At 67.8% G+C, this 52,552-nt stretch carries 51 protein-coding genes and 1 riboswitch; of the genes, 23 read left to right on the top strand and 28 right to left on the bottom strand.

Annotation, left to right across the window (positions count from 1 at the left end):
- A partial coding sequence (locus tag DQP58_RS11805; RefSeq protein ID WP_430915919.1) for an Rv1157c family protein occupies positions 1-386 on the top strand: 386 nt, incomplete at its 5' end.
- A 63-nt stretch (positions 387-449) separates the two neighbouring features.
- On the opposite strand, the gene DQP58_RS11810 is transcribed toward DQP58_RS11805, so the two are convergent.
- A complete protein-coding gene (locus DQP58_RS11810; RefSeq protein WP_007169078.1) occupies positions 450-596 on the bottom strand; it encodes a hypothetical protein in 147 nt (48 codons plus the stop codon).
- Positions 597-624: 28 nt separating this feature from the next.
- Positions 625-1,212: an HhH-GPD-type base excision DNA repair protein gene (locus tag DQP58_RS11815; RefSeq protein WP_112708569.1), complete on the bottom strand. Its 588-nt coding sequence runs from the start codon at positions 1,210-1,212 to the stop codon at positions 625-627.
- 86 nt (positions 1,213-1,298) lie between these two features.
- Here DQP58_RS11815 and DQP58_RS11820 point away from each other — a divergent pair, with 86 nt between their 5' ends.
- Positions 1,299-1,832 (top strand): nuclear transport factor 2 family protein, encoded by a 534-nt coding sequence (locus DQP58_RS11820; RefSeq protein WP_112708570.1) that lies wholly within the window; start codon positions 1,299-1,301, stop codon positions 1,830-1,832.
- A 38-nt stretch (positions 1,833-1,870) separates the two neighbouring features.
- Here DQP58_RS11820 and DQP58_RS11825 read toward each other — a convergent pair whose 3' ends face one another.
- Positions 1,871-2,092, bottom strand: coding sequence for a DUF5302 domain-containing protein (locus tag DQP58_RS11825; RefSeq protein WP_066868699.1), 222 nt, complete (start codon positions 2,090-2,092; stop codon positions 1,871-1,873).
- A 49-nt stretch (positions 2,093-2,141) separates the two neighbouring features.
- On the bottom strand, positions 2,142-2,585 hold the full coding sequence (locus DQP58_RS11830) for a PPOX class F420-dependent oxidoreductase (RefSeq protein ID WP_112708571.1): 444 nt from the start codon (positions 2,583-2,585) through the stop codon (positions 2,142-2,144).
- A 74-nt stretch (positions 2,586-2,659) separates the two neighbouring features.
- Between DQP58_RS11830 and DQP58_RS11835 the strand changes: the two genes are divergently transcribed.
- Positions 2,660-3,181, top strand: coding sequence for a DUF1697 domain-containing protein (locus DQP58_RS11835; RefSeq protein ID WP_112708572.1), 522 nt, complete (start codon positions 2,660-2,662; stop codon positions 3,179-3,181).
- A gap of 46 nt (positions 3,182-3,227) precedes the next feature.
- Here the strand turns inward: DQP58_RS11835 and DQP58_RS11840 are convergent, their stop codons facing one another.
- The gene (locus DQP58_RS11840) at positions 3,228-3,593 is read right to left on the bottom strand and encodes a GntR family transcriptional regulator (protein WP_066868705.1); all 366 of its coding nucleotides are present in this window, start codon (positions 3,591-3,593) and stop codon (positions 3,228-3,230) included.
- 37 nt (positions 3,594-3,630) lie between these two features.
- Between DQP58_RS11840 and DQP58_RS11845 the strand changes: the two genes are divergently transcribed.
- Positions 3,631-4,344 carry an SIR2 family NAD-dependent protein deacylase gene (locus tag DQP58_RS11845; protein WP_112708573.1) on the top strand — a complete coding sequence of 238 codons (714 nt, stop codon included), beginning with the start codon at positions 3,631-3,633 and terminating at the stop codon, positions 4,342-4,344.
- A gap of 13 nt (positions 4,345-4,357) precedes the next feature.
- On the opposite strand, the gene DQP58_RS11850 is transcribed toward DQP58_RS11845, so the two are convergent.
- Together DQP58_RS11850 and DQP58_RS11855 are read right to left on the bottom strand one after the other, a co-directional pair.
- Complete coding sequence (locus tag DQP58_RS11850; RefSeq protein ID WP_112708574.1) at positions 4,358-4,987, bottom strand: class I SAM-dependent methyltransferase; 630 nt, start codon at positions 4,985-4,987, stop codon at positions 4,358-4,360.
- Positions 4,988-5,052: 65 nt separating this feature from the next.
- On the bottom strand, positions 5,053-7,398 hold the full coding sequence (locus DQP58_RS11855) for an MMPL family transporter (protein ID WP_112708575.1): 2,346 nt from the start codon (positions 7,396-7,398) through the stop codon (positions 5,053-5,055).
- Between the two features lie 311 nt (positions 7,399-7,709).
- Here DQP58_RS11855 and DQP58_RS27395 point away from each other — a divergent pair, with 311 nt between their 5' ends.
- Positions 7,710-7,832: a hypothetical protein gene (locus DQP58_RS27395; protein ID WP_112708577.1), complete on the top strand. Its 123-nt coding sequence runs from the start codon at positions 7,710-7,712 to the stop codon at positions 7,830-7,832.
- A 140-nt stretch (positions 7,833-7,972) separates the two neighbouring features.
- Here the strand turns inward: DQP58_RS27395 and DQP58_RS11870 are convergent, their stop codons facing one another.
- Positions 7,973-8,737, bottom strand: a complete 765-nt coding sequence (locus tag DQP58_RS11870) for a 3-hydroxyacyl-CoA dehydrogenase (protein WP_112708578.1) — start codon at positions 8,735-8,737, stop codon at positions 7,973-7,975.
- Positions 8,738-8,786: 49 nt separating this feature from the next.
- Positions 8,787-9,869 carry a CaiB/BaiF CoA transferase family protein gene (locus DQP58_RS11875; RefSeq protein WP_112708579.1) on the bottom strand — a complete coding sequence of 361 codons (1,083 nt, stop codon included), beginning with the start codon at positions 9,867-9,869 and terminating at the stop codon, positions 8,787-8,789.
- 113 nt (positions 9,870-9,982) lie between these two features.
- Here DQP58_RS11875 and DQP58_RS11880 point away from each other — a divergent pair, with 113 nt between their 5' ends.
- Complete coding sequence (locus DQP58_RS11880) at positions 9,983-10,795, top strand: enoyl-CoA hydratase (protein ID WP_112708580.1); 813 nt, start codon at positions 9,983-9,985, stop codon at positions 10,793-10,795.
- Between the two features lie 90 nt (positions 10,796-10,885).
- The gene (locus DQP58_RS11885; protein ID WP_112708581.1) at positions 10,886-12,268 is read left to right on the top strand and encodes a DUF2867 domain-containing protein; all 1,383 of its coding nucleotides are present in this window, start codon (positions 10,886-10,888) and stop codon (positions 12,266-12,268) included.
- Here DQP58_RS11885 and DQP58_RS11890 read toward each other — a convergent pair.
- Together DQP58_RS11890 and DQP58_RS11895 are read right to left on the bottom strand one after the other, a co-directional pair.
- Positions 12,231-12,953 carry a CPBP family intramembrane glutamic endopeptidase gene (locus DQP58_RS11890; protein WP_112708582.1) on the bottom strand — a complete coding sequence of 241 codons (723 nt, stop codon included), beginning with the start codon at positions 12,951-12,953 and terminating at the stop codon, positions 12,231-12,233. The two genes, DQP58_RS11885 and DQP58_RS11890, sit on opposite strands and share 38 nt — an antisense overlap.
- The gene (locus tag DQP58_RS11895) at positions 12,950-14,098 is read right to left on the bottom strand and encodes an NAD(P)H-binding protein (protein ID WP_112708583.1); all 1,149 of its coding nucleotides are present in this window, start codon (positions 14,096-14,098) and stop codon (positions 12,950-12,952) included. Before DQP58_RS11895 ends, DQP58_RS11890 begins: the two co-directional genes overlap by 4 nt.
- A 128-nt stretch (positions 14,099-14,226) precedes the next feature.
- Between DQP58_RS11895 and DQP58_RS11900 the strand changes: the two genes are divergently transcribed.
- From DQP58_RS11900 to DQP58_RS11910, 3 genes are read left to right on the top strand one after another with little or no spacing between them, the layout of a single operon-like run.
- Entirely contained in the window at positions 14,227-15,321 is a 1,095-nt protein-coding gene (locus tag DQP58_RS11900; protein WP_112708584.1) for a type III polyketide synthase, read from the top strand.
- Between the two features lie 20 nt (positions 15,322-15,341).
- On the top strand, positions 15,342-15,842 hold the full coding sequence (locus DQP58_RS11905; protein ID WP_112708585.1) for an isoprenylcysteine carboxyl methyltransferase family protein: 501 nt from the start codon (positions 15,342-15,344) through the stop codon (positions 15,840-15,842).
- Positions 15,839-16,855 carry an NAD(P)/FAD-dependent oxidoreductase gene (locus DQP58_RS11910; RefSeq protein WP_112708586.1) on the top strand — a complete coding sequence of 339 codons (1,017 nt, stop codon included), beginning with the start codon at positions 15,839-15,841 and terminating at the stop codon, positions 16,853-16,855. Before DQP58_RS11905 ends, DQP58_RS11910 begins: the two co-directional genes overlap by 4 nt.
- A gap of 19 nt (positions 16,856-16,874) precedes the next feature.
- Here the strand turns inward: DQP58_RS11910 and DQP58_RS11915 are convergent, their stop codons facing one another.
- Together DQP58_RS11915 and DQP58_RS11920 are read right to left on the bottom strand one after the other, a co-directional pair.
- Positions 16,875-17,666, bottom strand: coding sequence for a crotonase/enoyl-CoA hydratase family protein (locus tag DQP58_RS11915; RefSeq protein ID WP_112708587.1), 792 nt, complete (start codon positions 17,664-17,666; stop codon positions 16,875-16,877).
- Positions 17,663-18,811 (bottom strand): thiolase family protein, encoded by a 1,149-nt coding sequence (locus tag DQP58_RS11920; RefSeq protein ID WP_112708588.1) that lies wholly within the window; start codon positions 18,809-18,811, stop codon positions 17,663-17,665. The genes DQP58_RS11915 and DQP58_RS11920 overlap by 4 nt, the downstream gene beginning before the upstream one ends.
- A gap of 176 nt (positions 18,812-18,987) precedes the next feature.
- Between DQP58_RS11920 and DQP58_RS11925 the strand changes: the two genes are divergently transcribed.
- The gene (locus tag DQP58_RS11925) at positions 18,988-20,424 is read left to right on the top strand and encodes a WS/DGAT/MGAT family O-acyltransferase (RefSeq protein WP_112708589.1); all 1,437 of its coding nucleotides are present in this window, start codon (positions 18,988-18,990) and stop codon (positions 20,422-20,424) included.
- On the opposite strand, the gene DQP58_RS11930 is transcribed toward DQP58_RS11925, so the two are convergent.
- The 9 genes from DQP58_RS11930 to DQP58_RS11970 form a co-directional block, all read right to left on the bottom strand.
- Positions 20,421-21,227: a lysophospholipid acyltransferase family protein gene (locus DQP58_RS11930; RefSeq protein ID WP_430915931.1), complete on the bottom strand. Its 807-nt coding sequence runs from the start codon at positions 21,225-21,227 to the stop codon at positions 20,421-20,423. The two genes, DQP58_RS11925 and DQP58_RS11930, sit on opposite strands and share 4 nt — an antisense overlap.
- Complete coding sequence (locus tag DQP58_RS11935; protein ID WP_112708591.1) at positions 21,209-22,477, bottom strand: cytochrome P450; 1,269 nt, start codon at positions 22,475-22,477, stop codon at positions 21,209-21,211. Before DQP58_RS11935 ends, DQP58_RS11930 begins: the two co-directional genes overlap by 19 nt.
- 199 nt (positions 22,478-22,676) lie before the next feature.
- Positions 22,677-24,161 (bottom strand): aldehyde dehydrogenase family protein, encoded by a 1,485-nt coding sequence (locus tag DQP58_RS11940; RefSeq protein WP_112708592.1) that lies wholly within the window; start codon positions 24,159-24,161, stop codon positions 22,677-22,679.
- Positions 24,162-24,251: 90 nt separating this feature from the next.
- Positions 24,252-25,469: a cytochrome P450 gene (locus DQP58_RS11945; protein ID WP_112708593.1), complete on the bottom strand. Its 1,218-nt coding sequence runs from the start codon at positions 25,467-25,469 to the stop codon at positions 24,252-24,254.
- 10 nt (positions 25,470-25,479) lie between these two features.
- Positions 25,480-26,496 (bottom strand): SDR family NAD(P)-dependent oxidoreductase, encoded by a 1,017-nt coding sequence (locus DQP58_RS11950; RefSeq protein WP_112708594.1) that lies wholly within the window; start codon positions 26,494-26,496, stop codon positions 25,480-25,482.
- Positions 26,489-27,640, bottom strand: coding sequence for a spirocyclase AveC family protein (locus tag DQP58_RS11955; RefSeq protein ID WP_112708595.1), 1,152 nt, complete (start codon positions 27,638-27,640; stop codon positions 26,489-26,491). The genes DQP58_RS11950 and DQP58_RS11955 overlap by 8 nt, the downstream gene beginning before the upstream one ends.
- On the bottom strand, positions 27,640-28,758 hold the full coding sequence (locus DQP58_RS11960) for an ABC transporter substrate-binding protein (protein WP_112708596.1): 1,119 nt from the start codon (positions 28,756-28,758) through the stop codon (positions 27,640-27,642). The genes DQP58_RS11955 and DQP58_RS11960 overlap by 1 nt, the downstream gene beginning before the upstream one ends.
- 81 nt (positions 28,759-28,839) lie before the next feature.
- Complete coding sequence (locus tag DQP58_RS11965; RefSeq protein WP_112708597.1) at positions 28,840-29,697, bottom strand: CbbQ/NirQ/NorQ/GpvN family protein; 858 nt, start codon at positions 29,695-29,697, stop codon at positions 28,840-28,842.
- A gap of 55 nt (positions 29,698-29,752) precedes the next feature.
- A complete protein-coding gene (locus tag DQP58_RS11970; protein ID WP_112708612.1) occupies positions 29,753-31,516 on the bottom strand; it encodes a nitric oxide reductase activation protein NorD in 1,764 nt (587 codons plus the stop codon).
- A gap of 81 nt (positions 31,517-31,597) precedes the next feature.
- On the opposite strand from DQP58_RS11970, the gene DQP58_RS11975 reads away from it, so the two are divergent.
- The 7 genes from DQP58_RS11975 to DQP58_RS12005 all read left to right on the top strand — a co-directional run bounded on the left by DQP58_RS11975 (position 31,598) and on the right by DQP58_RS12005 (position 38,684).
- Positions 31,598-32,572: an SDR family NAD(P)-dependent oxidoreductase gene (locus DQP58_RS11975; protein ID WP_112708613.1), complete on the top strand. Its 975-nt coding sequence runs from the start codon at positions 31,598-31,600 to the stop codon at positions 32,570-32,572.
- An 82-nt stretch (positions 32,573-32,654) separates the two neighbouring features.
- Positions 32,655-33,803, top strand: a complete 1,149-nt coding sequence (locus DQP58_RS11980) for an acyl-CoA dehydrogenase family protein (RefSeq protein ID WP_112708598.1) — start codon at positions 32,655-32,657, stop codon at positions 33,801-33,803.
- A complete protein-coding gene (locus DQP58_RS11985) occupies positions 33,800-34,915 on the top strand; it encodes an acyl-CoA dehydrogenase family protein (RefSeq protein WP_112708599.1) in 1,116 nt (371 codons plus the stop codon). Before DQP58_RS11980 ends, DQP58_RS11985 begins: the two co-directional genes overlap by 4 nt.
- A complete protein-coding gene (locus tag DQP58_RS11990) occupies positions 34,915-35,562 on the top strand; it encodes a nitroreductase family protein (RefSeq protein ID WP_112708600.1) in 648 nt (215 codons plus the stop codon). The genes DQP58_RS11985 and DQP58_RS11990 overlap by 1 nt, the downstream gene beginning before the upstream one ends.
- Before the next feature lie 138 nt (positions 35,563-35,700).
- On the top strand, positions 35,701-36,981 hold the full coding sequence (locus DQP58_RS11995) for a TetR/AcrR family transcriptional regulator (protein WP_112708614.1): 1,281 nt from the start codon (positions 35,701-35,703) through the stop codon (positions 36,979-36,981).
- 97 nt (positions 36,982-37,078) lie between these two features.
- Positions 37,079-37,921, top strand: a complete 843-nt coding sequence (locus DQP58_RS12000; RefSeq protein WP_112708601.1) for an SDR family oxidoreductase — start codon at positions 37,079-37,081, stop codon at positions 37,919-37,921.
- Positions 37,922-38,030: 109 nt separating this feature from the next.
- Positions 38,031-38,684: an SDR family oxidoreductase gene (locus DQP58_RS12005; protein WP_112708602.1), complete on the top strand. Its 654-nt coding sequence runs from the start codon at positions 38,031-38,033 to the stop codon at positions 38,682-38,684.
- A gap of 2 nt (positions 38,685-38,686) precedes the next feature.
- On the opposite strand, the gene DQP58_RS12010 is transcribed toward DQP58_RS12005, so the two are convergent.
- The gene (locus tag DQP58_RS12010) at positions 38,687-39,871 is read right to left on the bottom strand and encodes an FAD-dependent monooxygenase (RefSeq protein ID WP_165827850.1); all 1,185 of its coding nucleotides are present in this window, start codon (positions 39,869-39,871) and stop codon (positions 38,687-38,689) included.
- The gene (locus DQP58_RS12015; RefSeq protein WP_205869407.1) at positions 39,864-40,262 is read right to left on the bottom strand and encodes a GbsR/MarR family transcriptional regulator; all 399 of its coding nucleotides are present in this window, start codon (positions 40,260-40,262) and stop codon (positions 39,864-39,866) included. The genes DQP58_RS12010 and DQP58_RS12015 overlap by 8 nt, the downstream gene beginning before the upstream one ends.
- 233 nt (positions 40,263-40,495) lie before the next feature.
- Positions 40,496-40,696: riboswitch (cobalamin riboswitch) on the top strand.
- A gap of 137 nt (positions 40,697-40,833) precedes the next feature.
- On the opposite strand from DQP58_RS12015, the gene metE reads away from it, so the two are divergent.
- Positions 40,834-43,113, top strand: coding sequence for a 5-methyltetrahydropteroyltriglutamate--homocysteine S-methyltransferase (metE, locus tag DQP58_RS12020; RefSeq protein ID WP_112708605.1), 2,280 nt, complete (start codon positions 40,834-40,836; stop codon positions 43,111-43,113).
- A gap of 75 nt (positions 43,114-43,188) precedes the next feature.
- On the opposite strand, the gene DQP58_RS12025 is transcribed toward metE, so the two are convergent.
- Positions 43,189-44,913: a DUF3556 domain-containing protein gene (locus tag DQP58_RS12025; protein WP_112708606.1), complete on the bottom strand. Its 1,725-nt coding sequence runs from the start codon at positions 44,911-44,913 to the stop codon at positions 43,189-43,191.
- A gap of 169 nt (positions 44,914-45,082) precedes the next feature.
- Here DQP58_RS12025 and DQP58_RS12030 point away from each other — a divergent pair, with 169 nt between their 5' ends.
- On the top strand, positions 45,083-46,447 hold the full coding sequence (locus tag DQP58_RS12030) for a flavin monoamine oxidase family protein (RefSeq protein ID WP_112708615.1): 1,365 nt from the start codon (positions 45,083-45,085) through the stop codon (positions 46,445-46,447).
- A 122-nt stretch (positions 46,448-46,569) separates the two neighbouring features.
- A complete protein-coding gene (locus tag DQP58_RS12035; RefSeq protein ID WP_112708607.1) occupies positions 46,570-47,934 on the top strand; it encodes an HNH endonuclease signature motif containing protein in 1,365 nt (454 codons plus the stop codon).
- 422 nt (positions 47,935-48,356) lie between these two features.
- Here DQP58_RS12035 and DQP58_RS12040 read toward each other — a convergent pair whose 3' ends face one another.
- Both DQP58_RS12040 and DQP58_RS12045 read right to left on the bottom strand, forming a co-directional pair.
- Positions 48,357-48,920 (bottom strand): hypothetical protein, encoded by a 564-nt coding sequence (locus DQP58_RS12040; RefSeq protein WP_112708608.1) that lies wholly within the window; start codon positions 48,918-48,920, stop codon positions 48,357-48,359.
- 120 nt (positions 48,921-49,040) lie between these two features.
- Complete coding sequence (locus tag DQP58_RS12045; RefSeq protein ID WP_112708609.1) at positions 49,041-49,562, bottom strand: DoxX family protein; 522 nt, start codon at positions 49,560-49,562, stop codon at positions 49,041-49,043.
- 197 nt (positions 49,563-49,759) lie between these two features.
- On the opposite strand from DQP58_RS12045, the gene DQP58_RS12050 reads away from it, so the two are divergent.
- Entirely contained in the window at positions 49,760-51,352 is a 1,593-nt protein-coding gene (locus DQP58_RS12050; RefSeq protein WP_240629769.1) for a pyruvate, phosphate dikinase, read from the top strand.
- Complete coding sequence (locus DQP58_RS12055; protein ID WP_112708611.1) at positions 51,349-51,963, top strand: MarR family transcriptional regulator; 615 nt, start codon at positions 51,349-51,351, stop codon at positions 51,961-51,963. Before DQP58_RS12050 ends, DQP58_RS12055 begins: the two co-directional genes overlap by 4 nt.
- On the opposite strand, the gene DQP58_RS12060 is transcribed toward DQP58_RS12055, so the two are convergent.
- The coding region (locus tag DQP58_RS12060; RefSeq protein ID WP_114149352.1) for a WS/DGAT domain-containing protein at positions 51,964-52,552 on the bottom strand (589 nt) is incomplete at its 5' end. It lies immediately after the preceding gene.

A 52,552-nucleotide genomic window follows, 5' to 3' on the forward strand; every position in this document is an offset into this window, starting at 1 on the left:
TGTACCCGTCCATCGGCACCAACTGCCTGGCGGACGGCACCAGCGCCATCGCGACCGCGCTGTCGGTGGCGGGGCCGGCCAAGATTCCGCTGCCCGGCCCCGGGCCCGGCCAGACCGCCTACGTGTTCACCGCGGTCGGCACGCCCGGACCCGCCGAAGTGCAGAAGCTGCCGCTGAACGTCACCTGGGTGAACCTGACCACCGGCAAGTCGGGGACCGTCGCACTCAAGCCGCGTCCGGACATCAACCCGGAGGGGCCGACGACGCTGAGCGCGATCGCCGACACCGGTTCGGGCAGCATCATGTCGACGATCTTCGGGCAGGTCACCACCAAGGAAAAGCAGTGCCAGTTCATGCCCACGATCGGCTCGACGGTGGTGCCGTAGCAGACCACACCGCCGCACCGCCTTGAACGCGCGTGTCCCGACCGGGGGGCACGCGCGTTCTCGTCAATACGCCATGAACAGGATGGCGTCGCGGTCGTACTCGAGGCCAGGATGAACGCTGGCGAGGTGCGCCTGGGTCAACTCGACCAGTTCGTCCTCGTCCTTGCCGACGATGGCTTCGCCGCACGGACACGTTAGGTGTGTCTTCACGTTGTCGCCCTTCCCTTCTGTGGACCTGCTACTTCGCCGCTTTGGCTGCCGCTTTCATTTGCTTTTTGTACGCGCGCACTTTCCCCATCGACTGGGCATCGACGATATCGGCGACGGAGATGTGCGAACCCGCCCGGCCGAAGTCCCCCGCCGCGGCGCGCCAGCCCTTCGGCGTCACGCCGTACTGCTTGCCCAGCAGGGCCAAGAAGATCTTGGCCTTCACGTCCCCGAATCCCGGCAACCCCTTGATCCGCCGCAGCAGCTCGCTCCCGTCGGGGTCGCCGGCCGTCCACAATCCGGCCGCGTCGCCGTCGTAGCGGTCCACGATGATCTGCGCCAGCGCCTGGATGCGCTTGGCCATCGACCCCGGAAAGCGGTGTATCGCAGGGGTTTGCGAGCACAACGCGGCGAACTTGTCCGGGTCGTAGTCCGCGATATCGGCGGCCGAAAGGTGCGGGAAGCTGCCCATCCGGTCGGCGATCTTCTTCGGTCCGGCGAACGCCGTCTCGAAGGGAACCTGCTGATCCAGAACCATCCCGATGAGCAACGCCAACGGGCTCTCGTCCAGCAGCCTGTCGGCCTCGGGATCCTGAGCGAGGCAGAGTTTGTCCGTCAACGATCTTCCTTTCGCGCAGGCACCCTGGGACCGCGGACGCTATTGGTCGCAAGATTACTCACCGCCAATCACCGCGTTATCGTGGCGTGGTGGTGGATGAGGCCAAGTTGGCACTGATGCTGGACCGCGACGAACTGCATCAGCTCGTCACCGCGTATTGCCGAGCCGTCGACCGCGGCGACTATGCCGCCCTTCGCGGCCTGTATCACCCCGACGCGACGGACTCGCACGGCTCGTTTTCCGACGGCGGCGTCGAGCAGTTCATCGCGCAACTGCAAGCGGCCGAACCGTATGTGCTTGTCTCGCAACACAACATCACCACGACGAACTTCGTGGTGGACGGCGACACGGCCCGCGGCGAAATCTACTGCCTGGTGTTCCACACCTTCGCCGGCCCCGAACACAACATCGACGTCATCATCGGCGGACGGTACCTGGACAGCTACACCAGGCAGGAGGGCCGCTGGAAGTTCAGACAACGCACCATCGTGGCGGATTGGGCCTACCAGAACGACCCGTCCCAACTGAACTTCGCACACCCCAGCACCCGGGGAAGCCTGCGCGGCCAACCCGGCCAAGCCGACCCGTCGGTCGGCCTGTTCACCGCGCCCCAAGGCTGAATCCGGCAACGGGAATCGGCCGCCGCGGCCCGGGGTCGTCAGCCGCTCTTGCGGCGAAATTCCCGGCGGTTGCCCACGGCGCCGTGCGCGCGCGTTTGCTTGCCGGCGCCGTCCTTGTGATCGGAGCCGCTCGCGGATTTCGCCATCTTGCGGTCCAGGGCTTCACGGAATTTGCGCTTGGTGTCGTCGTCCGACCCGGGCGATCCGGCCCCCGACGACTCCGACGGCTTTGAACCTTGCGGGGCATTCGATGCGGCCATAGGGGGAGCCTAGCCCGGGTGTGCCGAAATGGTTGGGCAGGCGGCGCGGCTAGCGCATGCCCGGCGGCATGCCATAGACATGCGAGATCGGCAGCGTCAGCAACACCCGCCGGTCGGTGACCATGGCTTGCCGATATTCGTCCCAGTCCGGGTGCTCACCGGCGATGTTGCGGTACAACGCAATCAGCGCCTCCACCGTATCGTCGTCGGGCGCGGCCGCCGGCGGCGTCAGCTCGGCGGTGCCCTCGGCGACGGCATACGACCAGCCGTCGTCGGCGTCGACCAGGATCGAGGCCCGTGGGTCCCGACGCAGGTTGCGGGTCTTGGCGCGTGGCTCGGTGATCGACACCTGGATCACCATGTTGCGCGGGTCGAAGTGATAGCTCACGTTCGACAGCTGCGGCCGCCCGTCGCGCTTGATGGTGGCCAGTACCCCGAGGGAGTGTCCACTGATCAAGGCCAGCAATTTGTCGTCGAAGACTTGGCGTCCCATGACGAAAGCCTACGTCGCAGCCGGCCGGGCGGCCCGGGATAGTCGTTGCGCGGCCGACCTGGTGGAATCGGGGCATGACCAAGTACGCGGCGTTCCTGCGTGGCGTCAACGTCGGGGGCGTCAACCTCAAGATGGCCGAGGTGGCGGCGGCGCTGACCGACGCCGGGTTCACCCAGGTCCGGACCATCCTGGCCACCGGCAACGTGCTACTGGAGTCGACCGCCGGGGTGGCGTCGGTGCGCAAGAAGGTCGAGGCCGCGTTGCGTGACCGGTTCGGCTACGACGCGTGGGTGCTGGCCTATGACATCGACACGGTGCGCGCCGTGGTTGACGCCTATCCGTTCGAGCGCGAGGTCGACGGCTACCAGTCCTACGTCACGTTCGTCGCCGATAAGGCATTGCTCGATGAACTCGCCGCGCTCGGCGAGAAGGCCGGTCCCGACGAGAAGATCCGCCGCGGTGACGGCGTGATCTATTGGCAGGTCCCCAAGGGCGCCACGCTGGACAGCAGCATCGGCAAGACGATGGGCAAGCCGCGGTACAAGTCGTCGACCACGACACGCAACCTGCGCACGCTGGACAAGGTGTTGCGCTGAGACGCGAGGCTAACACGCCTGGGCGCAGGGGATTTCGACGCCCGCCTTACTCGTCGGGCACCGCTTCGATGTAGCGCACCGCATCGGCTTTATCCAACCCCAGTCCGCGTGCGACGCGGACGTATTCGCGGGCCGCGGCCGCCATCGCGGCGTCGGTCGGGTCGTAGCGCGCGATGAAAGTGCCGAAGCGGCCCCGGGTTTCGATGATGGCGGAGGTTTCCAGCTCGCGGTAGGCGCGCGCCACGGTGTTGACGGCGACGCCGAGCTGGCCGGCCAGATCGCGCACCGTGGGCAGACGCGTGCCGGGCGGCAACGCGCCCTCCCGAACTCCCTCGATGACCTGCGTGCGCAGTTGGTCGAACAACGGCTTTCCCGCCTTCATGTCGACCTTCAACCAGTCACCGAGCTCCACCCGTTCAGTATCCCCCAACCCCGGCTATCTTGGTGGGATGCGGGTAGCGGTGCTCAGCGGCGCGGGTATCTCCGCGGAGAGCGGTGTGCCGACCTTTCGCGATGACAAGAACGGATTGTGGGCCCGCTTCGACCCTTACGAGCTGTCCAGCACGCAGGGCTGGCGCGACAATCCGCAACGGGTGTGGGGCTGGTATCTGTGGCGCCACTATCTGGTCGCCGATGTCCAACCGAACGCGGGCCATCGAGCCATCGCCGCCTGGCAGGACGACGCCCAGGTCAGCGTCATCACCCAGAACGTCGACGACCTGCACGAGCGCGCGGGCAGCCGGTCGGTGCACCACCTGCACGGCAGCCTGTTCGAATTCCGTTGCGCGAGTTGCGGTATGGCCTACTCAGGGGCGCTGCCCGCGATGGCCGAACCGGCGCTGGAGGTGGAGCCCCCGGTGTGCCGCTGCGGCGGCCTGATCAGACCCGACATCGTGTGGTTCGGCGAACAGCTGCCCGACGAGCCGTGGCGGCGCGCGGTCGAGGCGACCGAGGCCGCCGACGTGATGGTGGTGGTCGGCACCTCGGCGATCGTGTATCCGGCGGCCGGGCTGGCCGAGTTGGCGCTGTCGCGCGGCACCGCCGTCATCGAGGTCAATCCCGAGGTCACTCCGCTGTCGGGCAGCGTGACGATCAGCATGCGCGAGACGGCCAGCCGGGCGCTGCCCGGGTTGTTGCAGCGGCTACCGGCCCTGCTGAACTGATCGGGCCGGCCGGTCAGGGCCGGCGCGCGCGGCCGAGCAGCAACTCCGAGACCGGCATCGGCGCCCAGGCCGGCAACGTGAACTCCCGCCGCGACGTGTCGACTTCGAAGCCCGCCTCGACGATCGAGCGCTCGGTGTCCCGATGGGTGTGGCAGTTGCCGAACAGCCGCGGCCACACCGTCGCATCGACGAAACGCTGAAAGCGGCCCCGCGCACCGGCACTGGCGATGTGCTCCAGATAGCGCAGCTCCCCGCCCGGCCGCAACAGCGAAAACAACCGCCGCAGAACGCTTTCGGGATCGCGGACCGAGCACAACACCAGCGAGCACACCACCGCGTCGAACGGCTCGGCGCCGCTGAACGCCTCGACCGTCTCGCCGGTGACGACAACGCGGAGGGGAACGGCCTGCGCCGCGGCGCGGGCCTGCGCGGCCAGCCGCGGTTCGGGTTCCACCGCGATCACCTCGTCGACCGAGTCCGGGTAGTGGGGAAAGTTGGTGCCGATGCCCGCGCCGACTTCGAGCACGCGACCCGACAGGCCGGCCAGATTCTCCCGGCGCATCGCCCGGATCGCCTCGGCTTCATGGGTGGCGACGACCGGCCAGACCCGCGCGAAGAAGGGGTTGTCGACCACCGTTGTCATACCGTTGTGAACCTTCCGACTCGCTTGCGCCCCACAATAGGTTCCCCACGACCCGACGGTCGGCGTTAACCGATATTGGGTACCGGCTCGGCGACCACCGGCGCCGGCAGCTCGACGGGCTCCGGCACCGGCCCGAGATGATCCCCGGTTTCGGCGGCCGCTCCCTCGCTGATGCCGAACCGGTCGTGCAGCCACGCCAGGGGTTTGGGCGCCCACCAATTCCACCGGCCCATCACGTGCATGAAGGCCGGCACGACCACCATCCGCACCAGGGTGGCGTCGGCGAACACGGCGAGCGTCAGGCCGAGGCCGAACATTCGCATGAACGAGACGTGCGCCGCGATCAGCGCGGCGAAGGACATCGACATCACCAACGCGGCCGCGGTGATCACCCGGCCGGTGCGGGCGACGCCGAGCGCCACGCTTTCGTCGTTGGCGGCGTGGGCCTGCTTCGCGGTCGGCCTCGCCGGCCGGGCGGCGCCGGACGCCAGCCAGTACTCGCGGATCCGGGAGAGCAGGAAGACCTCGTAGTCCATGGACAGCCCGAAGGCGATGCAGAACAGCAGCACCGGCATGTTGGCCACCAGCGTCCCGCTGGGCGTGGTGCCGAGCGCGCCGAGGTGGCCGTCCTGGAAGATCCACACCAGCGCGCCGAACGCCGCCGTCAATGACAGGAAATTGCAGGCCAGCGCCTTGACCGGCAGCAGCACGCTGCCGGTGAGCAGGAACAGCAACACGAAGGTGATCGCCGCCATCAGCCCGAGCACCAGCGGCAGCCGGTCGGTCACGGCGTCGACGCTGTCGCGGTTGACCTGTGCCACCCCGCCCATCTCGACGGATCGGCCCGCGGGTCCGGGCACCTCGTGCAACCGTCGGAGCTGGGCGTCGTTCGCCGCCGAGAACAGCGACGCGGTGCTGCTGACGGTCAGAAAGGCGCTGCCGCCGGCCAGCCCGGTGGGCCCGGCCGGCGGTCCCACCCGGTTGCCCGCAGCGAAGGTGCCGCCGGGGGCGGACACCGACGACACGTCGGCGACCAGGGACAGCGCGGCGGCGTAGGAGTCGAGGTCCGTGGGGTTCAGGTCGATGGCGTCGGGGATGACGACGGGCACCGACGTCGCCGAGTCGTGTGCGAAGTCGTTGCGCAGCCGATCACCGACCTGATGCGCCGACGCCGACGGCGGCAGCACCCGGTCGTCGGGGAAGCCCCAGGTCACACGCAAGAACGGATATCCGAGCAGCAACAGCAGCGCCACGACCGTCAGCCCGATCGGGGCCCAGCGACGCATCACGAACTTGGTGGACCGGTACCAGAACAGTTGCTCGACGGGCTTGTGCACCGGTTCCGGGCCCTTCTTGTTAAGCAACGTTCGCCGCAAGAACCGGCGCACGTCGAGCGCGTCCAGCCGCGGGCCCAACAGCACGATCGCGGCCGGGGTGAGCACGATCGAGGCGGCCGCGACGAAGGCGACGGTCGCCACGCCGGCGTAGGCGAACGACTTGAGGAAGTACATCGGGAACGCCACCGTCGCCGACATCGACAACGCCACGGTGACCGCGGAGAACAGCACGGTGCGCCCGGAGGCGGCCATGGTCCGGATGAGCGCTTGCTCCCGGTCGTGACCCTCGGCCAATTCGTCGCGGTAGCGGCTGACGATCAGCAGGGTGTAGTCGATCGCCAGGGCCAGGCCAAGGGCGGTGCTCAGGTTGAGGGCGAAGATCGACACTTCGGTGTTGAAGGTGATGAGGCGCAGCACCGACATCGAGCCGACGACGGCCAGCGCGCCCAGCGCCATCGGTAACGCCGCGGCCAGCAGCCCGCCGAACACCCAGATCAGCACCAGGAAGCTCAGCGGCAGCGCGATCATCTCCATCACCAGCAGGTCGGCCTGGTTCTGCGTGTTGATCTGCGCGTACTGCATCGCCGCGCCGCCGGCGCGCACGGTCACGCCGTCGCGGTCGTGGATGTATTGGTCGGCCAGCGTCTGGGCGTTGCTTTGGGCGTAGTTCTCGCCGCCTTTGAGGTTGACCACGACGAGCCCGGACTTGCCGTCGCGGCTCACCAGGTCGGCCGCGGCCTGGGGCGGGGCGGTCCACGGCGAGGAGACGTTGTAGACCAGCGGGGACCGTTGCAGCTGGTCGACGAGGTCGGTGCCCACCTTGCGGGCCTGCTCGCTGTCGCTGCCGCCCGGGGCGGTCACCAGGATCAGCACCTGCTGGCCGCTCTGGCCGAATTTGTCGCTCAACACGCCGATGGCGTGGGCCGACTCGGAGTCCGGGTCCTGGAAACCGCCCGGCGACAGGCTCTTGGCGACGGGGACGCCGAAGATCGCGGCGGCGATGAAGACCAGCACACCGGTCGCGAGGATGCGGCGGGGCGCCCTGATGGCGACTCGGGCGATTCTTCGCAGCATTTCGAGCCCTTCCGCTGCCGGTGCCCCGTTGCGCTGGCCGCTGGCTTGTCGGCGACAACGTAACAAACGCTAATTTCCACGCGTCAAACAGTGTTCCGCCCTAAACACGGAAGCGACCGGCTGAACCGTTCAATGCCGCGTTTTAAACCGCGCCGACAGTAAGAGTCCGGCCAGAAAAATGTGCCGTAACTAAGCAGCTCACGGGCCAGATCGTGGCGCAGCCGCCGGTCAACCTACCCGCCGGTAAATTGCCAAGATTTTCCGAATCGTGACTCAAAGATTCCTTAATGGTGGCCCATACGCTCAGTGTCATGTGGATCGACGACACAAGTGCCGACGTCATCAAAGTTGACTTCGATGCCCTTTACCACGGCGACGTCCTGGTGGAAGGCGAGACCTCGGAGCAGTTCGAAGAACTGCAAGCCGCGAGCTGAGGCCGGCCATGAGCATGCTCGCACGCCTATTGATGGCCGAACCCAACGTCAGTCGATGGTTCCGTAAGTAATCATTGAGCCTGGTAATGAAAGCCCCCCGCCGATGCGGGGGGCTTTCGTCTTGCTGAACGCGTTACGGCTCAGCGGGGCGCCATGCGAATGGCGCCATCCAGGCGGATGACCTCGCCGTTGAGCATCGGGTTCTCCACGATGTGGACGGCCAGCGCGCCGTACTCGTCGGGGTCGCCCAGCCGGGCGGGGTGGGGCACCTGCTTGCCGAGCGACTTCTGCGCCTCCTCGGGCAGCGAACCCAGCAGTGGGGTCTTGAACAGCCCCGGCGCGATGGTGACCACGCGAATGAGCTCGCGGGACAGGTCGCGCGCGATCGGCAGGGTCATGCCGACCACGCCGCCCTTGGACGCCGAGTAGGCGGCCTGACCGATCTGGCCTTCGAACGCGGCGACCGAGGCGGTGTTGATGATGACGCCACGCTCTGGGCTTGCTTCGGGGCCGATCGGCTCGGTCTTGGCGATCCGCTCGGCGGCCAGCCGCAGCACGTTGAAAGTGCCGATCAGGTTGACCCCGACCACCTTCTTGAACCCGTCCAGCGGGAACGGCCCGTCCTTCGACAGCGTCTTGATGGCGTTGCCGATGCCGGCGCAGTTGACGTTGATGCGCAGCGTGCCCATCGATTCTGCGGCGTCCAGCGCCTTGCCGACGGCGGCCTCATCGGTGACGTCGGCCTCGACGAAGCGCGCGCGCTCCCCCAGCTCGCGGACCGCTTCTTCGCCGCGCAGGTCGATGACCACTACCTGGGCACCGCGGTCGAGCAGTCGCTTGGTGGTGGCCAGGCCCAGGCCCGACGCTCCCCCGGTGACGACGGCAACGGCGTCTTTGATCTCCATTCGAGTCCTTCCCTGATTCCCTGGATTCCAGCCAACTGGTTGGTTGGGACTATACCCAGTCGTTGAGTACGGATTCGGCGTCGGTCACCGGCGCCGCGGGGCGCGGTGTCTCCGGCGCGGTGCGGGAGAACCGCGGCGCCGGCAGCGGCTGCAGGCCGCCGTTGACTTCGTAGAAGGTGTTCCGCTCGGTGATGTGCGGTTCGGTCTGCACCTCGCCGAAGGCCAGCACCGGTGTCACGCACGCGTCGGAGTCGGCGAACACCTTGGCCCAGTGGTCGCGGTCGGCACTGGCGAACTTCTCGGTCAGCGCGGCCCGCAGTTCGGGCCAGCGGCCGACGTCGTTCTGCCCGGGCAGGTCGGCGCCGTCCAGGCCGAGCCCGGTCAGCATGGCGGCGTAGAACTGCGGCTCGATGGCGCCGACGGCGACGTAGCGACCGTCGGCGCACTCGTAGGTGTCGTAGTAGGGTGCGCCGCCGTCGAGCAGGTTGGTGCCGCGCGCGTCGGTCCACATGCCCGAGGCCCGCATCTGCCACATCATCTGGACCAGCACGCTGGAGCCGTCGACCATCGCGGCGTCGACGACCTGCCCCTTGCCCGAGGTCTGGCGTTCCCACAGCGCGGACAGGATGCCGAGCAGCAAGAACATCGAACCGCCGCCGAAGTCACCGACCAGGTTCAGCGGCGGGACCGGCCGTTCGTTGGCCCGGCCGATGGAGTGCAGGATGCCGTTCAGCGAGATGTAGTTGATGTCGTGACCCGCCTGCTGGCTGCGCGGGCCGGTCTGGCCCCAGCCGGTCATCCGCGCGTACACCAGCCGGTCGTTGACCTTCGCGCAGTCGTCGGGGCCCAGGCCGAGCCGCTCGGTGACGCCCGGGCGGTAGCCCTCGATCAGCACGTCGGCCTTGGCGATCAGCTTGAGGACGAGGCCGCGGCCTTCGTCGGATTTCAGGTCGGCGGTCACCACCCGCCGGTTGCGCATCATGGCGTCCTTCGCGACGCCCCCGGGACCTGATGAGGGGCGGTCGATGCGCACCACGTCGGCGCCCAGGTCCCCCAGGATCATCGCGGCGTGTGGGCCGGGGCCGATGCCGGCCAGCTCGACAACACGCAGTCCCTTCAACGGTCCAGCCACGATCCACCGACCTTTCGTCCGCTCTGACGCCGTTCGCTACCAAACAACCGGTCGTTCGACATCTTCGCAGCCGCGCCGGAGGGCCGCGCACCCCGGTCACTTATGGTGAGCCCATGCCTTCATCCGCGATCGCCACCCTCGCCCCCGTCGCGGGCCTTGACGTCACGCTGTCCGACGGCGTGTTGTCGGTGACCATCAACCGGCCCGACAGCCTGAATTCGCTGACCATTCCGGTGATCACCGGAATCGCGGACGCGTTGGAGCACGCGGGCACCGACCCCGAAGTCAAGGTGGTGCGCATCGGCGGCGCCGGACGCGGCTTCAGCTCCGGGGCGGGCATCAGCGCCGAAGACGTTTCCGACGGCGGCGGCGTCCCACCGGACGAGATCATCCTCGAGATCAACCGGCTGGTGCGCGCGATCACCGCGCTGCCGCACCCGGTGGTCGCCGTGGTTCAGGGACCCGCGGCGGGCGTCGGCGTCTCCATCGCCCTGGCCTGTGACGTCGTATTGGCTTCGGAGAGCGCGTTTTTCATGCTCGCCTTCACCAAGATCGGGTTGATGCCCGACGGCGGAGCGTCGGCGTTGGTGGCGGCAGCGGTCGGCCGCATCCGGGCCATGCAGATGGCGCTGCTTCCCGAACGGTTGACGGCCGCCGAGGCGTTGTCGTGGGGGCTGGTCACCGCGGTCTACCCGGCCAACGATTTCGACGCCGAGGTGGACAAGGTCATCGCGCGGCTGCTGGGTGGTCCGGCGGTGGCCTTCGCCAAGACCAAGCTGGCCATCAACGCGGCCACGCTGACCCAGTTGGACCCCGCCCTGCAACGCGAGTTCGACGGGCAATCGGTGCTGCTGAAATCCCCCGACTTCGTCGAGGGCGCATCGGCCTTCCAGCAGCGGCGCGCCGCCAACTTCACCGATCGCTGAAAGTTGTGGCGCTGATCGGCCGCAACGCTTAATCCGCCTGTGATGCGGTAATCCTCTCCGTCAGACTCGCTGACGAACGACGGAGGATCGATGCCCGAACAGGTGCGGTGCCTGGTGACCGGAGCGACCGGCTACATCGGCGGGCGCCTGGTGCCCCGGCTGCTCGACGAGGGGCATCGCGTCCGTGCGCTGGCGCGCAACCCCGACAAGCTGGCGCAGGTGCCGTGGCGACAACGCGCGGAGGTCGCGCGCGGGGACCTCGCTGACGTCGATTCACTGATCACCGCGTTCGACGGCATCGACGTGGTGTACTACCTCGTCCATTCGATGGGCAGCTCCAAGGATTTCGCCGCCGAGGAAACCCGCGCCGTCGGCAACGTCGTGACGGCCGCGCGGCGCGCCGGGGTGCGGCGCGTGGTGTACCTGAGCGGGCTGCACCCCGAAAAGAGTGATCTCTCACCGCATCTCGCGTCGCGCAAGGCGGTCGGGGACGCGCTGATCGACTCCGGCATCGAGGCCGTGGTGTTGCAGGCCGGGGTGGTCATCGGCTCGGGGTCGGCGTCGTTCGAGATGATCCGGCACCTCACCGACCGGTTACCGGTGATGACCACGCCGAAATGGGTGCACAACAAGATCCAGCCGATCGCGGTGCGCGACGTGCTGTACTACCTGGCCGCTGCGGCGACCGCCCCGGTCCCGACGTCGCGCACCTGGGATATCGGCGGCCCCGACGTGCTGGAATACGGCGACATGATGCGGGTCTACGCCGAGGTCGCGGGGTTGAGCAGGCGCTACCTGTTCGTGCTGCCGTTCCTGACCCCGGCGATCGCCAGCCTCTGGGTGGGCACCGTGACCCCGATTCCGTCCGGGCTGGCGCGGCCGCTGGTCGAATCGCTGGAATGCGATGCGGTGATGCGCAATGCGGACATCGACGGCGTCATAGCGCCGCCGCCGGGCGGGCTGACGGGCTACCGTCGCGCGGTCGAGCTGGCGCTGCACCGCGCCAGCCGCGGCCTGCCCGATGCGTCCTGGTCGTCGCTGGGGTCCGAGCCGGCCGACCCGCTGCCGACGGACCCGAACTGGGCAGGCGAGATCGTCTACACCGATGTTCGAACCGCCACGACCGCCGCCGAGCCCGGCGAGCTCTGGTCGGTGGTGGAGGGCGTCGTGAACTCGCGCGCCGCCGACTGGCAGGTCGAGGAACGCACGGCGGGAACCCTGCTGCGGTTGCGTTCCACCAAGCGAGCTCCGGGACGCGAGTGGCTCGAGATTGCGATCACCGGCCAAGACGGCGGCGGCGCCGGCTATACCCAGCGATCTACTTTTTTGCCCAGGGGCCTACCCGGGCGGGTGTACTGGCTGTTCGTTCGGCCCGCCCATGCCGCCGCGATGCGCGCTTTTGCCCGCGACGTCGTCGCGTCCGCGGATAGTCAGGTCAGACGCCGAACATCGGGGGCAGCACGAGAACCATGATCAGCCCCCACACCAAGTGGGTGAGCATCGGGGCCAGGACACCCCCGGTGGCCCGGCGCTCGAACGCGCACACCGTCCCCAAGATGATCGCGGCGAAGCCGAGCATCGGGTTGCCGCTGGCCAGCGTCGCGCACGTATAAAGGACGGTCGAGATCAGCACGGGGTGATATCGGCCCAGTGCCGTGTAGAGCGCCCCGCGAAAGAAGACTTCCTCCGCGACGCCGTTGACCAGCGTGATCGCCACGATCACCGGATACCAGCCGTGGTGGGCGTAGAGCAGTACCCGGGTGATCAACTCCGCCACGGGAGTGATCTGGCGAACGATCAGCCCGCCTACGATGAACGCCCCACCCACCAGCAGGCCGACCCCGGTGCCGGTGATGACCGGCCGCTGATTTCGGCCCCGCCAGCAGATGCCGCCCAGATGCAGCGGGCCGGAGACCAACGCTCCCGCGGTCCACACCGCCGCCAGCACCAGCGTCAGCCAGTAAAAGCTTGCATCCCCCGGATGGCGCCGCAACGAGAACCCGAGCACGCCGGCCCCGATGACCACCGTGATGGCCACAATGACCCGCCGGCGCCGCACCACCCCGGGCGATTCATTATGTGGCACAGCAACATTGGTGATCGCACGCCGGAACTCGGTGAAGACGTCGGTGTGGTACGGGCTCGTCGACTGGCTCATGCGGGACGCACCTTCGGAGTCAGGGCAATCAGGAGGTCGAGGCCGGTGCGCACCGCTCCGGCCACCGGGCCGGGGACCCTGTTCACCAGGCCCAGGGTCGGCCGCACGACGGATGGGGTGACCCGACGGGCGAGTCGGCGGATGCGCAGCGCGTCGCCACCCGCCCAGGCGGGATCGGTGTTGGCGAGGTGGTGCGGGTCGGCCAGCGCATTGACCGGACGCGGCCGGTGCTTGTACTGGCCGGCCAGGGCCAGGGCCATGGATTCGTCGATGCCCAGCAGGCCCCCGGGCGGGTCGGGAACCCGATCGCGCAGGCCGCTGGCGGAGGCCACCATCGGGTGGTCCAGCGATTCGACCAGATCCCCCGCCAGCCCGTGCGGCACCGGCAGCGCGACGCCGGTGATCAGCGACGCCAAGGTGGTGTCGATCCTGCCGACCGGCAGTCCGGTGTGCCAGCGCCCGGAGACGCGCGCGTACGCCTTGAGCAGGTCGCGGTAGGACGTGGTCTCGGGGCCGGCGATGTCGTATGCCCCGGCGGGCACCAAGTCCCGGTCGGCCGCGGCGACGAGGTAGTGCAGCACGTCGCGGATGGAGATGGGGTCGATCGGGTTGTCCATCCAGCTCGGGATGGGGATCAGCGGGAACCGGTCGCCGACGTAGCGCATCATCTCGAACGACGTCGAGCCGGCACCGATGATGATCGCCGCGCCCAGCCACACCAGCTCCGGGCCGTCCGGGAGGGTGAGCGCCTCGGCCACCTCGGCCCGGCTTGCCAAGTGCTCGGACAGGTCTTCGTCGGCGGGCACGAAGCCGCCCAGGTAGACGATGCGCCGCACCCCGGCGTCGCGGGCCGCCGCCGCGAAGTTCGCCGCCGCGGTCTTGTCCGCATCGCGAAAACCCGGCTGACCGATCGCGTGCACCAGGTAATACGCCACGTCGACGGGCCCGCAACCGGCGAACGCCGACGCCAGCGACGCGGGGTCGGCGGCATCCAGTTTCACCGGCTTGACGTCGTCGAACCAGCCGAAGCGCTTGAGCCGCGCCGGGTTTCGAGTCGCGGCCGCCACCTGATGCTGATTGGCCAGCAGCGCGGTGACCAGGCGTGATCCCACATAACCGGTGGCACCGGTGACCAGAGCCTGCATACCCCGACCCTAACCGGACGACGCCGCGCGCCGCTCGAGGCGTGCGCAGGAGTCGGACGATTGCGCGAAGCGGGCCGCCCGCGCGGTGTTCAGTTGAACCGGCGGCGCCGCGGCACCGTCACCTGTACGTGGACCATGAGAGAAGCCGTGAATTCGCCGGCTCGTCGGGCATCGCGCCGAGAAATCCGTCCATTGCCGGCGTTGCGGTGAAGTTTCCACCCAATCGCTATACCCAAAGCGAAGCCATCTGCGCGCTCACCGACATCGCCGGTCCGGACTTTCGCCGTTTCGCGTCGAGCAGCGGGGTGGAGTTCCGCAATACCGCACTGCGGCTGCCGCGCTATCGCGAGCTGAGCGGCTTCACCGAGGCCAACGACGCCTACCTCGAGGTCGCGCTCGACCTGGGTGAGCAGGCGCTGGTGGCCGCGCTGGATGAGGCCAAGGTCAAGCCATCGGAGCTCGACATCGTGTTCTCCACGACGGTCACCGGGCTGGCGGTTCCCACGCTGGAGGCGCGGCTGGCGACGCGGGTCGGGCTGCGCCCCGACGTCAAGCGTGTCCCGCTGTTCGGCCTGGGATGTGTCGCCGGTGCGGCGGGTGTGGCGCGTATGCACGACTACCTGCGCGCCTTCCCCGATCACACGGCCGCGCTGCTCGCGGTGGAGCTGTGCTCGCTGACCGTTCAACGCCAGGACAAGTCGGTCGCCAATCTCGTCGCCACCAGCCTGTTCGGGGACGGGTCGGCGGCGGTGATCACCGAGGGCGCCAACCGCGCCGGCCGCGAACACACCGGTCCTCGCGTGCTGGCCACCCGCAGCCACCTCTATCCCGATACCGAGGGGATCATGGGCTGGAAGATCGGCGCCGACGGCTTCCGGATCGTGTTGTCCGCCGACGTCGCCACCATCGCCGAGAAACATCTGGGCGACGACGTCGGCGATTTCCTCGCCGACCACGGGCTGGCCCCGCGCGATGTGACGACCTGGGTGTGCCACCCGGGCGGCCCGCGGGTGATAGAGACCGTCGAGAGCGTCCTGGACCTCCCCCCGGACGCTCTCGACCACACACGAAACTCGTTGCGCCAGAACGGCAACCTGTCGTCGGTCTCGGTGCTCGACGTGCTCGCGGCCAACCTCGCCGATCCGCCCCCGCCGGGTTCGATCGGGTTGATGATCGCGATGGGCCCGGCGTTCTGCTCCGAGCTGGTGCTGCTGGCCTGGTAGAGCTGGTAAAGACTGTAGCCATGTATTACCTGCTGGTGCTGGCGGTCGGGCTGGAGCGCGTGGCGGAGCTGATGGTGTCCACCCGCAATGCACGATGGTCGTTTACGCAGGGCGGCAAGGAGTTTGGCCGGTCCCATTATCCGGTGATGGTGACCATTCACACCGCGTTGCTGGTCGGCTGCCTCGTCGAGCCGTGGGCGCTGCACCGGCCCTTCATCGCGTGGTTGGGCTGGCCGATGCTGGCGGTGGTGGTGGTCAGCCAGGCGCTGCGCTGGTGGTGCATCACGACGCTGGGCCGGCGATGGAACACCCGCGTGATCGTGCTGCCGCAGGCGCCGCTGGTGCGTCAGGGCCCCTACCGCTGGCTGCACCACCCGAACTATGTTGCAGTGGTGGCCGAAGGGTTGGCGTTGCCGCTGGTGCATACGGCGTGGCTGACCGCGGCGCTGTTCACGCTGGCCAACGCCGCGTTGCTCAGGGTGCGCCTGCAGGTGGAGAACTCGGCGTTGGGCTACACGTGACCGGGTACGACGCGGACCTGTTGATCGTCGGCGGCGGCCCGGGCGGGCTGGCGACGGCGTTACACGCTCGCCGCCAAGGACTTTCGGTGATCGTGGCCGAACCGCGGGACGGCCCCATCGACAAGGCGTGTGGCGAGGGGTTGATGCCGGGCGGCTTGGCCGAATTGACCTCGTTGGGCGTGGATCCCGTCGGCATGCCCTTTCACGGGATCGCGTACGTGAGTGAGCGGCGGCGAGCGCAGGCGCAATTTCGTGGCGGGCCGGGGCGCGGCGTGCGCCGCACAACGTTGCACGCGGCGCTGGCCGCGCGCGCCAAGGAGCAGGACACCGACTGGATCCGCGCGCGGGTAACGAAGGTGGCGCAGGACGCCCACGGCGTCTCGGCCGCCGGGGTTCGCGCGAAATGGTTGGTGGCCGCCGACGGGCTGCATTCGCAGGTGCGTCGCGCCGTCGGAATCACCGCGACCGCGGGGACGCCGCGACGCTACGGCGTGCGTTGGCACTACCGGGTGCCGGCCTGGTCGGAATTCGTCGAGGTGCACTGGTCGCGCTGGGGCGAGGCGTACGTGACACCGGTCGAGCCCGACCTGGTCGGTGTGGCCATCCTGTCGCGCGGCCGGCCCGATCTGGCGTGGTTCCCGCGGCTGGCCCGCCAGCTGCAGGGCGCCGTGCCCGGGCAGCCCCGCGGCTGCGGCCCCCTGCGGCAGGTGGTCTCGCGCCGGGTCGCGGGGCGCGTGCTGCTGGTCGGGGACGCGGCCGGCTACGAGGACGCGCTCACCGGCGAGGGCATCAGCCTGGCGTTCAAGCAGTCCGCCGCGGCGGTCGACGCCATCGTCAACGCGAGGCCGGCCGCGTACGAGAAGGCGTGGCACCGGATCACCCGCGATTATCGGCTGCTCACCCGCACGCTGGTGCTGGCCAGCACGCCGCGGCCGGTGCGCCGCGCGGTCGTCCCGACCTGCGAGTTGCTACCCGCGATGTTCGGCCGCGGGGTCAACATCCTCGCGCATTAGCGCTGATATCGCGCCCGCACTAGCGCGCCTTCCACACCGGCTCCCGCTTCTCGGCGAACGCCAACGGTCCCTCTTTGGCGTCCTCGGACTTGAGCAGCGCCTTCATCTCGCGAATGGTGCGCTCCCAGCCCGGTTCGTCGCCGACGACGACACCGTCGTCGACGCCGTAGGCCACCCGCTTGCTGGCCTGCACCGATAGCGGCGCGTTGACGGTGACGCGCTCGGCCAGGGCCAGCGCGGCGTCCAGCACGCAGCCCTGCGCGACGACCTCGTTGATCAGGCCCCATTCGCAGGCGGCGGCCGCGGACAGCGGTTCGCCGGTCAGCAGCAGCCGCATCGCCACCTTGCGGGGCAGCTGCTCGACGATGCGGAACACGCCGCCCGCGGCGGCGATCAGGCCGCGCTTGACCTCGGGCAGACCGAACTGCGCGCGTTCGTCGGCCACCACCAGATCGCTGGCCAGCGCCAACTCGGTGCCACCGCCCAGGGCGGTACCGTTGACCGCCGCGATCGTGGGCTTGTCGATGAAGTGGTGCACGTACCCGGCGAAGCCCCATTCGGGATGGTCCGGGTGATACAGATTCTCCCGGCGCGCGATCGCCTTGAGGTCGGCCCCGGCGCAGAACGACTTGTCGCCGGCGCCGGTGACCACCACCGCCCGCACCTCGGGGTCGTGCTGCGCCTCGTCGAGCGCATCCCCGAGGCCGATGCTGACGGCGGCGTTCACCGCGTTGCGGGCTTCCGGCCGGTTGATGGTTATCACCATCACGTTGCCCCGACGCTCGGCCAGGGCCCCCGGCGGCTGGGTCACAACAGTTCCACGATGGTGGCGTTGGCCTGGCCGCCGCCTTCACACATGGTCTGCAGCCCGTACTGAATTCCCTTGTCCCGCATGTGATACAGCAGCGTGGTCATGATCCGGGCACCGGATCCGCCGAGCGGGTGGCCCAGCGCGATGGCGCCGCCGTTGGGGTTGAGCTTGCTCTCGTCGGCGCCGATGTCCTTGAGCCAGGCCAGCGGGACCGGCGCGAACGCCTCGTTGACCTCGTAGGCGCCGATGTCGCCGATCGACAGTCCGGATCGCTTGAGCACCTTCTGGGTGGCCGGGATGGGCGCAGTCAGCATGATCACCGGGTCGGCGCCGGCCAGGGTCGCGGTGTGCACCTTGGCTATCGGCTTGAGCCCCAGTTCCTTGGCCTTCTCGGCGGACATGAACAGGATCGCCGCCGAGCCGTCGGAGATCTGCGACGAGTTGCCGGCGTGGATCACGCCGTCCTCCTTGAAGGCCGGCTTCAGCGAGGCCATCTTCTCCATTGGCGTGCCGCGGCGGATGCCCTCGTCCTTGAGGACGACGTTTCCCTCGGAGTCCTTGATCCCGACGATCTGGTCGTCGAAAGCGCCGGAATCCTGTGCGGCGGCGGCCTTTTCGTGTGAGTCGAGGCTGAACTGGTCCAGCGTGGTGCGGTCGAACCCCCACTGCTCGGCGATCATCTCCGCGCCGATGCCCTGGTTGGGGATCTGGCCTTGGTAGCGGTCCAGGAAGGCCTGGGGATACGGGCGCCCGCCGTTGGCCAGCGAGGCACCCATCGGGGTCCGCGACATCGACTCGACACCACCGGCGACGACGACGTCGTAATGTCCGGCGACGACGCCGGCGGCCGCGAAGTGGATGGACTGCTGGCTCGAGCCGCACTGGCGGTCCACGGTCACGCCCGGGACGGTCTCGGGCCAGCCGGCGGTCAGCAGGGCGGTGCGGCCGATGTCGAGGGCCTGCTCGCCGGCCTGCATGACGCAGCCCCAGATGACGTCGTCGACCAGGGCCGGGTCGACGCCCGCCTTGTCGACCAGGCCGTTGAGCACCTGCGCGGAAAGATCCGCCGGGTGCACCCCGGACAATCCGCCGTTGCGCTTGCCGATCGGTGAACGCACTGCCTCGACGATGACGGCTTCAGCCATGGTCTTGTCTCCTTTGACACGTGGACTTCGAAAGAATGGAGTCTTTCCTCGATTGTCAACCAAGGGGTTGGGCGGGTGGAGCCCGGGGGTGGTTCTGGCGCGAAGCCGGGCTCGCCGCGCGCCGGCGAACCAGAATTTTGTTCTCCTGGCCGCGGCTGCAGGGCAATAATGGTCGGGTGAAGCGGCTCAACGGCATGGACGCGATGCTGCTGTACAGCGAGACGCCGAGCCTGCATACCCACACCTTGAAGGTGGCGATCGTCGACACCGCCGGCTACGACGGCGAGGTCAGCTTCGACGTTTTCCGACGCACGCTGCACCGGCGACTGCATCGGCTGGATCCGTTGCGCTACAAGCTGATCGACATCCCGTGGCGATTGCATCGTCCGATGTGGCTGCAGAATTGCGCGGTCGACCTCGACTATCATGTGCGGCGCGTTCGGGTGCCCGCCCCGGGCGGCCGCCGCGAGCTCGACGAGGTGATCGGACAGATTGCCGGGGTGCCCCTGGACCGCAACCGTCCGCTGTGGGAGTTCCACTTCGCCGAAGGCTTGGCGGACAACAAGTTCGCGATCATCGGCAAGATGCACCACGCCCTGGCCGACGGCGTCGCCTCAGCCAATCTGCTGACCAGACTCATGGATCTGACCGGCCCGGTGCAGGACGACCGGGACAACGACACGACGTGCACTCCGCCCTCGACGGCGCGGCTGCTGCGTGCGGCCGCCGCGGATCATGCCCGGCAGGCCGCCGCGTTACCCGGGGTGCTAGCCGAGGCGCTGAGCGGGGCGCGGCGGCTGCGGCGGCGTGCCCGGCAGCGCGGCAGCCAACCGGACCTCGCCCGGATGCTGCACGCGCCGCCGACTTTCCTCAACCACATCGTCTCGCCAGCAAGGACTTTCGCCACCGCGACACTGTCGCTACCTCAGGTCAAACAGACCGGTAAGCAGCTGCAGATCACCATCAACGACATGGTGATGGCGATCGCTGCGGGCGCGCTGCGCGAACTGCTCTTGCGCTACGACGGCAGCGCAAACCAGCCCCTGGTCGCCTCCGTCCCGGCCACTACGGACAGATCACCGCAGCGGATCAGCGGCAACGAGCTCGGCGGCATGGCGGTGTCGCTACCCACCCACATCGGCGATCCGCTGCGACGGGTGCGCCTGACGTCGGTGGCAACGACGATTGCCAAGGAGAACAACGAGCTGTTCGGCCCGGAACTCTATGGCAGGTTGATCAGCTACCTGCCGGGCGCTGCGGCCCCCCTGGCGTTCCGGTGGCTGGCCCGGCGGTACACCCGAAACAGGTTGTTCAACATCCCGATCTCCAACGTGATGGGGCCGCGTGAGCGCGGCCGTATCGCCGGTGCCCCGGTCAGTGAAATCTATTCCGCCGGACCGTTGATCACCGCCTGCGGGATCAACATCACCGTGTGGAGCTACGTCGATCAGCTCAACATATCGGTGATCGCCGACGACCGCACCCTGGGCGACCCCCATGAACTCACCGACGCCATGATCGGCGCATTCCGCGAAATCCGCGCTGCCGCAGGCTTGTCCGATGACCTAACCACCGTGCCGGGCGCGATGCCGCAAGCCACGGCGAAGCCCTAGCCCAGGACGGGAAAGCGTCGCTGGCGAGCCAAGCCGTCCAGGGCGGCCTGCATGACCGAACGGACATGCGCGTCAACGTCGGCGACGCCGGGCTCATCGCCGAACCGGGTGGCGACGTCGATCGGCTCGAGGACTGCGCTGACGATCTTGGTCGGCAACGGCAGGTTGGGTGGCACGATCATGCTGAGCCCGAACGGAAATCCCACGGTGATGGGCAGAATGTCCGAGCGCCAGCGCGACAGGCCCAGCCGCTTGGCCAGCCACGTCCCGCGGGTGAGGAACAGCTGGCTTTCCTGTCCACCGATGGAGACCACCGGCACGATCGGCACCCGCGCGTCGATCGCCGCCCTGACGTACCCGGTGCGACCGTTGAAATCGATGACGTTCTCGGCCAAGGTCGGTCGATAGGCGTCGTAAACGCCGCCCGGAAACACCAGCACCACACCGCCGGATCGCAACGCCTGCGCGGTGTTCTTCGACGTCGCGCGAATGACCCCGAGTCGGGTCAGCCATCCCGACATCGGCCCGACGAACATCCCGTCGTGGCCGAGCGTGTACAACGGGCGTCGGTAGCCGAACCTTCGGTAGAACGCCGCCGCGAAGATCAGCACGTCGGGCGTGAGCATGCCGCCCGAGTGGTTGCCGACGATCAGGGCACCGCCACGAGGCGGCACCGATTCCAGCCCATGCACCTCGAAGCGAAACCAGCGCCGCGCCAGGGGTTCTGCCGCGGTGACGAAACGCTCGGTAAAGTCCGGATCCCACTCGCCGACTTGGTGGGAGGTCACGACATCGGGGTGAATTCGAGGTGTAGCTCGGACAGGCCCCGCATCTGCCAGGTCGGGTCGTAGGTGTAGCGGCGGGCGTCCCGCGGTCCGTGCTCGGCCTCGGCGATCGCGATGTCTCCCATCCGGTCGAGTATGCGGTTCAACGAGATCCGCCCCTCCGCGCGGGCCAGCGGTGCGCCCGGGCACGAGTGATTGCCGCGACCGAAGGCCACATGCTCGCGCACGTTGGGCCGGTCGATGCGGAACTCGTCGGGCTGCTCGAACTTTCGCGCATCCCGATTGCTCGCGCCGGGTAGCAACATGACGGTGCTTCCCGCCGGGACCTCGGTGTCGCCGATCGATGTCGTCGTGCGCGCCATCCGGAAGTGACATTTGACCGGGCTCTCCATGCGGAGCGTCTCTTCGACGAAATTCGGTATGCGGCCGCGGTCTTCCCGGAGCAGCTTTTGCAACTCCGGGTTCTCCGCGAGCGTGCGGACGCCAAAGCTCAGCAGCTTCGTCGTGGTTTCCTGACCGGCCGCGAACAGGAACGTCGCCAGCCGGACGACGTCTATGACATCGGGAGTCGAACCGTCGGGATACTTCGCCTGGGCCAGCTCGGTCAACACGTCTTCGCGTGGCGCTCGGCGGCGTTCGGTGATGTGCGTGGTGAATTTCTCGTCGAGGTATTCCAGCGGATTGTGCGCGCGCGTCACCGAGTCGTCCTCGACACCACCGGAGAACTTGCCCGAGAACACATCCCGAAACTCTTCGTGATCCTCGATGGGAACTCCCAACAGGTCGGCGATGACCAGGCCGGAGAACGGTCGCGCGTACTGGTCGAGGAATTCGCAGCGGCCGCGGGACATGAACTCGTCGAGCTGCTCATCGGCGAGTCGCCACATGAAGTCTTCGTTTTCCTTGAGCCGCTTGGGTGTGAGCAGGCGGCTGAGCAGACCCCGCGTGCGGGCGTGCTCCGGTGGGTCCTGCGTCACGATGTGTTCGCTCATCGGGATCTGCGAGCGGTGCTGTTCGATCAAGTGGCCGATGTCGTCGCCCTCGGGCTCGAACGGCAGCCCCGAAAACGGGCCGGCGACCGAGACGCAGGACGAGAACGCCGGATCCTTATAGACCGCGAGCGCTTCGGAGTGCCCCGTTACGGCCAGGACGCCCTGCTCGGGTCGTGCCAGCACCGGGCACCGCGCGCGCAGGTGGTCGAAGTACGGGTACGGATCGGGAATCAGGGACAGGTCGGTGAAGAAATCAACCGAATCGAATTCGCTCAACAGGACTCCTAGGCATCCAGGTAACCGCGCACCGACGTCAACCCGGGGGCGCGACCTCTCCAGCCAATCTAAGGCTGAACAAATATTAGGTCAAGCCGAGGAGCCCGAAAAGAGGGTCCGAAACGGAGGTTGCCGCCACGGTCGCGATCAAGCCGAAAATCGCGACCCTGACGGCAATCTCGCCGAAAAGGGAACCTTGCTACCCGGCCGGGTAGGCGACCGACTTGATCTCGGTGTACTGGTCGAATCCGGCCACACCGTTCTGGCGGCCCACACCGCTTTCCTTGTAACCGCCGAACGGCGTGTCGGCACCGTACGGGGCGCCCCCATTGACGCCCATGAAGCCGGCCTTGATGCGACGGGTCACCGACAGCGCACGCTCGAGGGAGCCGGCGAACACGTTGCCGGCCAACCCGTACACGCTGTCGTTGGCGATCCGGATCGCGTCCTCTTCGTCGTCGAACGGGATCACCGAGAGCACCGGGCCGAAGATCTCCTCCTGCGCAATGGTCATCTTGTTGTCGACATTGGTGAAAAGCGTTGGCCGGATGAAGTATCCCTTGTCGAAGCCCGTTTCCGCGCCGGGGCCGCCGACCAGCGCCGTGGCGCCCTCTTCGACGCCCTTGCGGATGTAGCCGGTCACGCGGTCGAACTGCCGTTGCGAGATCACCGGCCCACACAGCGTTCCCGGGTCCTGCGGGTCGCCGCATGTGACGTTTTCGTAGATGTTCTTCAGGATCTCCACGCCCTCGTCGTAGCGCGACCGCGGCAGCAGCAACCGGGTGGGGTTCGCGCAACCCTGACCGGCGTGCATGCAGGGCGCGATGCCGACCATGCAGGCCGTCGCGAAGTCCGCGTCCTCCAAGACGATGGTGGCCGACTTGCCGCCGAGTTCGAGGAACAGCCGCTTCATGGTCGCGGCGCCTTTCTCCATGATCCGCTTGCCCACCACCGTCGAGCCGGTGAACGAGATCAGGTCGACCTTCGGCGACAGCGTCAGCTCCTCACCCACGAAGTGGTCCGAGGCGGTGACGACGTTGACCACGCCGGCGGGGATGTCGGTCTTCTCCGCGATGAGCCGGCCCAGCCGGGTCGCATTGAACGGCGTGTTCGGTGCGGGCTTGAGCACCACCGTGTTGCCGGTGCCCAGCGCCTGGCCCAGCTTGTTGAGGGTGACCTCGAAGGGGAAGTTCCACGGCACGATCGCGCCGACGACTCCCACCGGTTCCCGCCACACCTTGCGGGTGGTCAGCGTGCCGGTCAGGCTGATCACCTTGTCGCCCAGGTCGGTTTCCCAGGCGTACTCGTCGATCAGCCGGGCCGGGTACTTCAACCCGTCTTCCAGTGGCGCGTCCAGCTGAGGCCCAAAGGTGATGGCCCGGGGCGAGCCGACCTCGAGGATCAGCTCCTCGCGCAGCTCGTCGATCTCGGACTCGATCGCCTCGTGCAGCTGCAGCAGGCAGCGCTTGCGCAACTCCTTGTTGGTCGACCAGTCGGTCTCGTCGAAGGCGCGCCGGGCGGCGTCGATGGCCCGGTGCATGTCCTCCTTCGAGGCGTCGGCCACCTCGCCGAGCTGCTCTTCGGTCGCCGGGTTGATGTTGGTGAACGTGCCGGCTTGCCCGTCGACGAGCTTGCCGTCGATCATCATCTTCGGCTCGAAGCGGACCTTTACAGCCTCAGTCATATCTGTCACTCTCTTCTGGGTCATTGAGGGGCTACGGAGAGCCTTACCGCAAACTAGCCGATTGGCAAGTTGCAACCACTGCGGGGCCGGTTATTGGGGGTCGAACAGCACCGGAACCGACGTCGGTGACCGGAAGACCTGGCCGCGGATGTGCGGGTCGTCCCCCTCGGGGTCCAGCCGGAGATTCGGCAGCCGGTCGAGCAGCAGGTTGATGGCCGTGCGCATCTCGAGGCGCGCCAGGTGCATGCCGAGGCAGACGTGCACGCCGTGTCCCCAGGCCAGGTTCGCCCGGGCCTCCCGATGGATGTTGAACGTGTTCGGATCGGGATACCGATCTTCCTGCCGGTTGGCCGAACCCAGCATCGGCATAACCGTCGCGCCGGCCGGAATCGCCACACCGCCGAGTTCGGTGTCGCGGGTGGCCACCCGGGTGATCGTCAACAGCGGCGCTTCCCACCGCACGCCCTCCTCGATGGCCTGGGGCAGCAGCGACCGATCCGCGCGGATGGCATCCAGCTGCTCGGGATCCGACAGCAGCGCCAACAACAGGCTGCCCAGCGCGCGGTAGGTCGTCTCGACACCGGCGGGCAACAGCAGCCGCAGGAACGAGAAGATCTCCTCGTCCGCGAGCTTCTCCCCGTCGATCTCCGCCGCACCGAGGGCACTGATCAGATCGTCCTTCGGCTCCGCCCGGCGGGCCTCGAGTATCGGCGCGAAGTATTCACACAGGGCCGCTGAGGCCGCGAGCCCGCGTTCGGGGTTCACCAGCCAGCTCAGCAGCGAAATCGACCACCGCTGGAATTGTGGATAATCCTTTTCCGGCAACCCCAGCAACCCGGCGATGACCTGGCTCGGGTAGTCGAAGGTGAATTCCTTGACCAGGTCCGCCTTTCCATTGGCCGCGAACTTGTCGATCAGGCCGTTGGCCACCCGGCCTACCAACTCGTCTTGCCAGCGCGCCAATGACTTCTGCGAGAACGCCTTCGAGACCAGCGAGCGCAGCCGCCCGTGGATCGGCTCGTCCATGCCGAGCATCACGCCCTCGCCCAGCACCGGGCCGAACGCCGCGATCACCGCCGACGACGAGAACGTCTCGTTGTCGCGCAGCATCTGCTGGATGTCCTCGTGGCGATACACGATGAACATCGGCAGCGATTCCTCATGCGGCAGCGCCCCGGAGGTCTCGAGTCGCTGCACTGGTTCCTCGTGACGTATCCGCGCCAATTCGGTGTACGGGTCACGCACGTCACCGGATATCGCGTCGTCGAAGGCGCCGAAGTCTTCCAGATCGTCGAAAAGTTGTTCCATGATTGCCCCTTCAATCCCCTTGCTGTGCCGCGTTCTTCGATGACGAAAACCGCCCGGCCACCGCGGCCAAGCGCTGCAGTGCCGGCTGCGGAAGAACACGGGCGACGAACACCATCGCCTTTTGGCTTGTCGTCAGGGGCCACGCGCCGTCGCGCATCGAGCCCTGACGGGGTATGCCCAGCACGACCCGCGACATGTGGTGCATGCCCGCCGCCGGCAGAATCCTGTTGGCCACCAACAGCATCGAGGCATCCGGGCCGATGCCCCGCCGGCGGAACGCACCCCTATCCTCGATCGCCCTGAGCAGGCCGTCGGTGAACCGCTCGGGTGGGCGGGCCATCTTCATCGCGAAACGCCCGCGGCTGTTCATGGTGTTGTGCAGCCGGGCGTACGGGCCGCCGAAGTTGCGGTCATCGGTGGTGCCGGCGTCGGTGATGATCTCGGTGTCGTAAGTGCCGGCCACCAGGACGGTGACGCCGAGGCCGAACGGCGCGATCTCGCACGCCATCGATTCGCCCCAGCGCTCCAGCGCCCCCTTGGCCGCCGAGTACGGCGCGGTGGCGGGCTGGCCGCGCACCCCGGCCGCACTGGACACCAGGACGATTCGCCCCTGGCCCGCCGCCCGCATCGACGGCAACAACGCCTGGGTGAGCGTGACGGGGCCCAGGAGGCTGGTGGCCAGCATGCGCTGCCACAACGCCATATCGGTTTCCTCGACCATGCCGGCGGCCGAGATGCCCGCGTTGTGCACCAGCGCGTACGGAGCGCCCACGGCATCTTCGATCGACTTGGCCGCCGCGGCGATCGACGCGCTGTCGGTCAGGTCGAGCTGGACGCCGATCAGCCGGTCGTCGTCGGGCGCGGCCAGACCCTGATCCTCAATGGCCTTGCGCAGCAGCGGCATCGCCTGGTCGGGAGTGCGCATGGCCGCGACCACGCGCCATCCTTCGCGATACATCCGCACCGCCGAGGCGAAGCCCAGTCCGCGGGATGCACCGGTGATGACGACGGCGCGCGGCTCAGCCATGCCGGTCCGCCTTTTGATCCTGGACAGCGCAAGCGCCTTCGCCCGGCGGTGGAGGATCGACGTGGGGCCGGCCGTTGGGCTCCCCGCTCGCCCACGTCGACCAGATGCCGACCGAGTACGGTCCCTGGGCGCCGGCCTTCTCATAGAAGCCTTGCGGGTCATACACTTTGGCCTCGGGATACGGCCACGGACAGGCCACCGACGTGGCGGCGTGACTGGCCTTGATGGCCCAGAACCAGCCACCGTAGGCGAAGTACGACACGTTGATGATGACGAACATCACCAGGAACGTGCCGAGCACCGGTCGCGTGGGGAACAACTTCGCTTTTGCGGCAAGCTTTTCCGCCACGGACTTACCGGTGTCGTCGCGATAGCACAGGATCGCCGCGGGGACCATCACGAAGCACACCGAAAACGACTCCCAGATCAGCGGGAACTGGAAGGTGGTGCCGGTGAACACCGATCCCCACGGGATCACCTGCGAGTAGATGTACATGCCCCAGTGGATCAGGATGTTTTCCAGGAAGGCATCGAAGATGAAACCGATCGCCAGCGTGATCAACCCCAGGCTGATCAGGGGATGCCGCGACACGTAACCGGTGGGCCCGTACTTCGCCTGCAGCCTGCGCAGTAGCCAGACAGCCGGGAAGTAGGGGCCGAAGTAGAACATCACGTAACCGAAGACCACGAACGGTTCGACCGTCGGCGACAACGACACCAGCGGCCAGGATTCCGGCCAGTGCACAAGATCGGGGTTGTAGACCGCGAACGGCGACCAGTTCATGATCGGGTCCTGCCACACGATCAGCGTGGTACACAAGAACATCAGCATCACCGGGCTGCCGGGATTGCGGCGCCAGCCCCTGATGAAGACGACCAACAGCACGATCAGCGCCACCACCGTGGCCCAGTCCAAAAATCCGATGTAGTCCAGCCCGAACGTGAACTTCACCGGGCGCGGCCGGCCCTGCACGCCTGGGTTCGCGACGCGAGGGTCAAGGGCCACACGGCAATTCGCGATGAAGAACAGCGCGAAGGCGGCCAGCGCCACGCCGGCGATCCAACCGCCCCGGCCGCGCTTGCGCCCGCCGGCCGCGACGGGTTCGCCGTCGGTGGTCAGCGGGACGGATTGTTCTGTGGACATCAGTCTTCCTCTCCGAAGCGATCCACTAAGTGCGAGTTGATGCCGTCGGCGTCGAGGGTCCGCGCCACCAGATAGCCCGCACCCATCCAGGCGCGGCGCGTCCACTTGCCGAACGACACCCGGGTGCCTGGAGCGCCGGAGGCGGCGGGCATCATCTTGACCCGTTCCAACGCCTCTTTGACGCCCCGGGGACTCAACGGATGGGCGTCGGTGAACGCGCGCACCAACGTCGCGGCGACGTCGCGGTTAACCACGGTCACACAGAACTCGGGGCGACTGCCGTTGTACTTCGCCGCGTACCTGTCGAGGAAGTCCTGGCCGATCCGGTTCGCTTCGTCGTACTGGTCCACACCCGTCCAGCCCATGAACGCGTTCCACATGATCGGGTTGACCCAGGCGTTCTGCCACGCAGTCGTGGTGAAGCGGGGCGGGTCCCAGCCGAGCGACTCGAGCGCCGGGTTGATGAAGACGATGCCGAAGCCGAAGCCGAGGTGCACGATCGCCTCGGCCTTGGCCTCGTGCAGCGTCTGCACCGCGGCGTTGATGTCCTGGGCCGTCTGCGCGATGGCAACTTCGGCGACGATCCGAATGCCCTTGCGTCGGCAGGCACTTCGCAGGTTCTTCAGGTAGCTCTCCCCGATCAGGCTCTGCTCGACCAGCACGCCGATCTCGGCGAGACCGCGCTTGGCGATGAGGTCGGCCAAAAAGATCGGCTCGTCGGTCATGGATCCCTGTGGGAAGGCGAAGGTCCACTCGCCCAGCCAGTCGTCGGTGCCGGTCACGCTGATCGCGGGGACCTTGAAGCGTTCCTCGATCGCTTCTCGCAACGGCACGCAGTTATCGGTGATGTTCGGCCCGAACACCACGAGGCAGCCCTCGTCGACGAGTTCGCCATACGCATCGATCACCGCCTTGACCGAACCCTTGGGCAAACCCTCGACCTCGCGGTAGATCATCTGCACCGGCCGGTCCATCAGTCCCTCGGCGACGGCTTCTTCGAAGATGAGCTCGAAAGTCTGGGTGAAGGAGGCGAACAGGTCCTCGGGAAAACCCGGCGGGAGCGTGAAGTCCATCAGGTAGCCGACCTTGATGGGCTCTGCGCTGCTCTCGTAGGACATCCGACCTCCCTGGTGACCGAATCGCGCGCCGAATGGCAAACCTAATATTTGTTCAGACCCTAGCGGGGGCGGTATGCAGCGTCAATCATCCGACCCGCCGGACCCGTCGGGCGCGAGGTAGATCTCGATCATCTCGCCCAGCGCCTTGCCCACCGCCACGTCGTCGGTCAGCGGGCCCGCGATCGCGGCCCGGGCCGCGTCGCGCATGCTCAACCCCTCGGCGACCAGCCTGCCCGCGGCGATCAGCACCCGCGTCGACGCCACCTCGCGCAGCCCACCGGTTTCCAGCCGGCGGATGGCCTGCCCGAAGCGGACCAACTCGGCCGCGGTGGATCGGTCCACGCCCGCCTCGTGCGCGACGATGCTTTCTTCGATATCGGCTGTGGGGAAATCGAATTCGATGGCCACCATCCGCTGTCGCGTCGAGTCCTTGAGATCCTTGAGCACGCTCTGATAGCCGGGGTTGTAGGACACCACCAGGCCGAATCCGGGCGCCGCATCCAGCGTGACGCCGAGTCGCTCGATGGGCAGCTGTCGCCGGTGGTCGGCGAGCGGGTGCAGCACCACCGTGGTGTCCTGCCGGGCTTCCACCACCTCGTCGAGGTAGCAGATCGCCCCTTCGCGCACCGCCCGGGTCAGCGGGCCGTCCACCCATACCGTCTCGTCGCCGCGCAGCAGGTAGCGGCCGACCAGGTCCGCGGTGGTGAGGTCGTCATGGCAGGCGACGGTGATCAGCGGGCGCCCGAGGTCGTGGGCCATCGCCTCGACGAATCGCGTCTTGCCGCAGCCCGTCGGGCCCTTGAGGACCAACGCCAGGCCCTGCCGATAGGCCGCCTTGAAAACGGCCTCTTCGCTGCCGACCGCTTGGTAGTAGGGCCGCACGGGCTCCCCTTCGGGGGTCCCTCGGTTGAAGTAAGCAAGCCCGGACTCGTTGGCCATAGCTTCCCTTCTGCTACTTCCGGCGATTGGAGCCTAGCCGGAACAGATGTTTGTTTCAAGTGGCGGGGCCGGTGGCGGCGGCGGGCCGGTGCGCCAATGGCGTTCTGGCCCTTGGCATCACCGATATCCTGCGGCGCACCTCCGCCGAACGCAGCGCGGAGCGGAACAGGGGTCCGATCACACCGGCGAGCTGGTCGGGGTGCGCGATGGTCGCATGGGCGGTGCTGCCGAAAACCCGGCGCAACGAGTGCACGTCGGTTCCCGCGCCGATCGTCAGGCACACGCAACCGGTCCCCCGGCGGCGGGCCTCGGTGAGCGCGCGGCGCGCGTCCGCGGCACCGTATGGCCGCTCGTAGCCGTGGTCGTAGGCCAGCCCGTCGGAGAGCACCACCAGCAGCCGCCGTGACGTGCCGCCGCGCGCCTCCAGGGTGGCCGCACCGTGGCGGATCGCGGCGCCCAGGCGCGAATACGCGCCGGGCTCGAGGCTGTTGAGCCGCCTGATGACCTGGGCGTTGAGCTGGTCGTCGAAACGCTTGACCGGCACCACGCTCACCGCGCGCCGGCCCTGCGAGTAATAGGCGTAGAGCGAGACGCGGTCACCGAGGTCGTGCAGGGCCACGGTCAGGTGGGCCGCCGCCGCACGCTGTTGTTCGTGCACCGTGCGGCCGACCGTTCCGGGTTCGCCCGCCGAGCCCGACACGTCGAGCAGGAGCAGCACCGACAGGTCGCGGCGGCGGCGCAGGCTGTCCAGGTACACGGCCTCGTCGGGCACCGACCCGGCCCGCACCTCCACCCGGGCTTCCACCGCCGCGTCGATGTCGATGTCGTCGCCCTGCGCCTGCCGGTGGCGGCGGTGCAGGCCCATGCCGAGCCGCGACAGCGGCCGCCGCACCCCGACCGCCTCGTCGATGGCCTGGGTGGCCGACACCTTGATCGGCGGATCGATCTCGCGCACGGTGCACCAGGCCGGCCGGTAGCTCTTGCGCGCGACGTCCCATTCCGGATATCGCACACCGTCCGCGGCGGTCTGGCTTTCGCGCTCGGCGTCCTCGTTGTCACTGGAGGTCGAGGCCAGCGACGTGACGGCGTAGGCGCCGCGCTTGCCGGAGTTGGTGCGATGGGTCGGGTTGTCCGCGCCGGGCGGGCCGCCGCCACTTCCCGTCTTGCGCGCGGAGGACAGCATCTTCTTCAACCACTTGCCGATGAATCCGCCGCCGCCGACGGGGCTGCTGAACAGGTCGGGATCGTCGGAGTCGTCCACCTCGCCGTCGTCGAGCTCGTCCAGTTCCGTTGCGCCGTTGCTCCGCGGCACGTGTCCGGGCCTGGCCTCTTCGTCTTGTTTGGCCGCCCGGGCGCACGCGGCGACCACCTTCGCCGCGCGGAGCACCCCGAACTGCGGCGGCGGCTCCGGCAGCGCCGCCCGTGCCGCGGCGACGCCCAGCGACGCGCGCGGCGAATCGCTGCGACGCGCGATGTCAGGGTCGCCCAGCGACGCCAAAACCGTTGGCAGCAAAGCGGCATTCGCGATCAGCGCACGGTGGCCTTCGACCGCCAGATAGCGCTTGGCCAGTTTGCGATGCCGCACCAACTTAGCGACCAGATCGGGATCCAGGCTGCCGGCCGCGATCATCGAGGCGTGCACGGCGACCGACTCGAGCCGCGCGCGCGGCTCGGCGGCGGCATCGACGTAGATCGTTTGGCCGTCCGTCCACGCGGGTTCGCCGGTGGGCAGTTCGGCGACCGCCGTCGCCCGGCCCGCCAGCGCCGAGGCGAGCATGCCGAGCCCCTGCACCCCCTCGCCCCCGGCGTCGTCCCCCACGCACACCTCCGGATTGTTGACCAAATATCTGTTCCACCGTAAAGTCCGGCTGCACGGCAGTCAATGAATCAGGAGCACACGATGATTGACTTCACCGGCCAGGTGGCGGTGGTGACCGGGGCCGGTCGGGGACTCGGCCGCCTGTACGCACTGGACCTGGCCCGCCGGGGTGCGGCGGTGGTGGTCAACGACCTCGGCGGCTCCATGCGCGGCGACGGTTCCGACACCCGCGTCGCCGACGAGGTGGTAGACGAGATCAGACGCTCCGGTGGCACCGCGCTCGCCTCGTATGACTCCGTGGACAATCCGGCCGGCGGCCAGGCGATCGTCGACGCCGCCGTCGATGGGCTCGGGCGCCTGGACGCGGTGGTCAGCAACGCCGGCATTTTCGGCAGCGTGGCGTTCGAGGATCTCTCGCACGACGACTGGACGCGGATGTTGCGCGTGCATCTCGACGGCGGCTTTCATCTGGCCCAGCCCGCGTACCGGGCGATGAAGAACAGCGGGGGTGGACGCTTCGTGTTCATCTCGTCGTCCGCCGGAATCTTCGGCCAGCCGATGGAGGCCCACTACGCGGCGGCCAAGGCCGGGTTGGTCGGGCTGACCAACGTCATCGCCATCGAGGGCGAAGCGCACGGCATACTCGCCAATTCCGTTATGCCTACCGGCTTCTCGCGGATGGTCACCGAGACCGTCGGCGACGAGAAGTTCCTCGCCGAATCCGGCTTCATGCAAGCCATCCGGCCCGAGCTCGTGGTACCGCTGGTGACGTTTCTGGCCAGCACCGCCTGCACCTTCACCCACCGCAACTACTCCGCGGCCGCCGGCCGCTACGCGCGGGTGTTCGTCGGCCTCACCGAGGGCTGGCTCGCCGAGGCCGACAGCCGTCCGATGGCCGAGGACATCGCGGCGCATCTCGAGCAGATCTCCTCGACGGAGAAGTTCATCGTGCCCGCGTCGATCGTCGACGAGGTGCTGGAAGTGTGTGAGCGACGCGGTGTCAGCCCGATGCCGGGTAACGCCGAGCTGGCCTTCCCCGAACCCCGAGGGAGTTGATTGACCAACTATCTGCTCAACCGTAGAGTCCGGCTTGGCCACAAGGTTTTCCGACGCTACGACGCTAGAGGCAAAGAGAAACGTGGACTTTTCCTACCCGCCGGACGTGGAGCGATTCCGCAGCGAACTGCGTGACTGGCTGGCGCGGAACCTGACCGACGAGCTGGTGGCGGCCCGCCGGCCCACCGGCCGCGACGACGCCGCATTCGAGATGCTGCGCGCCTGGAACGCGACGATGGCCGACGCGGGATGGGCCGCCGTGTCCTGGCCACCCGAATACGGCGGGCGCGGCGCGACGGTGCTCGAGCAGCTGGTCTACACCGAAGAGACCACGCGCGCGCGAGCTCCTATGCCGCTCAACGTGATTGGACTCAACAACATCGCCCCGGCCATCATGCAGTACGGCACGGAGGCCCAGAAACGCACGCTGCTCCCCCGGATGATGCGCGCGGAAGACATCTGGTGCCAGGGAATGTCGGAGCCGGAGGCGGGCTCCGACCTCGCGGCGCTGCGCACCCGCGCCGCGCGAGACGGCGACGACTTCGTCGTCAACGGCCAGAAGATCTGGACCTCGCTGGGACATCGGGCCGACTGGTGTCAGCTCTACGTGCGCACCGACCCCGAGGCGCCCAAACACAAGGGGATCTCCTGCCTGATCGTCGACATGACGCTGCCGGGCATCGAGGTCCGCCCGTTGGTCACGCTCAACGGTGACGCCGACTTCGCCGAGGTCTTCTTTCACGACGTGCGGGTGCCGGCGGGCGCGTTGCTCGGTCCGCTCAACGCGGGCTGGCAGGTGGCCACCACCACGCTCAGCCACGAGCGCGCCGGCGCCGCCAGGCTGTACGCGGAGATGCAGGTGCGGCTCGAAGAGCTGGTCACCGATCTCGCCGCGGCCGGCAGCGGCGCGCTGGACGATCCGGTGACGTTGCGGCGGCTAGGCGAAATCGCGCTTCGCATCAAGTATCTCGAAGTCCTGTGCCAGCGGTCGATCTCGGCGTCGTTGCATGGGGGTGACGCGTTCGGGTCGGCCAGCCTCGCCAAGACGGTGTGGGGCGAGATCGGCCAGGACCTGGCCGCTTTGGCCTTCGACGTGCTGGGTACCAGCGGCGCCGGCGCGCCGTGGGCGAACTACCGGCTGACGTCGCGGTCGCTGACCATCGCGGGCGGCACCACGCAGATCAACAAGAACATCACCGCGCAGCGGGTGCTGGGGTTGCCGCGCAGATGAACCTCGAACTCACCGACGAGCAGGTGGCACTGCGCGACACCACGCGGCGCTTCCTGGCCGAGAAGGCTCCGATCGCCCAACACGTGCGGGCGATGCTCGACGATCCGACCGGAACCGACGAGGCGGTGTGGCGCGGTCTCGCCGACCTGGGCACCACCGGTCTGCTGGTGCCCGAGGAGTACGGCGGCGCCGGCATGACGATGGTCGAGGCCGGCATCGTCGCCGAAGAGCTGGGCGCCGCGCTGCACCCGGGGCCGTGGTTGTCGACCGCGGTGGCCGCCGCGCGGGCGCTGATCCGATTCGGCGCCGGCGAGACCGCACCGGAGTTGTTGCGCGGCATAGCCGACGGCACCACCGTCGCCGCGGTCTGCTTTCCGGATTCGCCGAACGTTGCCGCGAGCCGACGCGACGACGCGATCGTGCTGCACGGCGAGATCGCCGCGGTGCCGGACGCCGCGGCGGCCGAGGTGCTCCTCGCGGTCGCTGAGGAGGCCGACGGCCCTGCGCTTTTCGTGGTGCGGACCGGGGCGCCGGGGTTGTCGTTGGCGCCCGAACCCGGCATCGACGCGACCCGCAAGCAGTTTCGCGTCACGTTTGACGCCGCGCCCGCACAACGGCTGGGCGCGGCGTCCACCGCCGATCTGGCCGCGGTGATCGACGACGTGCTGATCGCCTCCGCGGCCGACGCGCTGGGCGCCGCGCGCGCCGTCATGAACCTCGCCGTCGAATACGCCAAAAGCAGAACGCAATTCGGCCAGCCGATCGGCTCCTTCCAGGCCGTCCAGCACCTGTGTGTGGACATGTACGAGACCGTCGAGCTGGCCCGCAGCGGCGTGATCCACGCCCTGTGGCTCAGCGATGCCGCCCCGGAAACGGACGGTCGATCCGGCGAGGAGCGGCACCTCGCCGCGGTGCGGGCCAAGGCGTTCGCCGGGCGACTGCCCACGGTGGCCGACACCGCCATCCAGGTGTTCGGGGGCATCGGCTATACCTGGGAACACGATGCCCATCTGTACCTCAAGCGCCTGCTGAGCTGGAGCGCATTTCGCGGGGGCCCCGACGGGTACCTCACCGAACTCGGTGCGCGCCTTGCCAAGAGAGGCCTGGCCTGATGGACATCGACTACCTGCTCACCGCGACCCCGTCGGCGCGCAAATCACTCGACCTCGACGCGCCCGTCGACCCCAACCACATCCGCGACTGCCTACGAATCGCTTTGCAGGCCGCGAACGGGTCGAATGCCCAGTCCTGGCGCTGGCTGGTGGTCTCGGATCCGGCGCTGCGCACCGAGATCGCCCGGTTGTATCGCCAGGCCTACCTGCTGCGGGTCGGTGGACAAATGCTCGCCGAACTGATGCCCGCGGACACGCCCGAGAGCCGAGTCATGTCCTCGACGGAGTGGCTGGTCGAGCACATGGCCCGCGTGCCGTTGCTGGTAATCCCTTGCTATGAACCGTATTTGCCTCGGATCGAGGGCGATGAATCCTTTCATCTCGCCACGCTGTACGGCTCGATCTTTCCGCCGGTGTGGAATTTCCAGTTGGCCTTGCACACCCGGGGGTACGGGACCTGCATCACCACCCTGCATCTGCATCACGAGGAGGAGATCCGCAACCTGCTCGGGATTCCGCCGACCCACGTTCAGGGCTGTCTGCTACCGGTCGGCCGGCTGCGCGCGGGACGCACCTTCTCACCCGCGCGGCGGCGGCCGCTCGAGGAAGTGGTCGCGTGCGACCGCTGGGACGGCCCACCGCTCTAGAATGGGGCTTTCACGCCTTTGTGCAGCGCATTCATCGCGCCCAGTCTGATAGCCTCTAACAAAGATTTGGTTCGGCAAGAGAGGACGAATGCGAATGCTCGCCGACCCGCAGTCGTCCAGATGCGCGCACCGCTGACCATGGCCAAGGCCGAGTCACTGCGCGCCGGCGGCACAGCCGAATCCCCGACCCGCCGCGCCGAAATCCTCGCCACGGCGGCGTCATTGATCGCATCCTCGGGTCTGCGGACGTCGCTGCAGGAGATCGCCGACGCGGCAGGCATCCTTCCCGGCAGCCTGTATCACCATTTCGAGTCCAAAGAGGCCATCCTCGTCGAGTTGATCCGTCGCTATCAGGATGATCTGGACCGCATCGGGCGGGCCGCACAGGCGAGATTGGACGAACCCGACGCCCGTCCCGTCGAGAAACAGATCATCGAGCTCGGGTCGGCGATCGCCGACTGCGCCGTAGAACACCGCGCGGCCCTGCAGATGTCGTTCTACGAAGGGCCGAGCACGGATCCGGAGCTGATCAAGCTGACCCAGCAACGGCCCACCGCGATCCAGGAGGCGATGCTGCAGACGCTGCGCGCCGGCCGGTGGAGCGGCTACATCAAACCCGACATCGACCTTCCCACCCTGGCCGACCGCATCTGCCAGACCATGCTGCAGGTGGGGCTCGATGTCATGCGCCACAAGTCCGCCGCCGACCAGGTATCCGGACTTCTGTGCCGAATCATCTTGCAGGGCTTGGCAACTCGGCCGCCTGCCGACGCGGCACTGGACCGCTCGAAAGCGTTCACCGCCGCCGATGACGTCATCGCCACCTGGTCCGACGACAGCGATGCCGACCCGAGCGACAAGGCGGCGGCGGTGCGGGCGGTGGCACGCGCCGAATTCGGCCGCAGAGGATATGAGGTCACCACCATCCGGGACATCGCCTCGGCGGCCGGCCTGGGCACCGGAACGGTGTATCGGGTGATCGGATCCAAGGACGAACTGCTCGCGTCGATCATGGAATCCTTCGGCAGGAAAGTGGAGGCGGGCTGGGTCAGCGTCCTGCGCTCGGATGCCACGCCGATCGAAAAGCTGGACGCGCTGAGTTGGGTCAACGTCAACGCGCTCGATCGGTTCTCCGACGAGTTCAGGATTCAGCTGGCCTGGATGCGCCAATCGCCGCCGGACACGCCGAATCCGGGTTGGCTTTACGCCACGCGGCTGCGGCAGATGAAAACACTGCTGACCGAGGGGATCCGCTCGAAAGAGATCGCAATCGACGCCCCGTCCACCGCGATACTGGCCCGCTGCCTCATCGGCCTGCAATGGATACCGGAGAACATCCTCGCCGAGATCGGCACGCGCGCGGCCTTGGTGCACGCGCGCGACACCGTGCTGCGCGGCGTCGCGGTCCGCGGCAAGTGACGCTCGATTAACCCGCCCCGGTATTGAACCAAATAACTGTTACCCATACAGTTGAGCGGTTAGAACCGCGTTGGCATTATCCGAGAAGGGGATTTCCATGACCATTGTCGATCGGTTGCGCTACGACGGCAAGCGCGCTCTCGTCGTCGGTGGCGCGACTGGCATGGGCGCCGCGGCGGCCAAGTCAGCGGCCGAGCTGGGCGCTGAAGTGATCGTGATGGACTACGCGCCGGTGAATTACGACGTCGCCAAGTCCATTCAGGTCGACCTGCGCGACACCGCGTCGATCGACGCCGCGCTCGAGCAGCTGGACGGCCCCGTCCACGCCGTGTTCTCGGCCGCCGGCATCGCCGACGGGACCACCGACCTGATGGCGATCAACTTCCTCGGTCACCGGCACCTGATCGAGCGCCTGCTCGAGCGCAACCAGCTCCCCTCCGGCTCGGCGATCTGCTTCATCTCCTCGGTCGCCGGCATGGGCTGGGAGAACGACCTGGACCTGCTGAACGAGTTCCTGGCCACCCCGGACTTCGCGTCGGCGCAGGAATGGGTCAAGGCGCACGAAGCCGAGGGCATCATTCACTACGGCTTCTCCAAGAAAGTCGTCAACGCCTACGTCGCCACCCAGGGCTATCCGCTGCTGAAGAAGGGCATTCGGATCAACGCGATCTGCCCGGGCCCCACCGACACCCCGCTGGCGCAGTCCAACGCCGACCTGTGGCTGACCTTCGCCCAGGACTACCGGGAGGAGACCGGCTCCAAGGTGCACACCCCGGAGCAGATGGGCGACGTGATGGCGTTCCTCAACAGCGCCGCCGCGTTCGGCATCAACGGCATCACGCTGCTGGTGGACTACGGCCACACGATGGCCTCGGTCACCAACGCCTACCCGCCGGGCAAGCCGATCATCGACATCATCATGGGCAAGGTGAAGCTGTAATAGCTAGCGCCAGCGCGAGCTCGTAGCAGCCGACGAGCGCCCGGCCAACCGGGCGCCGGGCCGCGAGCGCCCGGTAAGCCGGGCGCTCGACGCCGGTACCGTCGGAGAGATGGCACGCATCATCGTCTTCGGCGGGCACGGCAAGGTCGCGCTGCAACTCGCCCAGATCCTGACCGAACGCGGCGACCAGGTGAGCTCGGTCTTCCGCAATCCCGATCAATCCGACGACGTCGCTGCCACCGGCGCAACGCCGGTGGTGGCCGACATCGAACGGCTCGACACCGGCGCGCTGGCCGACCTGGTGGCCGGGCACGACGCGGTCGTCTTCTCCGCAGGGGCGGGCGGCGGGGACCCCGCGCGGACCTACGCCGTCGACCGCGACGCGGCGATCCGGGTGATCGACGCCGCCGCGCAGGCGGGCGTCAAGCGGTTCGTGATGGTCTCCTACTTCGGTGCGGGCCCCGACCACGGTGTGTCCCAGGACAATTCGTTCTTCCCCTATGCCGAGGCCAAGGCCGCCGCCGACGCCCACCTGCGCGACAGCGACCTGGAGTGGACGGTGCTGGGTCCGGGCCGGCTCACGCTGGAGCCGGCCACCGGCCGGATCGTCCTCGGGCGCGGCACGGGCGAGGTGTCCCGCGCCGACGTCGCGCTCGTCGCGGCCGCCGCGCTCGCCGACGACTCGACCATCCGGCGGACCGTCGAATTCAACAACGGCGACGACGCAACGGCGCTCCCGATCGCGCAGGCGTTGGCGGGGTGATGCTAGTGATGCGACGGCGCCGCGTTTGCGGGCGCAGTCCAGGACCATAGCCCGGCGGTTTTGCGCCGCCCGATCCGCGCGCCCGCCAACTTTGTCAAACGCGTCATCAGCCAGTAGGTCAGCTTTGAGGTAGACAGGCTGATCCTGGGATCCGAGCGCGCCATTTTCACCACCGCTTGGGTGCGTGGTCTCCGGACCCGGTCGTACTCGGTCAGCGCGGCCGGCACTTCTGGGGCGTCGGTCAATATGGCGGCCAGGACGGCCGCATCTTCGAATGCCTGGCAGGCGCCCTGTGCAAGAAATGGAGTCATGGCATGAGCTGCGTCGCCGAGCAGCACCACCCTGCGGTCAACGTAGGACGGCAGTGGGTCCAAATCGTAGATGTCGTGACAGAGCACGGAAGTCGGTGCAGTGGCATCCAGCAACTGCGGGATCGGTGCGTGCCAACCCTGGGTGCGGCGACGCACCTCCGCCAGAGCATCGTCGTATCGCTGCCCGGGACGTGGTTGGCGGACGGCCAGAAACCAGAACACGCGCTGGCCGGTCAGTGGGTGCGCACCGAACCGCGCTCCACGGCCCCAAGTCTGAAAGCCCTCGACCGGCCACACGGATTCCGGCTGAGTTACGCCCCGCCAACATAAAATCCTTTGATATGCAGGGGTTTTCGCACTTGGCCAGACGGATCTTCGTATCGCGCTGTCGATACCGTCGGCTCCTACCACCAGCGCTGCGTTGATCTCTTGCTGTCCACCCTCGGTGTGATAGCTGACTGTGACTGATTCATCGAACTGGCGCACCCCGGTGATTCGAGCGTCGGTGCGTACACAATCGGCCGGTAGCTGGGTCGCCAGCATGTGCTGCAGTTCCGCCCGGTGGTTGGCCAGTACCGTGTCGTCGTGGTCTGCGCGAAAGCGCATCAGGTATTCGCCGCTCGGCGTCAACAGCGTGCCAGCGGCTTCGCTTGGGAAGGAGATGGCCCGGAATTCCTTACCCAGGCCGAGGTAGTCGATCGCTCGGATCGCGTTTTGTGCGAATGACCAGCCCGCTCCGGCTTCCCGCATTTCGGGCGCTTGCTCCAGCACGGTGACCGACCATCCGCAGCGGCGCAATCCGATAGCGGTTGCAAGCCCGCCTATTCCAGCGCCGGCGACAACGGCCGAACGAGCGATGCCTGTGCCGTTAGTCATTGGTCCGCGCCTTGAGAGAAGGAGGAGGGGATTGGCTGAATTGCTTGGCCATCCAGTCGTAGACGTCATGAGCGACCCGCAAGCGTTGGGCGCGGGCACTGCCGAAGCCGGCTAGATCCATGCCGTCGGCGGCAATATCACGAAAGGCCAACAAGCTGGCCACCCGTCGGCGTACCACGGTTTCCCAGGCATCGTCGTCGACTCGGTAATACTGCGTGCGCTCGCCTGGCCGGCTCCGCCGCCGGACCAACTTTGCGTCGGTGAGAAGCCGGATATTGGTGGTAAGCGAAGCCCGGCTCGCTCCGATAGCCTCGGCGATCTGCCCTGCGGATTGCTCGGGCGGATCGCAGATCATCAGCCAGCCGAGCACCCGCCCCGCGATCGGGGGCACCCCGTACTCCTCGGCGCAAAACATCGCTACCCGCTCGACCCATTCGAGTAAGTGCGGCTGATCACCATCTCGCCTACCGCCCACGAGGCCACCTTTCACTGATTACGGTAATTTCACAATATGCTGAAATGTCTAGCTATAACAAGCCCAGGAGTCTCCGCTGGGCCGGCCCCGCAGCGAGGGTAAGCTGCGCTACGCAGCTGGTCTGCCGACGCCGCAACCGCGGCGCCGGCATCGAGCGAGGCAACGTTAGTAACGCTTCGCAAGAGGGAACCCGGTGAGAATCCGGGACTGTCCCGCAACGGTATGCAGGAACGACCGCCGTCAGAGTTTTTGGCAAGCACTGGTCGCAAGACTGGGAAGCGACGGCCATTAGGAGCACCAGCCGGTGCGCGCCTGCGAGTCCGGAGACCTGCCAGCTGTGCCGGGCGCGCCGCGTCCGGCGGCTCATCGCCTCGAGGAATGGGCGTCATGCTGCAGCCGTTGCGGTTGGTACCCGGGTACGCACCGCTAACGGATCGGCTGCACGTCCGCCGGCGGTGACCACCACGTCGAATGAAGGACGAATATCGTGACCCCTCAAGCATTCACCGCCACGGTTGTCGGCTCGCCGCGCATTGGCCCGAAACGCGAACTGAAACGCGCAACCGAGCGCTATTGGGCCGGCCGCACCAGCCGCGCCGACCTGGAGAAGGTCGCCGCCACCTTGCGCCGTGACACCTGGAAACACCTGGCCGATGCCGGGCTGGACTCGGTGCCGGTCAACACCTTCTCCTATTACGACGAGGTGCTCGACACCGCGGTGATGTTGGGTGCGTTGCCGGCCCGGGCCGCACAGGTTGCCGACGATTTGGATCGCTACTTCGCCGCGGCGCGCGGCAACCAAGACGTCGCGCCGCTCGAGATGACCAAGTGGTTCGACACCAACTACCACTACATCGTTCCCGAGATCGGGCCCTCCACCGCGTTCTCGCTGAACCCCGACAAGGTGCTTTCGGAGCTGAAAGAGGCTCTGGGACAGAACATTCCGGCCCGCCCGGTGGTCATCGGACCGATCACGTTCCTGCTGCTGAGCAAGGCGGTCGACGGCGGCGGCGCCCCCATCGAACGCCTGCAGGAGCTCGTGCCGATCTACTCCGAACTGCTCTCGCTGCTGGCCGACAACGGCGCGCAGTGGGTGCAGGTCGACGAGCCGGCGCTGGTCACCGACATCTCCCCCGACGCGCCGGCGTTGGCCGAGGCCGTCTACAACGCGCTGGGCAAGGCGAGTAACCGTCCCGCCATCTACGTCGCCACCTACTTCGGCGACCCGGGTGATTCGTTGGGGGCGCTGGCCCGCACGCCCGTCGAGGCGATCGGCGTCGACCTGGTCTACGGCGCCGACACCGCGGTGGCTTCCCTTGTTGGGGCGCCCGGCTTAGCCGACAAGACGCTGGTCGCCGGTGTGGTGGACGGACGCAACATCTGGCGCACCGACCTGGAAGCGGCGCTGGACAAGCTGAGGACACTTGTGAATTCCGCAGCCCACGTGGCGGTTTCGACGTCCTGCTCGACGCTGCACGTGCCGTACTCGCTGGAGCCGGAGACCGGGCTGGACGAGGCGTTGCGTAGCTGGCTGGCGTTCGGGCAGGAGAAGGTCGCCGAGGTGGTGACGCTGGCCCGGGCACTGCACGAGGGCCGCGACGCGGTCGCCGAGGACATCGCGGCCTCCAACGCGGCCGTGGCCTCCCGCAAGAAGGATCCGCGGCTGCACGACGACGAGATCCGGGCCCGCATCGACTCGATCGTCGCGTCGGGTTCGCACCGGGGTGACGCGGCGCAGCGCCGCGCCAGCCAGGAGGCCCGCTTGCACCTGCCGCCGCTGCCGACCACGACGATCGGGTCGTTCCCGCAAACCGTCGAGATCCGTAAGGCGCGCGCAGCATTGGTCGCCGGCGAGATCGACGAGGCCGAATACCGGAGGCGGATGAAGCAGGAGATCGCCGACGTCATCAAGTTGCAGGAAAGCCTCGGGATCGACGTGCTGGTGCACGGCGAGCCCGAGCGCAACGACATGGTGCAGTACTTCGCCGAGCAGCTGGACGGCTTCTTCGCGACCAAGAACGGGTGGGTGCAGTCCTACGGCAGCCGCTGCGTGCGCCCGCCGGTGCTCTTCGGCGACGTCATTCGCCGGCACCCGATGACGGTGGAATGGGCGAAATACGCTCAGTCGCTGACCGATAAGCCGGTCAAGGGCATGCTGACCGGCCCCGTGACGATCCTGGCGTGGTCGTTCGTCCGGGACGACCAGCCGCTCGCCGACACGGCCAACCAGGTGGCGCTGGCCATTCGCGACGAGACGGTGGACCTGCAGGCGGCGGGCATCGCGATCATTCAGGTCGACGAGCCGGCGCTGCGGGAGCTGCTGCCGCTGCGTCGCGCCGACCAGGACGAGTACTTGCGTTGGGCCGTAGGGTCTTTCCGCTTAGCCACCTCCGGCGTCGCGGACTCCACGCAGATCCATACCCACCTGTGCTACTCGGAATTCGGTGAGGTGATCGGGGCCATCGCCGACCTGGACGCCGACGTGACGTCCCTCGAGGCGGCACGCTCGCACATGGAGGTGCTCGACGATTTGAACTCGATCGGCTTCTCCAACAGCGTGGGTCCGGGCGTGTACGACATTCACTCGCCGCGGGTGCCGAGCACCGGCGAGATGGCGGAGTCGCTGCGCGCGGCGCTGCGGGCGGTGCCGGCCGAGCGGCTGTGGGTCAACCCGGACTGCGGGTTGAAGACCCGCAACCCCGACGAGGTGACCGCGTCGCTGCGCAACATGGTGGCTGCGGCGCGCGAAGTTCGCGCGGGCGGCTAGCCCTCAGCCGAGGTCGAGCGTCACGCCAGCGTGGCGCTCGACCTTCGCCGTCACTCTGGCGTGACGCTCGGTCGGCTACTCCGAAACCAGTTGCACCGGAACGTCATCGGCCCACGGTTGGCGGACGACCATGTCGGCGACCCGGACGATGCCGCGCTCGAATTCACCGGTCGCGGCGTCGACCAGCCGGTACGCCTGCGTCTGCTTGTGAATCGGTTGCGCGTCAAGCAAAACCACGCGGACCTCACCGGGCTGGAAGTGGCAGCGCTCCTGCAGGGCGGCGATCAGTTGCTCGTTGTGCATGTGGCCGTCGCCGAAGTTCCAGCCGATCGCGGTGCTGCAGATCCGCTCGCCGTCGGTGATGACGTAGTCGTCCTCGTTCTGGCCGGCCATGGCCCGGTGCGCCAGGGTGAACAGGGCGCGGCCGTGGGTGTTGAACCCGCGGAACGCATACCCCATGTAGATCGGGATCTGCGCCGCCTCGGGGCTGCCGTAGAACCGCTCCAGCTGGGCCTGCGGCATGCTGGCGATCGCCACGATGCCCCGGCCGATCTTGTCGCTGGCCGAGGGTTTGATGCACCACAGTGTGGTGTCCCAGTTGCCGGCGTAATAACGCATCCCGGGCAGGAACGATATCTTGCGCGGGAACATGTTGCCCAACAAGACGATTCCCGCGATGACCACGAAGAGCACCGCGACCACCACCGGGTGTTTCAGCTCGCGCAGCCCGATGTGGGTGTGCGCGACGAACAACGACAGCACGCCGAAGATCATGAAGACGTTCCACTCCAGCGGAACGCCCATCGGGATCGACACGAGGATCCCCAAGTGGAAGCACACCATCACGATGGCGGCGATGGTGACCGGCCAGCCGCCGTGACAGAAGAAGAGCGGTAACGGCACCAGCATCTCGATGGCGGTGCTCAAGTGTGCCAGCCAGCGTGACAGGCGGCCGGGCCGCAGGTCATCCGGGAAGTGTTCGAAGAAGCGCCGTTTCAGCCACCGGGGCCGCACCAGCGGGTTGTTCGACATCATCGTGGAGATCACGAACGGAAAGTGTTTGTTGAGTTTGGATGTCGCGGCGCCGATCCAGATCACCAGGAAGACCACCTTGGAGCCGACGATCATGTCGGGTGCACCGAACAGGAACGTCACCGCCATGGTCGCGTAGACCTCACCGCGGGCGGCCAGGAAGATCACCTTGTCGCGCAGTCCGACCACCGCCAGCAGCAACAGGATCAACACGATCTTCCAGGCGGGCAGCAGTCCGATCGTGGTGCCCAACTCGGGCATCGGCCCGGTGCCGTCGGCGAACAGCGCCGCGAGCGTGAACAACAGGAACAGTGCGTAGAGCGCGACATCGACCGGCTTGCGCTTGGTGCCGCTGGTGAGCGGGACCCGATCCGGCCACGGTGGCAGCCGGATGGTGCCGAACCGCATCCAATACAGAATCGAGCCCATCGGCGGAAAGAACCGGTTGTTCAACGGCCCGAACCCGCACCCCAGCCCGATCACCTCGAACAGCATCGTGTAGAGCACGACCTTCTCGAACACGATCGGCTCCGACCACCACGACGCGACGTGCGTAATGCCGCCGAGACCGTTGGTGGCCGACGCGAACAGCCACGCGCCCAGAATGTAGAGCAGGATTTTGACGACATAAAACAGATGGAGCACCACCGGCGTGCCGAAACCCACCTCGGCCCAGTGCTTGGCCATCGGCCGGATCTTCTCGCTACGGGTGCCCTTGTTCCATTCGGCCATGTCGAGCTGCGGCAGCTCGGGCTTCAGAAATCCCATGGTTCCACAGACTAGAACGTGTTCTAGGGCGGCGTGCTGCAACCTTGCGCCCCAGCGCCGGCGGGTCGCGGCCGGCGCGAACGCAAACGGAAATCTATGTTAACCGGCCACCACCGGAACCCGGTCAGTGTAGTTTGCTGCTGGGGTGGGCGAGGTTGAGGAGACAACCGTGTCTGAGGTCGATTATTGCGTGGTCGGAGCGGGATTCGCGGGTTTGACGGCCGCTTTGCGGCTCATACAGGCAGGGCATTCGGTGGCCTTGCTGGAGGCGCGTGATCGTGTCGGTGGCCGGACTTTCACCGAGACGCGAGCCGACGGCACATGGATCGATCGCGGCGGCGCGTGGATCGGCCCGGGCCAGGACCGAATCTATGCGCTGATGAACGAGTTCGGCGTGCCGGAGTACAAGCAGCACAACGACGGCGACGCGATGATGATCGTCGGCGGCAAGAAACACCGCTACGGCGGCACCATCCCGTGGACTGTCAGCCCGTGGGCCGTCGCCAACCTCGGGATCGGTCTGGCCAGCATCGAGAAGATGTGCAAAGCAATCCCGCGCGAGGCCCCGTGGGAGGCAAGGAAGGCCCAGGAGTGGGACCGCATCAGCATCGGGCAATGGATCGAGAAGAATTCCATGTCCACCGAGGCCGCGGAGATGCTGGACATGGCCTTCGCCGGCCTGTACACCTCGGCAGCGTCTGAGACGTCGCTGCTGTGGGGCCTGCTGCAGACGGCGTCGGCGGGTGGGCTCACCTTCGCGATTTCGGGCAAGGGTGGCTCCCAAGACGCGCGCCCGGTCGGTGGGATGGGCGCGCTGCACCGCCCGATGGTGGCCGCGCTGGGCGACGCGCTGCACCTGTCGCAGCCGGTGCGCCAAATCGCGCAGGACGCCGACGGTGTGACTGTCAGCGCGGCCGACCTGACGGTGCGGGCGCGCCGGGTCATCGTCGCGATCCCGTTGGCCATCGCCACCTCGATCCACTACGAACCGATGCTCCCGGTGGACCGGGCATTCCTGCACCAGCGACTGCCGAGCGGCGCGGTCATCAAGACCTCACTCATCTACGACGAACCGTTCTGGCGGGCCGACGGACTCTCCGGCCAGTCCGCCGCCCCGGGGTCCCCCGCCACCCTGACCATCGACGCCTGCACGGACACCGCGGACCCGGGAATCATGTGCGTCATCACCGAGGGGCGCGCGGCGCGCCGCCTCACGCAACTCGACCAATCCGAGCGCAGGGCCCTGCTCATCGGCGAACTCGTCGATCGGTTCGGCGAAAAGGCCGGAACGCCACAGGAATTCCACGAACAGAACTGGACGGTCGACCGCTATTCCGGCGGCGGGATGATCGGCCACGCCCCCACCGGCGTGCTGACCGAATACGGTTACACCTTGCGCGAGCCCTGCGGCCGGATCCATTGGGCCGGCACCGAAAGCTCGGCGGTCATGTGCGGGTGGATCGATGGCGCGATTCGCTCCGGCGAGCGCGCCGCGGCCGAGGTGGCCGAGGCCGAGACCGTGGCGGTCGCGTAGCCGAATCAGCGCGGCGGCGCGGGCAACTCACCGCGGCAGCGCGGCCAAATCACTTGTGCCACTTTTGTTTCAGTGGTTTCAGTGGAGCGCTTTTTGTCGGTGGCCTCTTCTAGCATTCGAACATGGGTTCGATTAGCGACCGCGAGCAGATTCAGGTCGACGCTGACGCGTTGTGCGCTGCGGCCGCTCGTTTTCACCAGCATTCCTCTGCGGCGCTGACCAACCCCGAACGCCTGGCCCTCTTGGAAAAGCTCGAATCCGTAACCCGCAAGCTCCAGACGCCAAGCCACCAACTCCTCAACCAACTTGGTGCCCAAGCGGATCCGGAAGAGTTAGGCGGCAAGCTGCCCTGGGCCTTGGCCGATAGGCTGCACATCACCCGGGCCGAGGCCGGCCGCCGCATCGCCGAGGCCGCCGATCTGGGCCCGCGCCGGACGCTGACCGGTGAGCCGCTGGCGCCGGTGCTGCCCGCCACCGCCGCGGCCCAGCGGGACGGGGCGATCGGCGCCGACCACGTGGCGGTCATCCGGCGGTTCTTCCACCACCTGCCCGAAGCCGTGGACCTCGAGACCCGTGAGCACGCCGAAAAGCAACTGGCCGCCACGGCCACCGAATTTCGCCCCGACCAGCTCGCCAAGCTGGCCCGGCGCCTGATGGACTGCCTCAACCCCGACGGCACCTACACCGACGCCGACCGCGCGCGGATGCGCGGGCTGGTACTCGGCAACCAGCAGGCCGACGGCATGTCCCGGCTAAGCGGGTGGCTGACGCCCGAGGCGCGCGCCGGCTGGGAGGCGGTGCTGGCCAAGCTGGCCGCACCCGGCATGTGCAACCCCGAAGACGAGCAGGCGGTAGTCGACGGCGCCCCTTCCGAAGACGCGGTGCAACGCGACACCCGCAGCGCCGCCCAGCGCAATCACGACGGCGTCAATGCCGCGCTACGCGCGATGCTGGCCAGGAGAGAGTTAGGCCAGCACAACGGATTACCGGCCTCGATCATCGTCACCACCACGCTCGACGACCTCGAACGCACCACCGGCACCTGCCTGACCGGCGGTGGCACCCTGCTGCCGATGTCGGATGTGATCCGGCTGTCCCGCCACGCCCATCACTATTTGGCGATCTTCGACAGGGGCAAGGCGCTGGCGCTGTATCACACCAAGCGACTGGCATCACCCGGCCAACGAATTGTCTTGTACGCCAAGGACCGTGGGTGCTCGCATCCGGGTTGCGACGTGTCGGGCTACTACTGCGAGGTCCACCACGTCACCGGTTATGCCACTCAACCCAGCACCGACATCGACGAACTGACCTTTGCGTGCGGTGGTCATTACCCACTGGCCGAGAAGAGCTGGACCACTCGAAAACGCGCCAACGGCGACACCGAATGGATCCCGCCGCCGCACCTGGACCGCGGACAGCCGCGAGTGAACACGTTTCATCATCCCGAGCAATTGATGACCGACGATGACGACGACGCGGCGTAAAGCTCGCAGGTCGGACGCACGCGCAGGCGGGGCCCCGGAGGCTATTGCTGCGGAGGGGGCGGAGGCAGGGGCGCCGGCGCGGTCCGGCGAGGACGCGGCCTAAGTTGGCCACAGTTCAGGCCGATGATGCAGTCCGAGCCGCTTGCCTGGGCTTGGACGGCGTCGGCGCAGCAGACGCCGTCCGGCGATGCGGGCGTCGGGGCCGCGATCGGCGCAGGGGCGGCGTTGGTACGCGGAATACCGGGACCGCCGATACCGCCGAGGGCCAGTGCAAGCACGGCAGCACCAAGGCACGCTGCGGCTCTGCCCGTTCGATTCGCCATAGCACCTGCTCCTAAATCTTCGCTGCTGAATGTGTGGAGCCGCAGCGCGGCTATGTCCCCGTCCGGCATTCGACCACCTCCACAGTCCGCGAACTCGAATCAGCGAACGCCCTCGGCCTGCCACCAGTCGTACAGGGCGGCTTGGGTGCTCTCCGGGGCGATGCCCTGCTCGGCGACTACCAGCGTCCGCGCGGGGATGTCTGTCCAGACCAGATAGACGCCGTCGTCTCGGCCGGTGCCGAGGAACACGACCGACCCGTAGTGCCCGTCGCGATTCCACTCGGTGGGCCCCGTCGTGCCGTCCGGGAAAGGTTGCGCCGGAGTCTGCGGGGCCTCCGCGAGGCCGCGCTGGAAGTCGGCGTTCAAATCGTCGGTGTTGGCGTACAGCAGATAATCCGCGTTCCAGGGGCCGCCGGGATCGTGACTGTAGTTGTCACAGTTGACTGCCGCGACCGCCACGGCGGAGTGCGCGCCGGCGGGGTGGCAGTCGGCGGGCGCGTAGCCGCCCGAGAGGTGGCTCATCAGCGTTTGCACGTCTGCCGGATTATTGGCGGGGTCGGCCGCGGCCGTCGCAGTTAACCCAGTGGCCAACCCAGCGGCGGTCAGACCGGTCAAGGCGGTGACGCGGCCGGCGCGGGCCAGTCGGGAACGCAGGCGGACCATGGTTGTCTCCTTTGCTCCGCACAGAGCTACGGCGGTGAGTTTAACTCCCAGTCGTGCACGGCGCCGCTAAATAGGCACTCTGAGCTGCGGCGCATCACCACGGTGACGTCAGCGGCGCGATCAACCGGCTTGCTTGGCCGGCGGCCGGTAGAAGATCGCCAGCTGGCCGATTGCCCCGGCCAGGCCCAGCCCCGCGGAGATCACCAGGCCCTGCCAGCCGTCGAACCAGTTCTTCCCGAAGACCAGGTAGTCCAGGCTGTACTTTCCCGCGCCCAGGGTGGCGATGCCCACCGCGCTGACCGCCAGCACCAGGTTGTACTCCCAGCCCTCCTTGACGATGAAGAACCCGTTGGCGCGATGCACCGTCCAGGCCGCGACAATCATCAGCGAGACGAAGCCCGCCGCCGGGATCGGGGTCAGGAAGCCGGCGGCCAGGCCCAGGCCGGCGGCCATCTCGGTGGTCGCCGCCACGGTGGCGTGGAATTTACCGGGCTTCATGCCGATGCTCTCGAACCAGCGCGCGGTGCCCGGGATGCGCCCGCCGCCGAAGAACTTGTTGTAGCCGTGCGCGGCCAACGTCACGCCCAACACCAGCCGCAGGATCAGTACTCCGACGTCATGGAACGTGTCATATGAAGTCATAGTTGTAAACCTAGATCATGGGACGGGTGGCAGGACAAGGGCCGCCGAGCAGCTAGGTCGCTTAATCCGCTGGTCCGTGTGGGAACATAGCGGGCGTTCCGACGTCGGCCCGACCAGTAGTTACGCCACAAAGGGGGTGCACCACGGCTCGTACCGCACGAGGCGGCGCCCACGCGTCAAGCAGACGAGTCCCGCCCATCGAGCACTCCGTGGTGTTGCTGGACGGCAGATCGAGCCACCCGCGGGAGCTGCTGGGCAACAAGGGCCACGGCATCGACGCGATGCGCCGGCAGAACCTGCCGGTACCGCCGGCGTTCTGCATCACCACCGCGGTGGGACTGCGCTATCTCGCCGACCCGGTGGCCACAATGGACGCCATCTGGGATGACGTTCTGGACCGGATGCGCTGGCTCGAGGCGCAAACCTCGCGCACGTTCGGGCGTGGGCCGCAGCCCCTGTTGGTCAGCGTGCGCTCCGGAGCCACCCAGTCGATGCCGGGCATGATGGACACCATCCTGGACCTCGGCATCAACGATGCCGTCGAGCAGGCGCTGGCGGCAGCCGGGAACCAGACCTTCGCCCGCGATACCCGACGGCGGTTCACGGAAATGTATCGGCGCATCGTCGGCGTCGGGGAACACGAATCGGTGCCCTCCGATCCGTACGCACAGTTACGCGCGGGCATCGAGGCGGTGTTCGCCTCCTGGGATTCGCCGCGCGCGATCGCCTACCGCGCGCACTACGGAATCGACGATCAGCACGGCACCGCCGTCGTCGTGCAGGCCATGGCATTCGGCAACCTTGGCCCCAATTCCGGTGCCGGAGCGTTCTTTTCACGCAACCCCATAACCGGTGACAACCAACCGTTCGGCGAATGGTTGCCCGGCGGCCAGGGCGACGACGTGGTCTCGGGATCGGTCGACGTCGAACCAATCATTGCGCTGCGTGACGAACAGCCGGCCGTTTACGACGAGTTGCTTGCCGCCGCCGGCAGCCTGGAGCGACTGGACGCCGACATCCAGGAGATCGAGTTCACCGTCGAGGACGGCAAACTGTGGCTGCTGCAGACCCGCTCGGCGGAGCGTTCGGCACAGGCCGCGGTGCGCTCGGCGCTGCAACTGCGGCACGAGGGACTCATCGACGATGCGGAGACGCTGCGGCGGGTGACCCCCGCGCACGTCCGGACCCTGCTTCAACCGGCGCTGCAGCCAGAGACACGTTTGGCGGCACCGCTTTTGGCCAAGGGAGTGCCGGCCTGCCCGGGCGTGGCATCGGGAACGGCGTACACCGATGTCGACGAGGCGCTGCGCGCCGCCGATCGCGGCGAACCGGTGATCCTGGTGCGTGACCACACCCGGCCCGAAGATGTGTCGGGCATGTTGGCCGCGCAGGCCATCGTCACCGAGGTCGGCGGGGCCTCCAGCCATGCGGCCGTGGTCAGCCGCGAACTGGGCCGGGTCGCCGTGGTGGGCTGCGGCCAGGGGGTCGCGGCATCGCTGGCCGGCCGGCAGATCACCGTTGACGGCGCGGAAGGCGAAGTGCGCGAAGGCAAGCTGAGCCTGTCGGCGTGGTCGGAGGACGATACGCCGGAACTGCGCGAATTGGCCGACATCGCGCGGCGGCACAGCCCGCTGCGCGCCCACCCGGCGGGCGACCACATGCGGCTGGACGACAGCTCCGAGGCCGCCGTGCGCGCCGCCCTGGACGCCGGGCACGCCGACGTGGTTTCGGCGACCCCGTTGGTCGTGATGCTGACCGCGCTGCGCCTGGCATCGAAACCAGCGCAATGACGGAGTTGGCGGTGCTGCAAGGGGTTCGGCTCAAGGGCCGGGTCAGTCCGGCCGACCTGGCCGCGACACTGGGCACCGATCTGGCCGACATCACCCCCACCGTCGAGCGGCTGGCCGCGGCCGGACTGCTGACCGAAGGCGCGACGTTACGGATCACCTCCGCCGGCAGCGACAGGCTCGCGGCGTTGCTCGCCGAGGAGCGCGCCGGCATCGATTCGGACGCCATGGCCGCCGCCTATGCCGACTTTCGCGCGGTCAACGCCGACTTCAAACGCCTGGTGACGGATTGGCAGCTCAAGGGCGGTCCCGGCGGCGCTCCCAACGCCCATGACGACGCCGACTACGACGCCGCGGTGTTGGCCCGCCTCGCCGACGTGCACGCCCGCACCATGCCGATCATCGAGGCGGCCGCGGCGCAGCTGCCGAGGCTGCGCGCTTACACCACGAAATTGGTTGCGGCGCTGGACAAAATGCAGGCAGGGGAGACGACGTGGCTGACCCGTCCGCTGATCGACTCCTACCACACCGTGTGGTTCGAGTTGCACGAAGAGCTGATCGGCGCCGTCGGACTCACCCGCGAAGAAGCCGCCAGATCCGGTGATGCGCAATAGCTAGAGCGCCGCGTCCAGCAGCGCCAGGTAGGCGTCGATATCGGGCACGGCCGATGCCGCCGCGTGCACGCTGATCGCGATGGTGTCGCCGATGCCGTGCACCCCGTGCGTCAGCCCCATCATCGGCGAGAGCGCCGGATATCCCGACGTCAGCACTACCGGGGCCCCGCCGAAGCTCAGATCGGCCGCCCCCCGGTTGACGCTGGACACCACGGTGTTACCCGACACCTGGGTCGCGCGCTCCTGCACATCGAATTGCCCGATGCCCCAACGCAATAGGCCGGCGGGCACCGCGGCGAACGCGAGGTCGGCGGCCCGGGTGGCCGGGTGCTCGAACCGGCGCCGACCGTGGGCCAGGTCGGCCGCGATCCGTTCGGCACGCGCGTTGGGTCCGAGGTCGGGGTACAGCCCCACCACCACGTTGCCGAAGTGGTTGTACGCCCGCGGCGCGCCGGGCTTAGCCATCGGTACCTCGGCGCCTAGCGAATCACATTGCCCGCCAAGCAGGTTGGCGAGGGCTTGGGATATCGCGCTCAGCACGCCGACGGTGACCGTCGGGCCCCGCAGCTGCGAGCGATGACGCACCAAC

The organism is Mycobacterium colombiense, from assembly GCF_003284975.1.
In the GTDB taxonomy this organism is placed as follows: Bacteria; Actinomycetota; Actinomycetes; order Mycobacteriales; family Mycobacteriaceae; genus Mycobacterium; species Mycobacterium europaeum_A.

Excerpts from the sequence above, each read along its gene's own strand:
- DQP58_RS12040 (WP_112708608.1), bottom strand. The coding sequence starts at position 48,920 with ATGGTCCGCCTGCGTTCCCGACTGGCCCGCGCCGGCCGCGTCACCGCC.
- DQP58_RS11835 (WP_112708572.1), top strand. The coding sequence starts at position 2,660 with ATGACCAAGTACGCGGCGTTCCTGCGTGGCGTCAACGTCGGGGGCGTC.
- DQP58_RS11890 (WP_112708582.1), bottom strand. The coding sequence starts at position 12,953 with ATGAGCCAGTCGACGAGCCCGTACCACACCGACGTCTTCACCGAGTTC.
- DQP58_RS12005 (WP_112708602.1), top strand. The coding sequence starts at position 38,031 with ATGGCACGCATCATCGTCTTCGGCGGGCACGGCAAGGTCGCGCTGCAA.
- DQP58_RS11825 (WP_066868699.1), bottom strand. The coding sequence starts at position 2,092 with ATGGCCGCATCGAATGCCCCGCAAGGTTCAAAGCCGTCGGAGTCGTCG.
- DQP58_RS12045 (WP_112708609.1), bottom strand. The coding sequence starts at position 49,562 with ATGACTTCATATGACACGTTCCATGACGTCGGAGTACTGATCCTGCGG.
- DQP58_RS12055 (WP_112708611.1), top strand. The coding sequence starts at position 51,349 with ATGACGGAGTTGGCGGTGCTGCAAGGGGTTCGGCTCAAGGGCCGGGTC.
- DQP58_RS12010 (WP_165827850.1), bottom strand. The coding sequence starts at position 39,871 with ATGACTAACGGCACAGGCATCGCTCGTTCGGCCGTTGTCGCCGGCGCT.
- DQP58_RS11920 (WP_112708588.1), bottom strand. The coding sequence starts at position 18,811 with ATGGCTGAAGCCGTCATCGTCGAGGCAGTGCGTTCACCGATCGGCAAG.
- DQP58_RS11845 (WP_112708573.1), top strand. The coding sequence starts at position 3,631 with ATGCGGGTAGCGGTGCTCAGCGGCGCGGGTATCTCCGCGGAGAGCGGT.
- DQP58_RS12035 (WP_112708607.1), top strand. The coding sequence starts at position 46,570 with ATGGGTTCGATTAGCGACCGCGAGCAGATTCAGGTCGACGCTGACGCG.
- DQP58_RS11885 (WP_112708581.1), top strand. The coding sequence starts at position 10,886 with ATGCCCGAACAGGTGCGGTGCCTGGTGACCGGAGCGACCGGCTACATC.
- DQP58_RS27395 (WP_112708577.1), top strand. The coding sequence starts at position 7,710 with ATGTGGATCGACGACACAAGTGCCGACGTCATCAAAGTTGACTTCGAT.
- DQP58_RS11880 (WP_112708580.1), top strand. The coding sequence starts at position 9,983 with ATGCCTTCATCCGCGATCGCCACCCTCGCCCCCGTCGCGGGCCTTGAC.
- DQP58_RS11855 (WP_112708575.1), bottom strand. The coding sequence starts at position 7,398 with ATGCTGCGAAGAATCGCCCGAGTCGCCATCAGGGCGCCCCGCCGCATC.
- DQP58_RS11985 (WP_112708599.1), top strand. The coding sequence starts at position 33,800 with ATGAACCTCGAACTCACCGACGAGCAGGTGGCACTGCGCGACACCACG.
- DQP58_RS11870 (WP_112708578.1), bottom strand. The coding sequence starts at position 8,737 with ATGGAGATCAAAGACGCCGTTGCCGTCGTCACCGGGGGAGCGTCGGGC.
- DQP58_RS11975 (WP_112708613.1), top strand. The coding sequence starts at position 31,598 with ATGATTGACTTCACCGGCCAGGTGGCGGTGGTGACCGGGGCCGGTCGG.
- DQP58_RS11895 (WP_112708583.1), bottom strand. The coding sequence starts at position 14,098 with ATGCAGGCTCTGGTCACCGGTGCCACCGGTTATGTGGGATCACGCCTG.
- DQP58_RS11905 (WP_112708585.1), top strand. The coding sequence starts at position 15,342 with ATGTATTACCTGCTGGTGCTGGCGGTCGGGCTGGAGCGCGTGGCGGAG.
- DQP58_RS11940 (WP_112708592.1), bottom strand. The coding sequence starts at position 24,161 with ATGACTGAGGCTGTAAAGGTCCGCTTCGAGCCGAAGATGATGATCGAC.
- DQP58_RS11850 (WP_112708574.1), bottom strand. The coding sequence starts at position 4,987 with ATGACAACGGTGGTCGACAACCCCTTCTTCGCGCGGGTCTGGCCGGTC.
- DQP58_RS11830 (WP_112708571.1), bottom strand. The coding sequence starts at position 2,585 with ATGGGACGCCAAGTCTTCGACGACAAATTGCTGGCCTTGATCAGTGGA.
- DQP58_RS11960 (WP_112708596.1), bottom strand. The coding sequence starts at position 28,758 with ATGTCCTACGAGAGCAGCGCAGAGCCCATCAAGGTCGGCTACCTGATG.
- DQP58_RS11945 (WP_112708593.1), bottom strand. The coding sequence starts at position 25,469 with ATGGAACAACTTTTCGACGATCTGGAAGACTTCGGCGCCTTCGACGAC.
- DQP58_RS11955 (WP_112708595.1), bottom strand. The coding sequence starts at position 27,640 with ATGTCCACAGAACAATCCGTCCCGCTGACCACCGACGGCGAACCCGTC.
- DQP58_RS11965 (WP_112708597.1), bottom strand. The coding sequence starts at position 29,697 with ATGGCCAACGAGTCCGGGCTTGCTTACTTCAACCGAGGGACCCCCGAA.
- DQP58_RS11950 (WP_112708594.1), bottom strand. The coding sequence starts at position 26,496 with ATGGCTGAGCCGCGCGCCGTCGTCATCACCGGTGCATCCCGCGGACTG.
- DQP58_RS11995 (WP_112708614.1), top strand. The coding sequence starts at position 35,701 with ATGGCCAAGGCCGAGTCACTGCGCGCCGGCGGCACAGCCGAATCCCCG.
- DQP58_RS12000 (WP_112708601.1), top strand. The coding sequence starts at position 37,079 with ATGACCATTGTCGATCGGTTGCGCTACGACGGCAAGCGCGCTCTCGTC.
- DQP58_RS11990 (WP_112708600.1), top strand. The coding sequence starts at position 34,915 with ATGGACATCGACTACCTGCTCACCGCGACCCCGTCGGCGCGCAAATCA.
- DQP58_RS12025 (WP_112708606.1), bottom strand. The coding sequence starts at position 44,913 with ATGGGATTTCTGAAGCCCGAGCTGCCGCAGCTCGACATGGCCGAATGG.